The sequence below is a fragment of the Corallococcus exiguus genome, assembly GCF_009909105.1.
Lineage (GTDB): Bacteria > Myxococcota > Myxococcia > Myxococcales > Myxococcaceae > Corallococcus > Corallococcus exiguus.
Genome location: NZ_JAAAPK010000010.1, coordinates 340,986 through 395,880 on the forward strand (window position 1 = coordinate 340,986; position 54,895 = coordinate 395,880).

A 54,895-nucleotide genomic window follows, 5' to 3' on the forward strand; every position below is an offset into this window, starting at 1 on the left:
AAGGCCTTCTGCGACATGCTGCCCCTGCGCACGGTGGAGATGCCCTTTCCCTCCCCGCGCATGACCAAGTCCCTCATCTGGCACACCCGGACGGATGCGGACCCGGGGGCACGCTACTTCCGCTCGCTCGTGGTCGAAGCGCTCAGGGAATGACTTTGCGGTGGCGGTAGTCCTCGAAGACCTCGCGGAACATCGTCTCTGTTTCGATGTGCCCCGGGAACCCGTGGCGGCGCGCCTTGGACGGGTCCGCGAGGAAGTCGAAGTTCAAGGAGAACACCCCTTGGGCATGCCGCCAGGGGTTGATGTCCGTGTAGGGAGTGGGAGCGAGCCCGTGCTTCGCCACCATCCTGTCCCAGAGCGGGGCCTTGTCCGCCATCACGTCGACCAGGGACATGGGCAGGGGAGGGGCCACCTCCAGGTCGAACATGCGGGCGATCTTCGGCCAAAGCTCACTCCAGCGGAACTGATCGCCGTTGTTGATGTTGAAGGCTTGGTTGGCGGCCTTCGGGCTTGTCGCCGCCCACAGCATGGCGTGCGCCAGCAGCCTCGCGTCCGTGACGTCCATGAGGATGTCATACGCGGCCGGCGGCCCGGGGAAGCGCAGCGGAAGGCCCAGTTCCTTCGACATGGACGCGTATACCGAGATGGCCAGCCCCGCGTTCATCGGCGTGCCCATCGCGTAGCCCACCACGACGGATGGGCGGAGCGCGGACCACGTCCACGCCTTGCCCTGCTGCCGTTGCTCCAGGAAGTCCTGCTGCTCCACGTTGAACTCGGGAGGCATGTGGTGCGCGTCCGTCTCCCGGGCAGGCGTCTTGAACGGTCCCAGGTGCGCGCCGTAGACCTTGTAGCCCTGCATCAGGTTGATGTGCTGGAGGTTCCTGGCGACAGGCTCCACCGCGTTCACCACGTTGACGAGCATGGCGACGTTCGGCGCCACCAGCTCCGCGGGCGTGGGCCGGTCCTGGTAGGCGGCGTAGAAGATGTGCGTCACCTGCGTCAGTCCGCTCAGCTTCTCGCGGCTGTCGGCCGCGTCGAGCAGGTCCACGGGGATGAAGCGCACACCCGCACGTCCTTCGCCTCCGCGCCGCGACAGGCCGATGACCTCCCATCCGCCGAGCGCTTCCAGGTGTTCGATGAGGTTGAGTCCCGCGATTCCATGGGCACCAACGACCAAGGCCACATTCTTGGGGGAAGACATGGGGTTCTCCATGCGGCCCCACGTGGATCCGTTTCCGGGCCGCACGGGTCTAGTATTCGCGTGCCCTGTCCCGAGGTAGAGCCGTCCCAGGCACAAGGCTTGTGAGTTCAATTCAATGGCGCGTCTGGAAATAAATCGCTCTGGGGAGATGGAGGTCTTCGTCCGGGTCGTGGAGCAGGAGGGGTTCTCCGCGGCGGCGCGGACGCTGAGGATGACGCCGTCGGCGGTCAGCAAGCTCGTCGCGCGGCTGGAAGCCCGCCTGGGTGCGCGGCTCATCCACCGCAACACCCGGGGCTTCCAGCTGACCTCCGAGGGCTGCGTTTTCTACGAGCGAAGCGTGCAGGTGCTCGCGGAACTGGACGAGGCCGAGCGCGGCGTCACGTCGCATGACGCGCCCTCGGGCCGGGTGCGCGTGAACACCAACGTGCCCTACGGCACGCACGTCCTCCTACCGCAGGTGTCCGAGTTCCAAGCCCGCTACCCGGGCATCCGCCTGGACATCGGGCTCACGGACCACGTGGTGGACCTGCTCGAGGATCGCGCGGACGTGGCCATTCGCGCGGGCCCGCTCAAGTCGTCCAATCTCATCGCGCGAAGGCTGGGCGAGACGCGCAAGGTCATCGTCGGCGCGCCGGCCTATTTGAAGCGCATGGGCACGCCGAAGTCGGCCTCGGACCTGGAGCGGCATACGCGCATGGGCGCCAGTCACACGCCCGCGCTGGAGCAGTGGCCCGTCATGGAGCGTGGCTCCGTGGTGAACGTCCCCGTCTCCGGAACCCTGTTCGCGAGCGACGGCGAAGCGCTGCGGCACCTGGCGCTCGCGGGGGCGGGGCTCGCGCGGATCGCCGCCTTCCAGGTGCGTGAGGACATCAAGGCCGGGCGGTTGGTTGCGGTGCTTGAGGAGCGCAACCCCGGAGACACCGTGGTCTTCCACGCGGTGTTCCTCGATCCCGCGAAACAGCTTCCTGCGCGCATTCGCGCGTTCCTCGACTACTTCGCCGAAGTGGGCATGGGCTGACTGCTCACTCCTATCCTTCCAGAGGCTCAGTGCTCAGCCAGAACGAGCGGTTGCCGCTGCGAAGCGCCTTCTCCAGGAACTCCGCGAAGGACGACGCGATGCGTTCGACCTCTGGGTACGTTTCATGGAAAGCATCGAGCAGCGGATAGCTTCCGTCTGCCTGCTGCGCGACATCCACGAGGACGTAGTCGCCGTCCTGCATGTCCACCACACAGTAGTGCGTGGCCGGACCAGCGCTGTCCTCGTCTCGTCCAAAAATGGCAGCGCGCGCTCGTTCAATGCGCTCTAGCGGCAGCAGGTGGTAGTTCACATCTGGGAGCGGGGCGAAGAGCGTCGCTCCATTGCAGTGCAGATAGAAGGCTCGCAGGTCCTCGTCCAGCTTCCACCCCATGCGCGCTTCAAAGGCAGCAACCTGCGCGGGCGTGGCGGGCGGACGGGGGTAATGGAGGCGCGAGACTTCGTCGAGCAGGCGCTTCATCGACATGTTTGCTCCTCAGTCCGTGTAAGGCCGTTCGGGGCCCGGCGTGAGCCACTTGCCTCCAGGCGCGTAGCAGGCGGGATACTCGTTGGTGAACACCTTGTGGACGTCCCCAGGGACAGGGATGACGTTGTCAGCGGCTGTTGGGGCGCCACCGTGCGCGAGATCGAAGATGTGGTGACCCGCCCAGTTCTCACCTCCGCTCGTCTTCGGCCAGTCTCCGAACTCCGAGCTCCACTTGCGGCGGAAGGACTCTCTCGCGGACTGCCAGGTGTCCCGCCGCCACTTCCCGTCCGATACCGCCGGGTAGTCGCAGCAGCAGTGGGTGATGGCCAGACGACCGCCTGCCTCCGCGGGCATGAACAGGTAACGTCCCTTCCAGTCGCCCTTGATATCGGCCAACCACATGCAGCCCTTGAGCGCATGGCCCTGCGCCGCGCACTTTGACTCACAGCGGGATAGGAACGCTGCGCTGCACTGCCAGGGTCCATAATAGATAGTCGTCTGGAGTTGTCCGCCGTCAGGCGTGCTGACGGACCCCACCCACTTCGCCATGGCGGGCTTGCCCGTGGTTCCGATGGTGGCCGAACCGCAAGCAAGAAGGGCAAGGGCAGACGCTGCGCTCGCGGCACGTTGGATGGCTGGAAGGACTGTCACGGCAAGCCGTGATAGCCCGGCCTGCGCGTGTCCGCAAAACAGGCCTAAAGCTGAACAGCTGCCACCTGTCCCGGAGGCCCCTCCACTCCATGAATGAACGTGTGCACCTCCACATGCACCGCCTCATGGAAATCCGGCTCACCGCGCCCACCATTCCAGTCCACGCGGTCCATGCGGATGACGCGTGACGAATAGGGCAACAGCGTCGCCGGATCCGTCACCAGCTCCAGTTCCACGTGCGCGTACCTTCCCTTTGTCTCGTCCGTCTGTCCGGCAGGTTCCCGCACGAGCTTCAGCTTCACGCACCTGGGCTCCGGCACTGACTCAGAGCAGGGCACTCCCACGTCCAGACGGACGCGCTCCTCCGCGGGGACCTCTTCAGTCTTCTTGCGGCCGGTGCCCACGGACATCGTCGTCGCCACGACCTCCGTCCTCCCTGGCTTGAGTCTCGACCCGTGCCAGATTCCGACCCACTCGTTCCACCGGTTGCGGGCCTCGCGCTCCAGCCCGTTGCTGAGGGCCTTCGCCATCTGGGCCTTCTTCATGGGGCTGACCGGCAGCGCGTCCAGCAGGTCCTGACCGGGGCCGTCCTCCAGCGGATCAATCCCCTGGAAGTCTCCCTTCGCATCGATGATGGACGCGGCCAGCGGCTCCACGAAGGCAGGGAAGGGGGCTTCGATGATCTCCACGTCCTGGAACACCAACCGCCGGCGGCCCTCCCCATCCACGGGCCCCATCCGCATCGCGTACCGGCGCTGCGCCGTCTGCCGGCCGCTCCAGTCCGTTCGTACGTCCACCGTGTGCATCACCCGGATGGTCGACTGCTCCGGCCAGGCGTAGCGCAGCGTCACCAGGTCCTTCCCCTGCGCACCGCCGAGCGTGGCGCAGCCGAAGACCCCGGAGGACAGCGCTGCGATGAAGAGCCACGGGCGCGCGAAGGAAGCCATGTCCCGCCACGATAACAACGCCAGTCTGTCCGCGCGGCACGGCGTGACGCCCGGGCCGCGCGGACCGGACACTCAGGCCGTAGCCACCGTTGTGCCTCGTCGCAGGCCCGCGTACTCCAGCGCCGCGAACACCGCGACCGCCAGTGCTTGCGCCATGACGAACGCCACCCCCAGGCCCGTGGGCGTCGTCGGCCCGTGCGTCAGCAGCAGCACGCTGTCCACCACCCACGTCACGTTCATCGCGACCACGCACCACACCGGCCAGGCGGGCAGGGTGGCCCGCGACGCCAGGTACACCAGCAGCAGCGCGAAGGGGACCAGCCCCAGCCCCGCCACACGCAGGATGCCCGGGTCCAGGCCCAGCAGCGCTCCGAGCGGGTCCGCCGCCAGCGCCCCCAACAGGCCCGTTGCCCCGCTGGCGACTCCGTCCAGCAGCAGCACGCGGCGCAACAGGCTTCCCGACACGTTCGTCTTGCTCATGGCACACGTTCCCTTCAGTGGAATGGATGAAACGGTGCACAAGATGCGAGGCCGGGCGCGCGGCGTCGATTACCTCCGAGGGAATGGAAGCGATGACGTGCGCCCCCTATCTTCCCCTCCATGACGAGCCTTCAGCAGAGCCGCCCCGTGGGAGAACTGCTGCGCGGCTGGCGTCAGCGGCGCGGGCTGAGCCAGATGGACCTCGCGTTGCGCGCGGAGGTCTCCACCCGTCACGTGAGCTTCCTGGAGACCGGCCGCTCCCAGCCCAGCCGCGACATGCTGCTGCACCTGGCGGAGGAACTGGACGTGCCCCTTCGAGACCGCAACAGCCTGCTCGTCGCCGCGGGCTTCGCGCCCGTCTTCGCCGAACGCCCCCTGAACGACCCCGCCCTCAACGCTACGCGCGAGGCCGTGGAGCTGGTGCTCGCGGGCCATGAGCCGTACCCCGCGCTGGCGGTGGACCGGCACTGGACGCTCGTCACCGCGAACCGCGCCGTGGGCATCCTGATGGAGGGCCTGGCCCCGGAGGTCCTGGAGCCCCCCATCAACGTCCTGCGCCTGAGCCTGCACCCCCAGGGGCTGGCCTCCCGCATCGACAACCTGCGCCAGTGGCGCGACCACGTCCTCCACCGCCTCGCCCGGCAGGTGGACGTCTCCGGGGACGCCACGCTCGCGGCGCTGCTGGAGGAGTTGCGCGGCTACCCGGTGCCGGAGCCCGCACCGGACGCGAAGGCGCGCGACTTCGCGGGCGTGGTGGTGCCGCTGCGCATCCGCACGTCACTGGGGACGCTGTCGTTCTTCGGCACCATCACCGTGTTCGGGACGCCCGTGGACATCACGCTCGCGGAGCTGGCCATCGAGTCGTTCTTCCCCGCGGACCCGGAGACGGCCGAGGCGCTGCGGCGGGCCGCCACGGAGCGGGCCCGCCAGGACACCTGAGCAGCCGCTACGGCTTCACGCGCACCGTGCGCAGCGCCGTGCCCCAGGACACGACCTGATCCAACAGCGTGTTCACCTGCTTCTCCTTGGCCGGGTCCGGCTTGAAGACGGTGTAGTGCTCGAAGTCGGTGGAGAGGAACAGCTGCACCTGCGCGCGCACCGTGGCCATCTGCAGCTCCGCGGCGACCAGGCGCAGTTGCTCCACCGCGCGCACGCCGCCCGCGCTTCCGTAGCCCACGAAGCCGGCGGCCTTGTTGTTCCACTCCTTGTAGACGTAATCGAGCGCGTTCTTCAGCGCGCCGGACGTGCCGTGGTTGTACTCGGGTGTGACGAAGACGTACGCGTCGTAGCCCTCCACCGCCGCGCTCCACTTCTGCGTGTGGGCTTGCGTGTACTTGCCCATGGACGGCGGCGTGGGCTCGTCCAGCAGGGGCAGGTTGAAGTCCTGGATGTCGACGATCTCGTACGTGGCGTCGCTGCGCTTCTTCGCGATGTCGTGGACCCAGGCCGCGACCTTGTCCGCCTTGCGTCCGGGCCGCGTGCTTCCGACGACGATGGCCACCTTGATCATGTGCGAGGAACTCCTGGGAAAAGGGCGTGGAACCAGCGACCGCCATCTTCCCCAGGTCCGCCCGGTGGCCAAGGGCGTTACGCCGGGGGTGTGTCCTGATTCGACCAGAGCCCGGGGTCTCCGCCCGGAAGGTGGCGCAAGCCCCGACCCTGGGCTAAGCGTACAGGCAACTTCCCCGGCTGCTTCCTTGCACCGGGACGGTCCCTCCGATACCGATCCACCACCGTGAACGACGACACGCCTGATTCCATGCAGGAGCTGGCCGACGTGCTCCAGGACGTGCGCCGCCACCTGCTCTGGCAGGAGGAGACCGCTGGCCGCTCGATCCTCGTCGACGCGAAGGTCGCCGCCGAGCTCCAGCAGCAGCGCGCCGCCGCCTCGTCCGTGCGCACGATGATCGCCCGGACCAAGGCCCCCGAGCCGGCCGCCGCACCCACGCCTCCCCGGCCCCCGGCGGAGTCCCCGTCGCGCGACACGCTGCACGCCGCGATGAAGCAGCCCCTGGGCGCTCCCCGTCCGCTGGCCGCCGCCACGCCGCCTCCCGCCGCACCCCGCGCCGCACCGGCTCCGGCCCCCGCGATGCTCCTGGACGTGCCCAAGTCCGCGCCCCGCTACAACGGCGCGCTGCCCGGCGTCGTGGAGGGCGAACGTCCCACGCTGGATCAGGTCCGCCGCGAGCTGGGCGACTGCCGCCGCTGCAAGCTGTGCTCGGGCCGCAAGAACATCGTGTTCGGCTCCGGCAACCCTCGCGCGGACCTGGTGTTCGTGGGCGAGGGCCCCGGTGAGAACGAGGACCTCCAGGGCGTGCCCTTCGTGGGCGCCGCCGGGGACCTGCTCACCAAGATGATTGGCGCCATGGGCTTCACCCGCAACGACGTCTACATCGCCAACGTCGTGAAGTGCCGCCCGCCCGGCAACCGCAACCCGGAGCCGGATGAGATCGCCGCGTGCGAGCCCTTCCTGCGCTCGCAGTTGCTCGCCATCCAGCCCAAGGTCATCGTCGCGCTGGGCAAGTTCGCGGCGCAGACGCTGCTCAGGGACACCACCCCCATCACCCGCATGCGGGGGCAGTGGCGCGAATATGAGGGCATCCAGCTCATGCCCACCTTCCACCCCGCGTACCTCCTGCGCAACAGCGCGGAGAAGCGCAATGCGTGGGCGGACCTGCAACAGGTGATGAAGCTGTTCGGCAAGCACCCGGGCTCCAGCGCGTAGAACGCGCGGCGCACCGCGATTAGGAGAGGCACCGATGAAGGGCGTGCTCGAGACGCGTGAAGTGCATTCCCCCGCGCTGGAGAACAACCCGCTGGGAGATCCGGCCCGCCGCCGGCTCACCGTGTACCTGCCGCCGGGCTACGCGGAGGGCACGCAGCGCTACGCGGTCGTCTACTTCCTGCACGCCTTCGGCAACGGCGGCGGCTCGTGGACCAACGTGTCCGGGTTCTCGCCCACCGTTCCGGACCGCCTGGACGCGCTCATCGAACAGGGCGCCATCCCGCCCGTCATCGGCGTCTTCCCGGACGCGTGGACGAAGCTGGGCGGCAGCCAGTGGGTGAACAGCGACGCCATCGGCCGCTACCGCGACTACCTGGTCAAGGACATCGTCGGCTTCGTGGACAAGACCTTCCGCACGCTGCCCAAGGCCGCGTCCCGCGCGGTGGTGGGCCACAGCTCCGGCGGCTACGGCGCGCTGGTGATGGGCCGCTACCACCCGGAGATCTTCTCCCTGGTGGGCGCGCACGCGCCGGACTCCTATTTCGAGTACTCGTACATGCCGGACCTGCCCAAGGCCGCCACGTCCCTGATGAAGGCGGGCGGCGTGGAGGCGTGGGTGACGGAGCTGCGCCAGCGCGCCGTGGCCACCAAGGTGCGCGGCGACGACTTCCCGGTCATCAACATCCTGGCCATGGCGGCGGCGTACTCGCCGAAGAAGGGCGAGCCGCTCAACCTGGAGCTGCCCTTCGAGCAGCACAACGCGAAGCTGCGCCTGGACGTGTGGAACCGGTGGCTCGTGCACGACCCCGTGCGCTTCGTGCCCAAGTTCATGGACTCCTTCCGCAAGCTGAAGACGGTCTACCTGGACGCCGGCACGCGCGACGAGTTCAACCTGCGCTGGGGCACGCGCATGGTGGCGGACGACCTGAAGGCCGGCGGCGTGGACGTGGCGCACGAGGAGTTCGAGGACGGACACTCGGGCGTTTCGTACCGCTTCGAGCGGTCGCTGTCCGTGCTGGTGCCGCTCCTGGCGCGGGACTGATAAGGGGGACGCCATGGATACCTACGGACTGTCGCGCGTCGTGGCGGAGAAGGGCGTGCTGCCGCAGCGCGCTCGCAAGCTGGACCCCTCGCTGCCGTGCCGCGAGGCGGAGCTGCTCATCGACGTGGAGAGCCTCAACATCGACGCCGCGTCCTTCAAGCAGATCAAGGACGACGTGGGCGGCGACCCCGCGCGCATCGCCTCCCGCATCCAGGACATCGTCCTCGAGCGCGGCAAGATGCAGAACCCCGTCACCGGCTCGGGCGGCATGCTCATTGGCCGCGTGAAGGAGCTGGGCGCGAAGCACCCCGCCAACGGCGTGCTCAAGCCCGGGGACCGCATCGCCACGCTGGTGAGCCTGACGCTCACGCCGCTCGTCATCGAAGAGGTGAAGGCGGTGCACGCGGACATCGACCGCGTGGACATCCGCGGCCATGCGCTGCTCTTCGCGAGCGGCATCTACGCGAAGCTCCCCACGGACATGCCGGACACGCTGTCCCTGGCGGCGCTGGATGTCTGCGGCGCGCCCGCGCTGGTGGCTCGCCACGTGCGCCCGGGCATGACGGTGGCGGTGCTGGGAGCGGGCAAGAGCGGCGCGCTGTGCCTGGCGCAGGCCCGCCGCAGCCTGGAGAGCCGCGGCAAGCTGCTGGCGCTGGACATCTCCCAGAAGGCGCTGGACGCGCTGTCCGCCATTGGCCTGTGCGACGAGGCCATGAAGGTGGACGCCACCCAGGGCGTGGACGTGATGGAGGCCGTGTCGAAGGCGACCAACGGTCAGCTCTGCGACCTGGTCGTCAACTGCGCCAGTGTGGGCAACACGGAGATGGCGTCACTGCTGTCCGTGAAGGACGGCGGCACGGTCATCTTCTTCTCCATGGCCACCAGCTTCACCACGGCGGCCCTGGGTGCGGAGGGCGTGGGCAAGGACGTCACCATGCTCGTGGGCAATGGCTACGTGCCCGGCCACGCCACCCTCACGCTGGACCTGCTGCGCACCGAACCGTCGCTGCGCCAGCTCTTCGAGTCCCGCTACGTCTAGGGCTTGAGGAAGGCCGTGTGCACGGCCTGCATCAGCGGATCCTTGGAGCCACCCACCAGGGTCTTGGGCATGTGACCCTGGTTGATGGTCCAGATGATGCTGCCGCCCAGGCCCTTCTCCCGCGCCCAGCGGCCCTTCTCCGACACGGACGCGACGTCTTCGTAGGAGATGTAGTTGCAGGACTGCGGGCCGTACGCGGTGGGGAAGGAGAGGTAGGGCGCCTTGGCGGCGTCGTCCCAGCGGTACGCCTCCGGCTGGTAGTAGTGCGCCTGGATGTTGGCGTAGCTCATCGCGTTGTCGCTCTGCTCCTCCGCGATGTCGTCGCGCCCGTCCAGCGGGGTGCCCGGCTCCGTGATGCCCTTCCAGCAGGTGCCGAAGAAGCCCACGCCCACGCCCATGCGCTGAGGAGGCACGCCCGCGTTCAGGAACGCCTGCACGGAGCTGGCGACGGAGCTGGGGTGGCCGGGGTTCTCACCGAAGAGCGCGCTGGAGTGCCAGCTCGCCCACTGTCCCCAGTGGCCGCTCATCTTGTAGGCCATGATGTTCATCTGATCCACGCGGGCGGCCAGCTGCCGGTGGAACTCCGCGTCCACCTTGCCCAGCGGGAAGTTGGAGTTCACCCAGCCCACCGGCACCGTGATGATGATGTTCTCGTCCGCGGCGCGCAGGTCGTCCAGCAGCGCCAGCAGCGGCGCGCTGTCCTGCGGCAGGAGGATGGGCTCCCAGTCCACGTCCACGCCGTCGAACTGCAGCTCGTGCATAGTGTTGATGATGTTGCGCACGAAGTTGCGGCGCTTCTCCAGCGTCTCCGTCGCGGCCCGGAAGCCGTCGTACTCGCCCATGCCGCCCAGCATCAGCAGCGCCTTCTTGCCCGCCTCGTGCGCCCGCACCGCCAGCGCTCGGGCCATCGCCGGGCCCTGCACGGGGTCCACGTCGAAGTCGGTATAGAGCGTGCCGTCGATGCGCGGACGGATGCGGCCCACCACGATGTGCGTGAGCAGTGACATGTCCACGGCCTCCACCGGGTACAGGTCGCGCTGGTAGCCCACCCAGTAGCCCATCACCCAGTTGGTGGGCGCGCCACCCGGACGCGGCGTCACCTGGGCCGTCTGGCGCGTGCAGGGGCCTTCCCCCATCTCGTTGGCGGCGCAGACGGTGAAGGTGTACGCCGTTCCGTTGTCGAGGTTCTCGATGAGCGTGCCGGACGACGGCGCGTCCACTCGCTGCACCCGGCCGCCCGGCTCCACCATGACCTTGAAGTACGACAGCGGCCGGCCGCCGTAGCTCGCGGGCGCGAGCCAGCTCACGTACGCCTGGCCGTTGCCCGCGGTGGGCACCACCGAGCGCGGCTGTCCCGGCACCGTGGGGTTCGGGATACTCATGCCCGCCTTGGGCGTCACCAGGTCCGTCTCCACGGAGGCCTGGCCCTCGCCCATCGCGTTCACCGCGGCGACCTTGAAGACGTAGGTGAAGCCGTTGTTCAGCCCCAGCACCGTGGCCTGCGTGTCCGGCACCTTCACCAGTGCGCCGCCGCACTCGGGGACGCAGCGCACCACGTAGTAGAGCAGCGGGCTGCCGCCATCACCGGGCGGCACCGTCCACGTCACCAGCGCGGACGCGTCGCCAGCCTGCGCGACCACCTGCTTCGGTGCTTCGGGGGCTGTGAGCGGAGGTGGGGGGGTGTCCGGACCTCCGCCAAAATCGCAACCGCTCAACATCACCGCGAGGGCCAGCCCCACCCACCCACGCACTGGTATTGCCCGATGGCTTTTCATCCCTGCACTCCTGGAAGGACGCAGGATGTTATGCGGCCAACCCCCCAGTCGGAGTCAAGCCTAACTGGAAAAGTGTGGCAATTTTGTACGAATTGGAATTCGTGCATTAAGCCGACTAATCCCATCCCTCCAGAGAATCACGGAACCTCAGCGGATGGGAAATCGGTCTCCGAAGGACGGCTGGTGTGGGGGCTGCCGGTGGGTGTCTTGCTTCACCTCGCCCGGGCGGTGGAGTCGGTGGGTGCGGCGGGCGCCACGGGGGCGGCAGGGACCTGGGTTTGGGCCCAGTCATTGGCGGAGCGGCCGCTGGCGTCGCGCACCGCGGGGGAGGCGCCCTGGTGGCGCAGCTGGTCGGCCACCTCCGTGCGGCCGAAGAGGACGGCGAACATCAGGGCCGTCTGGCCCAGCCGGTTGGTCTGGTCCACCGCGCAGGGCTGGGCGGAGAGCAGCTTCACCACGTCCGCGTAGCCCTTGAAGGCGGCGCCCATGAGGGCCGTGTTGCCCCGGCTGTCACCCGCGCATGCGTCCGCCCCGGCGTCGAGCAGCGCCTGCACCGTCCGGGTGTGGCCGTGGTAGGCGGCGAGGATGAGGGGGGAGAAGCCTCGCGTGTCGCGGGCCTCCACGGGCGTGCCGGCCTTGACGAGCCCCTGGACGATGTCCGTCTCGCCTTCGCGCGCGGCGGCGAGCAGGTAGCGCTCCGCGTCGCTGGTGGCGAGCAGCCGTCCGGCGGTCGTCGCCGGAGCGCGCAGGGACATCCACGCGGCGGTCAGCACCGTGCACACCAGCATCACCAGACCCAGCGAACCGAGCAGCAGCTTGCGAACCATGAGGGCGTCTCCGGCGAAGGAAGCGTGAAGGGGAGAGGGGGCCGCCGTGGCGTCACCGGCGGCCCCGGTGCGTCAGGTCACGGCTGGCCGGTGGTGGCGAGCGGGGCGATGGTGGCCTTCGCGTCGTCCAGCTTCACGTTCACGGCCTTGGCCAGGCGCGTGCCGTAGTCCGCGTTGGCCGCGTAGAAGTGGCCCACCATGCGCGCCTTGACCTTCGCGTCGCGCACCTGGCCCAGGTCGCCGGCCAGGTTCTGGATGAGCCGATCCTTGCCGACCGCGTCGAGCGCCGTCCAGAAGGCGCCCGCCTGCGCGAAGTTGTCTGTCTTCGCGATGGGGCGCTGCTGCGTGGTGCCGGTGAGCGGCGCGTTGGAGAAGAGGGCGGAGGGCGTGTCCTGCGTCTCACGCGTGATGCTGGGCTCGTAGTTCACGTCCGACTTCGTGTTGCCGCTGTTCATCGCGCCGGCCTGGCTGTTGTTCTCCACCGCGGCGCGCGCGCGGTTCACCGGCAGCGACAGGTAGTTGGCGCCCAGGCGGTAGCGCTGCGTGTCCGCGTAGGAGAAGAGGCGGCCCTGCAGCAGCCGGTCCTCGGACGGCTCGATGCCCGGCGGCATCACGCCTGGGGAGAAGGCGGACTGCTCCGTCTCCTCGAAGAAGTTGTCCGGCATCTTGTTGAGGGTGAACCTGCCCAGCTTCACCGGAGGCAGCTTGTCCTTGGGCCACTCCTTGGTGGCGTCCAGCGGATCGAACGTGAAGCCGTCCAGGTCCTTGGGATCCAGCACCTGCACGCTCAGCTCCCACGAGGGGAACTTGCCGGCCTGGATGTTCGTGTAGAGGTCGTGCGTGGCGTGCTGGAAGTCCTCGCCGCCCAGCTTCGTGGCCTCCTCCACGGTGAGGCCCTTCACGCCCTGCTGCGACTTCCAGTTGAACTTGACGTACTTCACCTGGCCCTTGGCGTTGACGAACTTGAACGCGTGCACGCCGTTGCCGTCCATCTGCCGGTAGCTCGCCGGGATGCCCAGCTCCGTATAGAGCTGGGTGAGCATGTGCGTGGATTCCGGCTGGTGACTGAAGAAGTCGAAGAAGCGGTTCGGGTCCTGCCGGTTGGTGATTGGGGACGGCTTCAGCGAGTGCACCATGTCCGGGAACTTGATGGCGTCGCGGATGAAGAAGATGGGCAGGTTGTTGCCGACCAGGTCCCAGTTGCCCTCGTCCGTGAAGAACTTCAGCGCGAAGCCGCGCGGGTCGCGCAGCGTCTCCGGTGAGCCGCTGGGGTGGATGACCGTGGAGAAGCGCACGAACATCGGCGTCTTCTTGCCCTTCTGGGAGAAGACGGACGCGCGCGTGAGGTTGGAGAAGTCGCCGTAGCTCTCGAAGGAGCCGTACGCGCCCACGCCGCGCGCGTGCACCACGCGCTCCGGGATGCGCTCACGGTCGAAGCGCGCGAGCTTCTCGATGAGGGCGAAGTCCTCCAGGAGGATGCCGCCCCGCGGGCCGGCCGTCTTGGAGCTCTGGTTCGTGCCCAGCGGCGCGCCCGAGTCGGTGGTGATGGGCGGGGGATTGCCGGCGGCGAGGACGGGGGCGCCAGACAGCAGGACGGCGAGCATCAACGAGCGTCGGTTCAAGGGGAACTCCTTGGGTTACGGGGGAACCGGGCCACCCCTAGAGCACGCCTCGTGCCGAACGTTCACCTCCTGTAGTTTCAATGGTTTGAGTGCGGAGGTCTCAGCCGGATCACCGGCATTTCGGTGTTTGAACCGAAATGGCGGTGGCATTGATCACCGCTTTATCGGTGTTCAAGCGTGCAGTGACATTTCGGTGAGAAGGCTTTTGTGTGATGCGTCTCGCCATTCAAGAGGCGCGGTGCGGCATCGTTTGCTGGCGGTGCGGGTGCCGCGTTCTTGAGCCGAAGGACGCGGGGCTCGGGTAGGGTGCGCGCATGTCAGGCCCGTTCATCGACGACGCGCGGATTGCCGAGGCGCGCAAGCTGGCGGACGAGATCGTCAATCCGATCTTCGACCTCATCCAACGCAACACCACTGTTTCCAATGAGCGCACCGTCTTGCGCTTCTTTGGCATTTCCGGCGCGGGTACGCGTGGCGTACCCCTGGCCAACCTCATGGTGGACAAGCTGCAGTCCGCCGGAGTGCTCAACCGGGGCGCCGCGTATTGGTACGGCCGCGCGCTTCAGCTGGGCGCCAGCAGTCCACTGGACGCCGTGGAGCGCATCACCGCGCTGCCCACGGACAAGCTGGGCGCGCTGTCTCCAGAGATGGAATCCAACCTGCGGGACGCCGTGCGCGAGGAGGCCCGCGCGGCGATGGCGGAGCTGAAGTCCCGCATCGCCCAGCGCAACGCCCTGCGCGAGCAGTTCCCCATGTCGCCCGCGCCGCACAAGTACGTCATCGTCGCCACCGGCAACATCTACGACGACGTGGACCAGGCGCGCGCGGCGGCGCAGGCGGGCGCGGACGTCATCGCGGTCATCCGCTCCACGGCGCAGTCGCTGCTGGACTACGTGCCGCACGGCGCGACGACGGAGGGCTACGGCGGCACCTACGCCACCCAGGAGAACTTCCGCGTGATGCGCGAGGCCCTGGATGACGAGAGCCGCAAGCTCAAGCGCTACATCCAGCTGACCAACTACTCATCCGGCCTGTGCATGTCGGAGATCGCCTTCTGCGCGGCGTACGAGCGGCTGGACATGCTCCTCAACGACGCGATGTACGGCATCCTCTTCCGCGACATCAACATGCGGCGGACGTTCATCGACCAGTACTTCAGCCGCCGCATCTGCGCCCTGGCCGGCATCATCATCAACACCGGCGAGGACAACTACATCACCACCGCGGACGCCTACGACGCGGCCCACACCGTCATCGCCAGCCAGTTCATCAACGAGTGCTTCGCCAAGCGCGCGGGCCTCAAGGACTGGCAGCTGGGCATCGGGCACTCGTACGAAATCGACCCGTACCGGGACGACACGCTGCTGCTGGAGCTGTCGCAGGCGATGCTGGTGCGCCGCTGCTTCCCGGACGCGCCGCTCAAGTACATGCCGCCCACGAAGCACAAGGAGACGGACATCTTCTTCAGCCACGCGTACGACGTGATGGCGGACCTGGTGGCCATCTGGACGCGGCAGGGCATCCAACTCTTGGGCATGATGACGGAGGCCATGCACACGCCGCTGCTCGCGGACCGGTACGTGGCGCTCAAGTCCGCGTCGTACATCCACCGCGCGGCGCGGGGCATCGACGAGGAGTTCACCGTTCGCGAGGACGGGAAGATCGCCAACCGCGCGCGGGAGGTCTTCGCCAAGGCGGAGGAGCTGCTGCGCGAGTGCCACACCGAGGGCATGGTGGCGGCCATCGGCAAGGGGCGCTTCGGCGACGTGAAGCGCGAGGAGACCGGTGGCAAGGGCCTGGACGGCGTGCTGGAGAAGGCGCCGGATTACTTCAATCCGTTCCTGGAAATGCTGGAGGCGTCATGATCCTGAGTACCTTTGTTGCCGTGATGGTGGCCGCGGGCGGCAGCGCGGATGCGTTGAGCAGCGTCACGGTGAAGAACATCGCGCTGAAGGCCCCGGCGGCGTGGACGCGCTCCAGCGTGGACGGCTCGGAGAAGTTCCTGGCGCCCTCTGGCGACGCGTACTTCATGGTGGACGTGGGCACGGTGCAGACCGCGGGCATGAAGGCGGAGCTGTGCCGCACGAAGATCCTCGCGAACATGGGCGGCGACAGCTGGACGATGCTGAAGGTCGGCGGCCAGCCGGCGGCCACGAAGATGGACACGGACGCGGCGCCGGACGGCAGCGGCAACGTGGACACCGTGACGTACGTGGGCTGCAACGGGAAGACGACCTGGTCGGTGGTCTTCTACATGGAGCAGGGCAAGAAGGACCGTTTCGCCGCGGTGGCCGAGAAGGTGGGCACCAGCGTGTCGTTCACGCCGCCCAAGGGCAAGAAGGGCTAGTTCGATGGTGAAGCCGAGCAAGCAGATCATCCGCCCCTACGGCGACCGTCGCGACGACGGCATGGTGCAACTGTCGTTCACGCTGCCGGTGCCGCTGTCGGAGAAGGCCAAGGAGGCCGCCGCCCAGTTCACGAAGAAGATGGGCTTCACGGACGTGAAGGTGGCCGCCGCCGAGCGCGCGGCGGACCAGTACACGTTCTTCGTCGTCTACGCCCGCTCCAACGTGACGCTGGACTACGCGGAGATCGACGTGCCGGAGGTGGTGGTGCGCAAGATGGGGTTCAACGACCTCAACGCGCTCATCAAGGAGAAGGTGCGCCGGCGCATCGTCGTCTTCGGTGCGTGCACGGGCACGGACACGCACACGGTGGGTATCGACGCCATCCTGAACATGAAGGGCTACGCGGGCGACTACGGCCTGGAGCGCTACCCCGGCTTCGAGGCGTTCAACCTGGGCAGCCAGGTGCCCAACGAGGACCTGATCAAGAAGGCCACCGCGAAGCACGCGGACGCCATCCTGGTGTCCCAGGTCGTCACGCAGCGCGACGTGCACAAGGACAACTCGCGCCAGTTCATCGACGCGGCGAAGGCGGCGGGCATCCACGGCAAGACGCTGCTGCTGCTGGGCGGGCCGCGCGTGGACCACAAGCTGGCGCTGGAGCTGGGCTTCGACGCGGGCTTCGGGGCGGGCACCAAGCCGTCCGACGTGGCGAACTACATCGTGCACGCGGTGATGAAGAAAGAGGGCACGGAGTCCGCGGACTCCCACTACCAGGGGGAACCCACGTGAGCACTGGCACCAAGGCGGTACTGCGGCTGCGCATGGGCAGCCACGACGCGCACTACGGCGGCAACCTGGTGGACGGGGCGCGGATGCTCGGTCTGTTCGGGGACGTGGCCACGGAGCTGTGCATCCGCTCGGACGGGGACGAGGGCCTGTTCCGCGCCTACGACTCCGTGGAGTTCCTGGCCCCGGTGTACGCGGGCGACTTCATCGAGGCGGAGGGCGAGATCATCAGCGAGGGCAACACGTCGCGGAAGATGCGCTTCGAGGCTCGCAAGGTCATCAAGCCCCGGACGGACGTGAATGACTCGGCGGCGGACGTACTGCCAGAGGCGGTGGTGGTGTGCCGCGCTTCGGGCACCTGCGTCGTTCCGAAGGACAAGCAGCGGGTGAAGCGATGAGCAGGCCCATGGTCCTCACCGCCGCCCTGGTGGGTGCGGAGACGACGCGCGAGCAGACGCCGTACCTGCCCATCACCGCGGAGGAGATCGCGGAGGATGCGGCGAAGTGCCGCGAGGCCGGCGCGGCGATGGTGCACATCCACGTGCGCACGGCGGAGGGCAAGCCGTCGCAGGACGCGGAGCTGTTCCGCGCGGCCATCCGAGCCATCCGCAAGCGCACGGACGTGCTCGTCCAGGTGTCCACGGGCGGCGCGGTGGGCATGGGCGTGGACGAGCGGTGCGGCGGGCTCACGCTCACGGGAGCGGACAAGCCGGACATGGCCACGCTCACCACGGGCACGGTGAACTTCGGGGAAGAGGTGTTCTGGAATCCCCGGCCGCTGGTGCGCGACATCGCGAAGCGCATCAAGGGCATTGGCCTCAAGCCGGAGCTGGAGTGCTTCGACGTCGGGATGATCGACGAGGCGCGCTACCTGGCGAAGGAGGGGCTGGTGGAGTTGCCGGCGCACTTCGACTTCGTGCTGGGCGTGCCGGGCACGCTGCAGGCGCGGCCAGAGGTGCTGGACTTCATGATCGCCTCGCTGCCGGAGGGGAGCTCCTGGACGGTGGCGGGCGTGGGGCGCCAGCAGCTCCCGTTCGTGGAAGAGGCCGCGAAGCGCGGCGGCAACGCGCGCGTGGGCCTGGAGGACAACATCTACCTGTCCAAGGGCGTGCTCGCGAAGGGCAACTTCGAACTGGTGGCGGAGGCCGCGAAGCGGGCCCGTGCCGCCGGCCGTGAGATTGCCTCCCCCGAGCAGGCCCGGCAGCTGCTGCGCCTGGGCTGAGGTTTCACGCGCGGAGCCATCACGTGAGGCCCGGGAGCGGAACCGCCCCGGGCCTTCTTGTTTCGTCTCAGTGATGCTCGAACGCGGTGCGGCCTCCCGGCTGCTTACGCGGCCCAGGCCCAGCCGACATGGCCGTCCGGGCGCACCAGCAGGCCGCCCACACCTTCGAAGTCCGCGCGTCCCAGGCGACCGCGCAGCGTCGTCACCTGGGAGGGCCAGCCGGGTTCCCAGCGGGGCAGGGGGCGTGCGTCGTCCTCGCCCAGACCCAGCAGCAGCCACCGGCCCGGATGCAGTGCCGCGTAGAGCCGCGCGTCCGTGCCGAGCTCCACGTCGCTCAGGCGTCGGCCGCACCACTCGGACAGCAGCGGTGAGGGTGTCTGGGGCGCGGGCACGTCCAGCGGCGCGTAGCCCACGTCGAGCGCCCCGATGTTGTCCGCGAGCTGGCGGTTCAGCCGCGGCTCACGGAGCAATCCGCTCAGCAACTCGCGCAGCGCCAGTGTCTCCCGTGTGGCGCCCATGAGGGCGGTCTGCGCCAGCGTGTTGTGGATCAGCGCTTCACCCACGGGACGGCGCTCGCGCGAGTAGCTGTCGAGCAGTGCCTCCGGCGCACCGTCCTTCACCACCGCCGCGAGCTTCCATCCCAGGTTCATCGCGTCTTGAAGGCCGACGTTGAGCCCCTGGCCCCCCGCCGGAAAGTGGATGTGCGCGGCGTCGCCCGCGAGCAGCACGCGTCCCTCGCGGTAACGCTCCGCGAGCCGCGTCTCGTTGCCGAAGCGGGACAGCCACCGGGGCTCACGCATGCCGAAGTCAGAGCCCGCGATGCGCAGCGTGCTCTCCCGCAGTTCCTCCAGCGTGACGGGTTCGCGCACCGGCGCCTTCTCGCGGAGCGGATCATTCACGACGATGCGGTGGACGCCCGGCGACATGGGCACCACCATCACGCCGCCCCGCTCGTTCGAGATGCCGAGGGCGGGCTGGGCCGGCGGTGCGCCCAACGTCACGTCGCCCAACACCGACGTGCGCGTCACGTCCGTCCCCGGGAACGGGATGCCCGAAAGCCTCCGCACCGCGCTCCGGGCTCCGTCCGCGCCCACCATGAAGCGCGCCCGGATGCGGAACGTGCCCGCGTCCGTGGAGCCCTCCAGGTCCACGCCCTCGTCGTCCTGTCGCAGGGCCTCCACCGTGTGGCCGCGCCGCACGGCCACGCCCAGCTCGCGCGCCCGTTCCTCCAGCAGGGCCTCCGTCACAGCCTGCGGAAGGAACAGCGTGTAGGGGAAGCGCGTGTCCAGGACGCTGAAGTCCAGGCGCGTGTCGAGCATCGCGAAGTGGCCGGTGGGCAGCGGCCGTCCCCGCTCCAGGAACCGGCCCTCCAGCCCTCGCAGCGCCAGCACCTCCAGCGAACGCGGATGCAGCGTCAGCGCCCGGGACTCGCGCACGGCCTCCACGCGCCGCTCGAACAGCTCCACCCGAACGCCCGCCAGCGCCAGCTCGCACGCGAGCCACAGCCCGGTGGGACCTCCTCCCACCACCGCCACATCAAGGACCTCCGCCATGACCGACCTCCCGCCCGAAGGCGTTAAACTAACGTTGTTAGGGATCGACTAACGGCGTTAGATTGTCAAGCCAGCGAGGGGCAGCGCGGGTATGCGAATCCAGCGGGAGCAGGTGGTGGCGGCGGCGTGGACGCTGCTGGACGAGCACGGCCTGGAGGGCCTCACGATGCGCGTCCTGGCGAAGGCGCTCTCCATCCAGGCCCCGTCGCTGTACTGGCACTTCCCGGGCAAGCAGGCCCTGCTGGACGCGATGGCGGACACGCTGGTGCGCGACGTGGCGCGGACGCTGACGCCGGAGTCACCGTGGGAGCCGGTGGTGCGCACCGTGGCGGAGGAGCTGCGGCGCGCGTTCCTGGCCCACCGGGACGGCGCCCGCGTCTACGCAGGCACCATCGTGGTGTCCGAGCACACGCTGCGCGTCTCCGACACGGTCATCGGCGCGCTGACACGGGCGGGGTTCGACTCGCGAGCGGCGGGCTGGGCGGCCTTCACCGTGCTCGACTACGTGCTCGGCTTCACCATCGAGGAGCAGGGCTTCACCGCGCAGGACGCCGAAGCGAAGGAGCGGGAAGGGGCGCTGCGTCAGCTCGCCTCCGCGCGCTATCCGCACGCGGCCGGCGCGGTGGACGCCATCCTGGACCGCGACTTCGAGCGCCGGTTCGCCTTCGGGCTGGACCTGCTCGTCGCGGGCATCCGCTCGCGGCTGTCCACGCCGTAGCGCGTCGCTGTCAGGTTCCCGCCGCGCATTTCGTCCCGCTGCCCGGCACGCAGCGCACCCGCCGACACCGCCCCTACGTCCCGGCTGTCCGCGCCGGATGGCTCGGGCATCATGCCGCGCATTCCTCCCGCTCTGACGGGAGCCCACGAGGAGTCGCGCAGCGATGGACACGGGACTGCAGGGCAAGGGCGTGCTGGTGACGGGCGGCGCGGGCGGCATCGGCTCCGCGCTGGTGCGGGCGTTCGCGGGCGAGGGCTCGAAGGTCGCGGTGCACTACCATCGCAGCCAGGAGAAGGCGGCGGCGCTCGCGCGCGAGGTGGGCGGCGCGGCCGTGCGCGCGGACCTCACGGTGGAGGCGGACGTGGACGCGCTGGTGCCCCAGGCGGTGAAGGACCTGGGCCGGCTGGACGTGCTGGTGTGCAACACCGGTGTGTATCCCGCGCCCGATGAGCCGCTGTGGCGGATGTCGCTGGAGCGCTGGCGGCGCACGCTGGCGCAGAACCTGGACAGCGTGTTCTTGAGCTGCCGCGCGTTCCTGCGCCACGTGGAGACCACGGGCACGGGCACCATCGTCATCATCAGCTCCACGGCGGGCCTCTTCGGTGAGGCGGGCCACACGGACTACGCGGCGGCGAAGGGCGCGCTGGCGGCGGGCTTCGTGAAGAGCCTGAAGAACGAACTGCACCGCATCGCGCCCATGGGCCGCGTCAACGTGGTGTGCCCGGGCTGGACGGAAGTGGATCGCAACCGCGACAAGCTGGGTGACCCGAAGTTCGTCGGCCGCGTCACGCGGACGATGCCGTTGCGCAAGGTGGGGCAGCCGGAGGACGTGGCGCGCGTCGTGGTGACGCTTGCGTCGGATCGCATCTCCGGACACGTGACGGGCGAGGTCGTCACCGTGGCCGGGGGCATGGAAGGACGGGTGCTGCATGAAGACTGACCTGGACGTGCGGACGTACAACCGCGAGGCGTGGAACGGCGAGGTGGGACGCGGCAACCGATGGACGCTGCCGGTGGCTCCGGAGGTCATCGCCGCCGCGCGACGGGGCGACTGGAGCGTGGTGCTCACCCCGACGAAGCCCGTGCCTCGCGCGTGGTTCGGGGACCTGAAGGGCAAGGACGTGCTGGGCCTGGCGAGCGCGGGCGGCCAGCAGTGTCCGGTGCTCGCGGCGGCGGGCGCGAACGTCACCGTGTTCGACAACTCGCCCGCGCAGCTGGCGCAGGACCGCAACGTGGCCGAGCGCGAGGGACTCACCCTCCAGTACGTGGAGGGCGACATGCGCGACCTGTCCGCGTTCGCCGACGGGAGCTTCGACCTCATCTTCCACCCGTGCTCCAACTGCTTCGCGGAGGAGATTCTCCCGGTGTGGCGCGAGGCCTTCCGCGTGCTGCGTCCTGGGGGCGTGCTCCTGTCGGGCATCTGCAACCCGGTGCGCTACCTCTTCGACCCGGTGGACGAGGAGAAGGGCGTGATGCGGCTCAAGTACACGATGCCGTACTCGGACTTCACCAGCCTCACCGTCGAGGAGCGCCGCCGCTACACCGACAAGGATGAGCCCATGGTCGTGGGCCATTCGCTGGAGGAGCAGCTGGGCGGACAGATGGAGGCGGGCTTCGTGCTCACGAACCTGTTCGAGGACAAGTACGAAGGGGGAAAGGACCTGCTCTCCACGTTCCTGCCCACCTTCATGGCCACGCGTGCCCTGAAGCCTGAATCGCGTTCGTGACACAGAAGGGCGTTGCACCTGGCCGCCGCGAAAGCCTACAGGTGAGATGTCCGGGTCCTCCCGGGCATCCCCCCATTCGTAGGAGTCGTCCATGAAGGTGTCGCTGCGTCTTTCCGCGGTCGTGATGCTGGGTGTTTCGCTGCTGGGCCTGGGCTGTGAGGGTGCGGACGCGAGGGACCCGCTGCAGGCCATCGAGGCGGGCGCGCAGGTGAAGGTGGATCCCGCGCTGGCGGAGGTGAAGCAGGGCGCCGTGGGTGACACGCTGATGCGCTGCACGCAGCCGCAGGATGGCAGCTACCTGGAGGTGGTCCAGACCGCCACGGGCTACGAGGCGGCCACGGTGGTGGAGGCCTATGACCCCTGGGACTGCCGTTGCACGTATGAGCAGCGCACGGTGCTGGGTCAGTACACGCAGTGCCGCCGCTCCACGGTGGATCCGCGCATCATGAACTGCTACCGCGTCGAGCCCGGTGGCTCGATTGGCAAGGTGGTGCTGTCCACCACGCGCGTGCAGCGCACGCAGATGGTCATCGGCAGCACGCAGACGGTGTCGTACACGGACCTGAGCATCGCGGCCATCAACCAGGACCCGGGCCACACGCCTCGCCAGGACTTCACCTACGGCCTGGCGGACTGCCAGTAGCCGGCGGTTTTCCGGAGGTGATTTAACCTTCGGCGGGCTCCGGGGTTTTGAGTGTCAGAGCGCGACGGGAAGCAGGCTGCACGGCTGCTCCCGGAGCGTTTTGACCTGAACCCGGAGTCCACACACCATGTCGCTCAAGTCCATGCTTCGCGGTACCGCCGTCGCCACGTTGCTCCTCGCCGTGCCCGTGCTCGCCCAGACGGCCGCGCCGTCCGACTCCAACGCCAAGGCCGGGCAGTGCGAGGGCCGCCGGAGCAAGCACGGCGGCGGGGGCCACAAGTTCGGCCGCATGGATCACCGGCTGGACAAGCAGGTCGCCGAAGGGCGCCTGACGCAGGCCCAGGCGGACGGCTTCAAGGCGGAGGCCAAGCAGCTCCACGAGGAGATGAAGGCCGCCCGCGCCTCCAACAACGGCCAGGTGGACGAGTCCACGCGCGCGCAGTTCAAGGAGCGCCGCAAGGCGCTGAAGGAGAAGATCAAGGCGGCGCTGGCGCCCACGCAGCAGGGCGCCTGAGGTCCCACCGTGATTGGGGAACGTGACGCGAGGGCCCCGGCCGGCACAGACTGACCGGGCCCTTACGTCCGCGGGAGTCCCCATGCTTCGCAGTCTCCTCGTTGCCCTCGTCGCACTGACCGCCGGCTGCCGCGCGCACTCCAGCGCGACCCAGGCGGAAGCGGCGCAGGCCCCGGTGGGCACGCCGGACGCGGCGGAGTCTCCGGTGGAGCTGGTGGCGGACAAGGAGCTCCAGCGCGTGCAGAAGCGCGCGCAGTACATCGTCGAATCGGAGAAGGGCACCACCAGCGCCACGGACCTGCTGCAGGCGCGTCCGGACGTGGACCGCTCGCGGGTGAACGGGGTCTTCACCGTGCCGCGCGGCAACGCCTGGTACTCCGTCTTCGGCCGCTTCAATCCGCAGGACGTGTTCGTTCCCGCGTACGCGTACCGCGCGCCCATCGAGTTCTCCGGCGAGATGGAGGACTTCCCCGTCGAGTCCCTGCCCGAAGGCATGGACGCCCTGGCCCGCGCAGCGAGCGCCGCCTGCGAGCGCGTCTACCAGGTGCACGGCCGCAAGCAGCTCAAGCCCGTCGTGCTGGAGGAGGACGACGGCATCACCGTCTACGTGCTCCAGGGCTTCGACGACTCGAACCTGTACCTGCTGGGCGGCGACTTCCGCTTCCGCTTCAGCAAGGACGGCCGCCAGAAGCTCCAGGAGCTGCCCCTGCACCAGGGGCTCATCCCCGTGTCGGTCGCGCCGGACGCGGACGGCGAGCGGCCCCAGTTCTCCGCGCACGCGCACGTGCTTTTCCCGGGGCCGCTGGAGACGGAACTCGCGCTGGTGATGCTCCATCCCGCGCTGGGCGGCCTCTTCGTGGGCGTGGAAGACCAGGACCGCGTCTACGCGCTGTCGCCGGATGGCACCATCCGCGAGGTGCGCCTGAGCCGCGAGGAGGTCCTGCGTGAGCTGCGGCCGGACGGCACCTTCGCACCGCCCGAGGAGCTGAACGTCGCACCGGAGCCCGGCGCGGACGTGGTGCTCTGAACAGCTCCTGGCTCCGCAGTGTTGAGCTTCGTTCACGTCCTTCCCGGCGGTCCGTCATTGCCAGGGGGCGGAGTGCTTGAGTTCGCGCCCTCACGACAGGAGGACACGGATGGCCTTGCAGAACGACTACCAGGACGTGCTGGACGTGGCGAAGAACGTGGGCGCGAAGGTCGAAGCGCGCGAGGAGAACGGCAAGCTCGTCATCAAGGGCACCGTCGACCACGCCTTCGACCGCGATCGCATGTGGGATCAGATCAAGGCGAAGCACCCGAAGTGGAACGATGAAATCATGGTCATGCTCACCGTGACCCACGAGGAGCCCTACGGCGTGCACACCGTGAAGTCCGGCGACACGCTCAGCAAGCTGGCCAAGGACATCTACGGGGACATGAAGCTGTACACGAAGATCTTCGAGGCCAACAAGGATCAGCTCAAGGACCCGGACCACATCAAGGTGGGCCAGGTGCTCAAGCTGCCGCCGAAGACCATCGCCAACCGCGCCTGAGCTTCAGCGCTCCCGCTTGCCGGTGGACCGCTGCTTCGCGGCCCACCGGCCCGGTGGCTCAAGGGCAGTACGGGCACTCCACCGTCGCTTCGAGCGAGTCGTAGACGAGGCAGTTCTGGTCCGCGGCGCTGTCGTTCTTCTGCTGGCAGCGGTAGTTCCACACGGAAGCGCACTGCGTGTAGACCTGCGCGTCGCCGGTGGGCCCCTGGTAGGTGGACGTGCAGGTGCCGCCCGAGCTTCCACCCGACACGGTGCAGCTGTTGGGGTCGGTGTTGCTCGTGCACTTGAGGCTGGAGCAGTTGGTGCCGTTGCCCATCCACTTGCCCGAACAGCTGGAGGCCGAGGTGCGCTGATCACAGAGCACGCGGTTCAGGTTCGAATCGTAGTAGGCGCACGCGCCGTTGCCGCTGCCGCCACCGCCACCGCCGCCACCACCGCCGGAAGGCGTTCCCCAGCTCCAGTCGGGCGTCCTCGGCTCGGAGAAGCTGTTCAGCAACACCTCTCCGTCAGAGAAGCCCACGTCCTCGCACGAGTCGCCGTCGAAGTAGCCGCAGTAGTCCCAGCCGTCGCACCAGAAGTCGCGGCACTCGTCTTCGGTGTCCTCATTGCAGAAATAGATGGACGAGCCATGGACGCAGGCGCCCTGAGTGGGGAAGCACCCGGGCATCACGAGGCCCACGGCGAGGGACAGGAGGACAGCGGACACAACGCCCGTGAGCGGACGAGGAGATGGGGTCATGCCGCCGGAATGTAGCGTCAATCGGATGCGGGATTCAGCAGCCGCGATGCACCGGAGGACTAGATGCCCCGCAGGCGCGCGGCCCATGCCAGGTACGCGCCGCGCGGATCCACGAGCGGATCCCGGAAGAGGGCGCGGATGTCGGCGATGTCCACCTGACCGGCGTCGAAGGCCCGGTAGAGGCTGTCCCCCAGGAGGTAGCCGAGCGCGTGGCTGACGCCGTGGAACAGGCGGTCGCGGCGCAGGGGGAGGAGCTTCACGGCCTCGTCGGGGGCCTCGGACTCCGTGGCCTTGTGGGCGAGGACGAAGGCGGCGATCTGCCGCTCCAGGCCCCGGGCCTCGCCGAAGCGCTTCGCCCACTCCGTGACGTTGGGGCAGGTGCGGCGCGGGTTGATCAGCTTGGAGCCGAAGAAGCCCAGGGCCTCTTCCAGACAGCGTGCGTAGAAGGCCTCGGACGCGCCGCGCGGGGCGTCCATGGCGTCGCCCACGGCGCAGTGGCGCACGAAGTGGGCGGCCTCCTCCGCGGCGTGGTTCAGGGACAGTGACGCGAGGTAGGCCGTGCGCGCGCGCGGGATGTAGCCGCTCTCACGCGACAGGATGTGCTTGCGCAGCTGGGACAGCTCCGCCTGCGTGAAGCGGCCGCGTCGGCGGATGCGGGCGAGCACGTCGCCATCCGCCGCCGTCGTCACCTCCACCGAGTCCAGTTCGCGGCCCACGGACACGCCCGCGAGCCCCCCGATGAGCTCCGCCATGTCCCGGAAGCGCTCCGCGGCGCTGCGGTCCAACAGGGGCGCGTCGTCGCCTTCGGCCTCCAGGTAGTCCAGGAAGCTCTGCTGGCAGAGGACGGGCGAGGCGTTCATCAGACACAGCGCGCCGTCCGCCAGCTCCACGGCCTCCGCGCTTCCCAGCCGGCCCTCGCGCGCGAGGCGCCACCAGAGGCCTTCGGCGTTCTGGTACACGACAAGGCCGCGGCGCGGATGGGTGTCTCCCAACGCGCGCTCCACCTGCGCGGGCAGGTGGCAGGGCGCTGCGTGGAACTGGCCCACCAGCACCATCACCAGCGGGACATCCTCCGCGCGGGCCACGCGGGCGATGCGCTCCGCGGCGAAGGCGTCGCGCAGCGCGAGCGAACGCTCTCCCTGGGCCCGCCGGTCGATGGCGACCACCTGGAGCTTGAGGCGCTTCGCGAAGGCCAGCACGGCGCGGATGCCGGCGCCGGGACCGAAGCCCGGAGTAGGGCCATGGCCCAGCCGGGACATCAGGGTGCGCTCTGGCAGGCGTCCCGCGAGGTACGCGTCGAGGGCGGCCTGATGACGGCCCTCCACGCACTCGAGCGCCAGCACGACGCGGCGGCCGGAGGCGAGGGCGCGTTCGGCGAGGTCCAGGTAGGTCTGCTGGGCGAGCGGCAGCGTGTGGTAGTCGCCGACGTAGACGAGGTCCGACGCCGCGATGCGCTGGTGCACGTGGGTCAGGGAGACCACGCTCTGGTAGGTGCTCGTGCGCCGGCGGTACCGGGCCTCGTAGGCGCGGAAGGCTTCGGTGCGGCCTTCGACCACCCGGGCGATCTGGGCGCGTTGGCGGCGGAAGAGGGCGAGGTGAAGGGCAAGCGACGCGCGCATGGAGCGACAGGCACCGTCGCATGCGCTCGCGGGGGCGGCAAAAAATCGGCGGGACGCGGGCAGGTGGCTTGCTTGACTCGCATGGCCCTGCAACGGACCATCGCCGTCAATCTTGCAGACCGTTCTTCCTCGCACGCTCATCCTCTGTGCCGTGGTGTTCGCCGCGGCCCCCGTCCACGCGCAAGAGGCCGCGCTGCTGCACGCATCGCCGCCGCGCTCCGAGGCCCGACAGCCCCTCCAACTGGATGCGACGCTGGTGGATGGCGCCAAGGTGCTGGAGCTCTTCGTCCGCTATCGCGGCCCGGGCGAGCCGTACGTCCAGGTCTCCATGGAGCGGCAATACGGAGACCTGTACCGCGCGGTGATTCCCGCCGAGCACATGGTGCCACCCGGAGTGGAGTACTTCGTCGAAGCGGCGATGGTGAATGGGGAGCGCGCGCCGCTCTTCATGTCCGCGCTCCGGCCCGCGAGGGTGATGGTGGGGACGCAGACCGCTGAGCCCCCGCCGGTCCGCGCGCCGCCGGCCCGCAAGGGGACCCGTGACGCCCCGAGGTCCACGCCCGACATCGATGCCTTCGCTCCGCCGTCGGGGGCAGGGGAGGACGATGACTCGGGGAGCGCTCCGACTCCGCCTCCTCCCGCGGGTCGTCCGGATGGAACGGGCGCACGCGCGGGGACCCCCGATTCGCGGACTTCGAATCGAACGGACAGCGTGGACTCCCGTTCGGGAGCTTCCGACCCACGCGCATCGAGCACGCCCAGCGGTACGGATCCACGTGCTTCGAGCCGCACGGCCGGTACGGACTCGCGTGCTTCGTCCCGGACGGACGCGCCCGATGTACGCGCTTCAAACCGCGCGGACGGCACGGATTCGCGAGCCCCCATCCGCACGGATGCACCGGATTCGCCCACGGCCCGAACGGATGGTTCGCGCGCTTCGACCCGAACGGACGCAGCCGCCCCGCGCGCACCGGCTCGCGCGAGCGGTACGGACTCGCGGGCTCCCGGCCGTCCTGACGGAAGCAACACGCGCGCTTCCAGCTCCGACGACGCGATGGCCGCGCTCAACGCGGACCTTCCTCCGGAGCCGCGCGCCGACTCCCGCGCATCCTCCTCATCCCCCAGCGCCATGGACGACGACCTGGCGCTCTACAGCGCGGAGGACGTGCTCGCGGTGACGACCCTCCAGGAGGCGTCCGTTCGCACCGTGCCGGCCATCGGCGCCTCCTTCAACCGCGCGCAGATGATCGCGCTGGGCGCCCGCACGGTGGCGGACGTGCTGGACGTGGTGCCCGGCGTGTCCGTCAGCCGTGACGTGCAGGGCTTCCACCGCACCGCCATCCGGGGCCTGCGCAACGACGCGGAGGTGCTCTTCCTCCTCGACGGACACCGCCTCAACAACTTCTTCGACGGCAAGGCGCTCATGAACCTGCCGGTGGAGAACCTGGAGCGCATCGAAGTCATCCGCGGCCCCGGCTCCGCCGTCTACGGCGCGGGCGCGTTCCAGGGCGTCGTCAACCTCGTCACCAACCACGCCGACGGCGTCCGCGGCGCCATCACCACCGGCGGTGTTCCTCGCGACGACGGCCGCCTGGCGCTCGCCACCGACGGCCACCTGTCCGCCGCGCACACCACTGGTGACTTGCGCCTGTTCGCGGACCTGGACCTCTGGACGCAGGAAGGCGACTCGCTGGTCATCAACCACGACGCGCTCGATGACGAGTCCGTGGCCCAGGGTCTTCGCGACGTGGACCAGCCCGCGGGCCGCACCCGTGACGGCCGCTTCCTCCTCAACGCGGGCGGAGGCGTGTCCTACGGTCTGGACAGCGCCGGCCGCGTGGGCATCACCGCGCGCTACCTCTCCGAGAAGCGCGATGCGCTCGTCGGCCTGTTCGACACCGTGGGCAACGACTCACAGCTGTCCTGGGACGTGCTCCTCGCGGACCTCACCTGGGAGCGGCCCCTCTCCGACGGCGGCCAGGTGCGTGCCCGGCTGGGCTTCGATCAGCAGTCCACCGACCGCATGTTCCAGCTCACGCCCTTGGAGTTCCGCACCGGTGACGGCGCGGACCGCCTCTTCCCCGAGGGGCTCCAGGAGCAGACGCAGGTCACCGTGCGCACCGTGACGGCCTCCGTGGACGCGGACCTCGCGCTGACGAAGGAGAACCACCTCACCCTGGGCTTCGTCGCCGAACAGCAGTCGCTGTCCCAGTACGACTACACCACGAACTACACGCTCGACGGCCGCCTGCGCCCCAGCCCCGCCGCCCCTGAAGGGCTGGTGGACCTCACGAAGGGCGCGGCCTCCCGCCGCCTCAACCTGGGCCTCTCCGCGCAGGACCAGTGGACCGTGCTCTCCGCGCTCACGCTCACCTTCGGCCTGCGCCTGGACGCCATCCAGCTTCCCGACGCGGAGGCGTCAGGAACCCTCGACGCCAGCAAGATGGTGGTGCGGGTCAACCCGCGCGTGGGCCTGGTCATCGCCGCGTCGGACGCGCTGGTGCTCAAGGCGCTGTACGGCCGCGCCTTCCGCGCCCCCACGCCCCAGGAGCTGGTCGAGCGCATCCCCGACACCGACTACAACCAGGGCCGCTTCGAGGGAAACCCGCTCCTGAAGCCCACCACCGTGGACACCTTCGAGCTGGGCATGGACCTGGTCCAGGCCGCGGGCGACACCCGCGTGCGCGTGCGCGCCAACGCCTTCCTGCAGAACTTCGCCTCGCCCATCACCCCGGTGGACACCAGCGGCAACATCGTCCCCCTGCGCAACCGCGAGCTGGGCGTGCGCGTGTACGGCGTGGAGGCGGAGGCCCGCCTGGAGGCGTCCAAGCGCGCCGCCGCGTGGGTCAACGCCAGCCTGTCCCGCGCGCAGGACCTGGAGGTGCCGGAGCAGGCCCGGCTGCTCACGGACGTGCCCCAGGCGCGCTTCAACGCCGGCGTGTCCATGCCCCTGGGGGACTGGGTGAACCTGGACGTGGTGGTGCGCTCCGGCGCCGAGCGCCGCAACAACAACCGCTCCACGCTGGAGCTCATCCGCCGCTATGAGATTCCCGCGTACAGCCTCATCACCGCGCAGCTGCGCACCGAGCCCATCTGGGAGCACTTCGAGGTGACGCTCTACGCGCAGAACCTCTTCGACCACGACCTGCGCGACGACGTGCCCCGGCCGGACCGCGTCACCGGCCTGCTGCCGCGCGAGGGCGTGTCCGGCTACCTCACCCTGAGGGCCTTCTACTGATGGACCGCCGCCACCTCACCGCCGCGCTCGCGGCACTCACGCTCTTGCCCGGGTGCCTCGCGTACAACGACTCCTGCACCCCGCTGGTGGACGACCCCGACGCCGTCGTGGGCTACCTGGGCGAGGAGATCCAGCTGGGCTCCGCCTTCACCCGCCACGACAACAACGCGCTGGGGCAGCTGGCCGCGGACGCGTTCCTCCACGCGGAGGATGGCGCCTCGAAGGCCACGGAGCTGGGCATCATCAACGGCGGCTCGCTGCGCGACGAGGGCCTGTGCGTCACCCGCACGTCCCTGCGCACGGGGCCGCTCACCGACGGCGTCCTGCATGAGGTCATCCTCTTCGAAAACCTCGTCGTGACGGTGGACCTCACGGAGAAGCAGCTCGTGGACCTGTTCGAGCACTCCGTGGAGACGCTGGCCGTGGAGGGGCAGGCCATCGTGTCTCCGTCCGGCGCGTTCCTCCACGTGTCCGACGGCACCAGCCTGCGCGTGGACTGCGCGCGTCCTGCGGGGCAGCGCGTGACGGAGCTGCGCGTGCGCGGCCGCGCCGTGTCCATCCCCGCGCGCGACGACGCGTCCATCCGCTACCGGGTGGCGATGTCCACGTTCCTGCTGTCGGGAGGGGACGGCTACGGCGGCATCCTGGGCAACGCGGGTCAGGACCCGGACCGCAACCCGGTGACCGCGCGCAAGCTGGGCGGCACGGACGCCAACATCGCGGCGGCGTACATGAAGAGCACGTACCCCAGCCCGGTCCAGGCGCTGAAGGAAGCCCCGCGCATCGTCTTCGCTAACTGTGCCCGGCCCTCCCGGCCCGCCCCGCGCTGACGTCTCGCGCGGTGTCGGACTTACGGGGGCCGGGGTGGATGGAGCCCTACGGCTTCGAGGGCTCGTCCGAGGATGCCGGGGCGCTGGACGTCACCACCGCGGGAGCGGAGGTGGCTGTCTGCGCCGCGGCGGCCACCGGCCGTGGAGGCAGGGGGCCCAACACGTCATTGACCGAGGGCATGCGGCGGATGTCAGCGCGGGCGACCTTCCATGCCTGCTGGACGATCCACGACAGGGAACGATCCTGCCGCGTTGCCTCACGCTGGATCTCTTCCAGCATGTCCTCGGGGAAGTAGAGGGATTGCTTGCGGTGATCCGTGGTGGCCATTGCCCTGCCTTACGGCCTTTCTTCGCGCGGGTCCGTGCGCTCGTCGCCCGTGACGTCATTCACGGCAGGGAACGACTTGATGCGGTCGCGGGCGATCTTCCAGGCCTGCTGCACCACCCAAGAGAGAGAACGGTCCTGCCGGTTCGCTTCCTCCTGGATCTCCTTCAGCATCTCCTCGGGGAAGTACAGCGACTGCTTGCGCTTGTCGGTGCCTGCCATGCCTGGGTCTCCGGGGCGGATTCGAGGTGACGACCTGAACACACCGGAGCGGTTATCCGACAGACGCCCTGAAGGGTCAACGGTTTCGGAGCACTCAAGCGTGCGCCCGAGGGCTGAACGCTCCACTTCCGACAAAGAGTGCCCCGGTCAAAAAAGTGAAACGCCCCGGCCTCCACAGGGGAGACCGGGGCGCTTCGGAAAGAGGGACCGCAGGGAGCGAATCTCCGAGCGGCCCCGTGGACCCAGAGGGGGAGGGGGGGGACCCCTAGGTCCAACGTCATGAAGTCCAGAACGTCCGACCAACAACCGCGAAGCGCCGTTCTATTTCCGCCCCGCGTCCTTCCGTTGTGGGAATCATGGAATGCATCCCCACGCTTCCGTCACCGCGAATCTGTAACCCGGTCATCTGACACTCCATTCCGAACGCTGGCGCCATGCCTCGCGCGTCTCCTGAAAGCTCCTCGCTGCCCGGCAGGCTCGCCCGCTCGTATGCCGAGCACGGCGCCCGTTCGCGCTCGGTGCTGCTGGCCGTCTCCGGAGGCGCGGACTCCACCGCGCTCCTCGTCGGAACGGCGCGCGTGCGCGAGGCGCTGGCGCTGCATGTGGAGGTGGCGACGGTGGACCACGGTCTCCGGGCGGAGGCCGCTCGTGAGGTGACCTCCGTCGTAGGCCTTTCGGAACGCCTGGGGCTGACCTGTCACGTCCGGCGGCTCGCGCTGTCGCCGGGGGCGGGGCTGGAGGCGCGCGCGCGCGCGGCGAGGTACGCGACCCTGGAGGTCCTGCGACAGGAGCGCGGCCTGGACTTCGTGGCCACCGGCCACACGCTCAATGACCAGGCGGAGACGCTGCTGATGCGCCTGTCCCGGGGAACGGCGCTCCGGGGCGCACGCTCCATCCACGCCCGTGCTGCCACGCTCCTCCGCCCGTTGCTCGCGTGCTCGCGCGAGGACGTGCTCGCCTTCCTGACCACCGAGGAGGTGGGGTTCGTGGTGGATCCGATGAACGCGGACCCGTCCTTCTTCCGCACGCGTGTGCGCCAGGACGTGCTGCCCGCGCTGAACCGCGCGGCGGGTTTCAGCACCGTGGAGCACCTGGCCACCTTCGCGCGGCTCGCCTCCGAGGACGAAGCCCTGCTCGACGGGCTGGCGGACGCGGCGTGGGAGCGGCTGGCGCTGTCCGGGGGCGGGCTGGACGCCGTGGGGCTTCGCGCGCTGGAGCCTCCGCTGTGGCGCCGCGTGCTCGCACGGCTGCTGAGCACGGCGGGCGCCCGGGTGGACCACGCCACGCTGGAGCGCGCGCGGGAGGTGGTGGCGCGCGGGGGCGTCATTCCTCTGAGCGATGGCTTCCTCCTGAAGGCCACCGGCGGGCGGGTGCGGTGTGTGGGACCTGGAGGGGAATCACCGCCCGCGCCGTTGGTGCTCGCGGGGCCGGGGGCCCAGGGGGACTTCGGCGCGTGGCGCTTCCAGGTGGCCGCGGAAGGATTTCCGCCCCCAGGCGTGTTGGCCCTGATGTTGGAGGAGGGGACGGCGTGGCCACTCACGGTGCGTTCGAGAAAGCAGGGCGACCGCGTCCGGACGCGCGCGGGCCACCGCAAGGTGCAGGACGTGATGGTGGATGCCCGCGTTCCTTCGGAGGCGCGCGACGCGCAGCCGGTGGTGGTGGACGCGCGCGGGGAACCGCTGTGGCTTCCCGGCGTCCTGCCGCGCTTCGTCGAACCGGGTGCGGCTTCGCGCGAGGTGGCTTCCCGACACTCGCTGTGGGCCTTTCCTCCGCTCACGAGCGAACGGAAGACCCCTCCGTTATAGAGTCGAAGCTTCGAAACGGGGGGATGGTCGCGGTCCCCTAAATAGTTGAGGGCTTTTTGCTGTTGCTGATACGGTCCGTCGCTGGCCTGCACACGGGCGGGCGCCGGGCACATGACGAACTTCGCCAGGGTTCCTCCTGGCACGGCCCTCATCCCGCCGAGTACCGAAAGGGCAGCTGAAACGTGCGTTCGACCTACAAGACCATCGGGCTCTGGGTCATCCTGATCGTCCTCTTCGTCGCCTTCTACAATTTCTTCTCGCAAGGCAACGAGCAGGTGCAGGAACCGACCTTCACCCAGCTTCTGACCAAGGTGGAGGAGAAGAAGGTCCGTGCCGTCTCCGTCAAGGGCAATACCTACTCCGGTACGTTCAGCGACTCGAACGACAAGTTCCGGACGACGGGGCCCCCGCCGGACGTGGCCGTGCTCAACCAGCTCCGCGCCTCCGGCGTGGACGTGAAGTACGAGCGCGAGGAGCAGAACAGCCTCTGGCTGACCATCCTCGGGCAGTGGATGCCCGTCGTCTTCCTGTTCCTGTTCTTCATCTTCTTCATGCGCCAGCTCCAGGGCGGCAGCGGCAAGGCGATGACGTTCGGGAAGTCGAAGGCGAAGCTCCTCAGCGAAAGCCACAACAAGGTCACGTTCGCGGACGTGGCCGGCGTGGACGAGTGCAAGGAGGAGCTGGAGGAGATCGTCGCCTTCCTCAAGGACCCCAAGAAGTTCACCAAGCTGGGCGGCCGCATCCCCAAGGGCGTCCTGATGATGGGCCCTCCGGGTACGGGCAAGACGCTGCTCGCCCGCGCGGTGGCCGGTGAAGCGGGCGTCCCATTCTTCTCCATCTCCGGCTCGGACTTCGTGGAGATGTTCGTGGGCGTCGGCGCCAGCCGCGTGCGCGACCTGTTCGAGCAGGGCAAGAAGAACGCCCCCTGCATCATCTTCATCGACGAAATCGACGCCGTGGGCCGCCACCGTGGCGCGGGCCTGGGCGGCGGTCACGACGAGCGTGAGCAGACGCTCAACCAGCTGCTGGTGGAGATGGACGGCTTCGAGTCCAACGACGGCGTCATCCTCATCGCCGCCACCAACCGTCCGGACGTGTTGGACCCGGCGCTCCAGCGCCCGGGCCGCTTCGACCGCCGCATCATCGTTCCCCGTCCGGACCTCAAGGGCCGCCTGGGCGTGCTGAAGGTGCACACCCGCCGCGTGCCGCTGGCCCCGGAGGTGGAGCTGGAGGTCATCGCCCGCGGAACGCCCGGCATGACGGGCGCGGACCTGGAGAACCTGGTCAACGAGTCGGCCCTGATGGCCGCGCGCCAGAACAAGGAGCGCGTGGACCTGGCGGACTTCGAGCAGGCGAAGGACAAGGTCTTCATGGGCCCGGAGCGCCGGTCCATGATCATGACCGACAAGGAGAAGCGGAACACGGCCGTCCACGAGGCCGGTCACGCGCTCCTCGCCAAGCTGCTGCCCGGCTGCGACCCGCTGCACAAGGTCACCATCATCCCGCGCGGTCAGGCCCTGGGCGTCACCTGGAGCCTGCCCACCGAGGACAAGGTGAACGGCTACCGCAAGCAGATCCTCGACCAGATCACCATGGCCATGGGTGGCCGCATCGCCGAAGAGCTCATGTTCAACGAGATGAGCAGCGGCGCGGCGAACGACATCGAGCGTGCGACGGAGACGGCGCGCGCCATGGTGTGCCGCTGGGGCATGAGCGAGAAGATGGGCCCGCTGGCGTTCGGCAAGAGCGACGGTGAGGTCTTCCTGGGCCGCGACTTCAACTCGTCCAAGGACTACTCCGAGGACACCGCCCGGCAGATCGACATGGAGGTCCGCAGCATCGTCGTGGGCTGCTACACCACCGGCAAGCAGCTGCTCACGGACAAGCTGGACGTGCTCCAGCGCGTGTCCGACGCCCTGGTGGAGTACGAGACGCTCGACGCCGAGGACGTGAACATCATCCTCCAGGGTGGCCAGCTCACCCGTGAGCGCCCGGCGCCGCGCGTGAGCTCCTCGCCGAAGCCGACGGAGAAGAAGGACAAGCGGAAGATCCTCGACGCGCTCGAGGGCCTGCCCAACATGGAGCCGAAGAAGGCGTAACGCCTCTCAAGGTTCCGTCCTGAAGTGACGAAGGCCCTTCCCGCGTATCGGGGAGGGCCTTCTGCTTTTCGCCGTGACGCCCTGCGCGTTCCAGTCGTCCTCCCTTCCCTGGACCCGGCGAAGCGGCGACACTGATTCACCGCCGTCCTCACGCTTTGAAGGGGTCCTGACCGTGCTGCGCGCACGCCTCATCTCCCGCGACCGCCCCGACGACCTGTCGCTGGTCCTCCGCCGCCTGAACCTGTCTCCTCGCAACCGCGAGCGCCTGGCGCGCGAGCTGGGCTACGCGCACGTGCTCGTCACCGGGGGCCGTCCCTCCTACGAGGAGGAGCTGGTGCCGCCGTACGGCTCCAAGGAGCGGGAGAAGCTGCCCACCTGGACGCCGGGCGGACACGTGGACCACCCCGGCGAGGTGCTCCTGTCCGGCAGCCGCCAGCAGTTCGACCGGCTGATTTCGCTCGCCCGCAAGTCGCCTCGCACGGACGGCCTGGCGCGGGCCTTGGAAGAGGCGCTGTCCCCCGCGCCCATGCCGGCGCTGACCCTGAGCGGGCGCCGGTTCGAGTGGGGCACGCGCACGTACCTCATGGGCGTGGTGAACGTGACGCCGGACAGCTTCTCCGACGGCGGCAGCTTCCCGGATGCGGCCAGCGCCGTGGAGCACGCGATGAAGCTGGTGGACGCGGGCGCGGACATCCTGGACGTGGGCGGCGAGTCCACCCGGCCGGGCTCGCTCCCGGTGTCAGCGGACGAGGAACTCTCGCGCATCCTCCAGGTGGTGGAGGGCATCAAGCGCCGCTCCACGGTGCCCATCTCCGTGGACACCACCAAGGCGGCGGTGGCGAAGGAGGCGCTCAAGGCCGGCGCCCACCTCATCAACGACGTCACCGGCTTCCACTCGGAGCCGGCGTTGGCCGGCGTGGTGGCCGCCGCGGGCGCGGCGTGTTGCCTCATGCACACCCAGGGCATGCCGAAGACGATGCAGCAGGACCCTCGCTACCAGGACGTCGTGGGCGAGGTGATGGACTACCTGGAGGAGGGGATGTTCCAGGCCACCGAGGCCGGCATCCCGCGCGAGCGCATCCTCCTGGACCCGGGCATCGGGTTCGGCAAGACGCTGGAGCACAACCTCTTCCTCCTGCGCCGTCTGGAGGAGCTGCGGGGGCTGGGGCAGCCCCTGCTGGTGGGCACCAGCCGCAAGTCCTTCCTTGGGAAGCTGACGGGCGGCAAGGGCCCCCAGGAGCGCCTGGCGGCCACCCTGGGCTCCGTGGCGGCCATGGCCATCCTGGGGGGCGCGGACGTGGTGCGGGTGCACGACGTGGGCGAGGCGCGGGACGCGCTGGCGGTGGCGGACGCCATCCGGCGGGCTCGGGGCGGCGGCGACCTGTACGGCGGCTGACGGGGGCAAGCCCCAACGTCGTAAACAGGCCAGGTCCGCACGCCTGGGCGCTTGCCTGGGTGACACCGCATCCCTAGCTTCGGGCCCACGTGCCGGACGGGGTATAAGCCCCGGACGCGAGTGGCCGGAGCCCTTCCGGCAATGGGAAAGGTGGAGCGGCACACATGGCGTACAGGATGGACATGCCCCCCAAGGAAGCTCAGAAGACGGAGCGGCTGTTCGGCACGGACGGCGTTCGTGGCGTGGCCAACGTCTATCCAATGACGGCCGAGGTCGCGATGAAGCTCGGCCGCGCCCTGGCGTACCTCATCCGCAGCGGTCCGCACCGCCACCGGGTCATCGTGGGCAAGGACACGCGCCTCTCCGGCTACATGCTGGAGCAGGCCCTGTCCGCCGGCCTCATCTCCATGGGCGTCGACGTGGAGCAGGTGGGCCCGCTGCCCACGCCCGGCATCTCCAACCTCACCACGTCCATGCGCGCGGACGCGGGCGCCGTCATCTCGGCGTCCCACAACCCGTACCAGGACAACGGCATCAAGTTCTTCTGGCGCGACGGCTTCAAGCTGCCGGACGAGACGGAAGCCAAGATTGAAGAGCTGGTCTCCAGCGGCGAAATCGACAACATCCGCCCCACGGCGACCAAGATTGGCCGGGCCATCCGCCTGGACGACGCGCGCGGCCGCTACATCGTCTACCTGAAGGCCACGTTCCCCCGCGAGCTGACGCTGGAGGGGATGACCATCGTGGTGGACTGCGCCAACGGCGCGGCGTACCGCACGGCGCCCGCGGTGCTGGAGGAGCTGGGCGCGAAGGTCATCGCGCTGGGCGTGTCCCCGGATGGCAAGAACATCAACCACAAGTGCGGCGCGCTCCACCCGGAGGGCCTGGCCAAGGCGGTGGTGAAGCACGGCGCCCACCTGGGCGTCGCGCTGGACGGCGACGCGGACCGCCTCATCGTCGTGGACGAGAAGGGCAACGTCGTGGACGGCGATGCCATCATGGCCATCTGCACGGGTGAGCTCGTCGCGCGCAAGGAGCTGAAGAAGAAGACGCTCGTCTCCACGGTGATGAGCAACATCGGCCTGGAGCGCGCGGTGTCCCAGTGGGGCGTGAAGGTGGTCCGCACGCGCGTGGGCGACCGGCACGTCGTGGACGAGATGCGCCGCAATGGCTACAGCCTGGGCGGCGAGCAGAGCGGCCACCTCATCTTCCTGAACCACACCACCACGGGCGACGGCACGCTCGCGGCGCTGCAACTGCTGGCCGTGATGTGCCGCCAGCAGAAGCCGCTGTCGGAGCTGGCCTCCATCTTCCAGCCGGTGCCGCAGACGCTGCTCAACGTCGTGGTGAAGCAGAAGCGCGAGCTGGGTGAGCTGCCCACGGTGATGAAGGCCATCAAGAACGTGGAGCAGAAGCTGGGCAACAACGGCCGCGTGCTGGTGCGCTTCTCCGGCACGGAGCCCAAGGCCCGCGTGCTGATTGAAGGCGAGGACGCGGCGCGCAACGAGGCGTACGCCCGCGAAATCGTCGAGGCGCTCTCCAAGGCGCTCAACGGCTAGCGACAGCGGTTGACTTCCGGACGCCGGCCACGAATAGAGGGGCCGGCGCGGGCCCGGGTCCCTGGACAATCCCGCACCGCGCCAGCGCAAGGAGCGGGACGATGGGACAGCGACTGGGTGTCAACGTGGATCACGTGGCGACGCTGCGGCAGGCGCGGCGCACCGTGTATCCGGATCCGGTGACGGCCGCGGCGATGGCGGAGCTGGCCGGCGCCCGGCAGATCACCATCCACCTGCGCGAGGACCGGCGCCACATCCAGGACAGGGATCTGCGCATCCTCCGTGAGACGGTGCAGACGCTCCTGAACCTGGAGATGGCCGCCACCGCGGAGATGGTGAAGATCGCCTACGAGTACAAGCCGGACGTGGTGACGCTCGTCCCCGAGCGGCGCGAGGAGCTCACCACCGAGGGCGGCCTGGAAGTGGCCGGCCAGCGCGAGTCCATCGCGAAGATCATCAAGAACCTCAAGGACGGGGAGATCGCCGTCTCGCTGTTCATCGACCCGGACCTGGACCAGGTGCGCGCGTCGCACAAGGTGAACGCGGACCGGATCGAGCTGCACACGGGCCGCTACTGCGAGGCGCGCAACGAGAAGGAGCGCGCGCGGGAGCTGGCGCGCATCGTGGACGCGGCCAAGGCGAGCGCCAAGCTGGGCATGGGCGTGGCCGCCGGGCACGGGCTCAACTACGACAACGTGCAGGCCATCGCTCGCATCCAGGAGATCGACGAGCTGAACATCGGGCACGCCATCGTGGCGCGCGCGGTGCTGGTGGGCTTCGAGCGCGCGGTGCGTGAGATGCTCGAACTGATGCGCGACCCGGGGTAGGCCCGCATGCCCATCGTCGGACTGGGGTTGGACCTCTGCTCCATCGAGCGCATCCAGCGCATCCTCGAAGGTCCGCGCGCGGAGGCGTTCCTGAAGCGCGTGTACACCGACGGTGAGCGCGCGTACTGCGCGCCCCGGCACGACGCGGCCAGCGCGTACGCGGCGAGGTTCGCGGCGAAGGAGGCGCTGGTGAAGGCGATGGGCGTGCCTCCGGGCGTGAAGTGGCGGGACATGGAGGTGGTGCGCGAGGGCGGTCCGCCGCGCTTCGTGCTCTCCGGCGTGGCCCGTGAAGTGATGGAAGCGCGGGGGTGGGACGCGATGCTCGCGCTCACCCATGATGCCGGCGTGGCCGCGGCCACGGTGGTGCTCCAGACGAAGTAGGGAGGTTGGAAGCCATGCAGCGCGTGCTCACCGCGAACCAGATGCGAGAGGCCGAGAAGGCCGCCCAGGATCAGCACGGGATGCCGTCCGGGCTGTTGATGGAGAACGCGGGCCGTGCGCTCGCGGAGGCTGCCCGGAGCATCGCGGGCGCGGGCGGGCGCTTCACGGTGCTCTGCGGCCCCGGCAACAACGGCGGGGACGGCTTGGTCGCCGCGCGCTTCCTGCTGGAGGGCGGCGCCCGGGTGGTGGTGTCGCTGGTGGGGGACACCGGCAAGCTCACGTCGGAGGCGAAGCGCAACCTCCAGGCGCTGGAGGGCTTCGGTGAGTCGCCGCGCGCCTTCGAGGCGCTGCCGGAGGCGGGCCCGGGCGACGTGGTGGTGGACGCCCTCTTCGGCACCGGCCTGAAGCGCGCGCCGGAGGGCGTCTTCGCGGACGCCATCGGCACGGTCGCTCGGTGGCGGCGCGCGGGGGCGAAGGTGGTGGCCGCGGACGTGCCCTCTGGCCTCCAGAGCGACACGGCGGAGCCCTTCTCTCCGTGCGTGGAGGCGGATGTCACGGTGGCCTTCGGCTTCGTGAAGCCCGCGCATGAGCTGGAGCCCGGCGCGTCGCTGTGCGGCGACGTGCGGCGCGTGGACATCGGCCTGGGCGGTGAGTCCACTCGCGCGGTGTCCGGCGCGGAGTTGTTCCGCGTGGAGGAGAAGGACGCGCGTGAGGCGCTGCCCAAGCGCCGCGCGGATTCGCACAAGGGCACCTACGGCCACGTGCTGGTGGTGGCGGGCAGCCCGGGCAAGACGGGCGCCGCGGCGATGGTGGCCCTGTCCGCGCTGCGCAGCGGGGCGGGGCTCGTCACCGTGGCCACGCGCCCGGAGGCGCTGCCGTGGGTGATGGCGCACTCGCCGGAGATCATGGGCATTCCGCTGCCGGGTGACGGCCCGCTGGGGAAGGGCGACCTGGAGGCCCTCAAGGCCGCGCTGGAGGGCAAGGACGCGCTGGTGATGGGGCCGGGCATCCCTCGGGGGCCGGAGACGGGCGCGCTGATTGGCGACCTGCTGGCGTCCGTGGAGGTGCCCGCGGTGCTGGACGCGGACGCGCTCAACGCCGTCGCGGAGGACCTCAAGGTGCTGCGGGAGGCGAAGGGGCCCGTGGTGCTCACGCCGCATCCCGGGGAGATGGCTCGGCTGTGGGGCCGGACGACGAAGGACGTGCAGGCGCACCGCGTGGGCGTGGCGCTCAACCTGGCCACGTCGCTCAACTGCACGGTGGTGCTCAAGGGCTCGCGCACGCTCATCGCGGAGGCGGGTGGGCGCGTGTTCATCAACCCCACGGGCAATGCGGGCATGGCCACTGGCGGCACGGGCGACGTGCTGTCGGGCGTGTGCGGCGCGTTGCTCGCGCAGGGAATTCCGCTGCCCAAGGCCGCGTGGACGGCGGTGTACGCGCACGGGCTCGCGGGCGACCTGATGGCCCAGCAGCGCGGGTTGCTGGGCCTCATCGCCACGGACCTGCTGGTGGGCCTGGGCCACGTCTGGACGCGGTGGGAGCGATGAGCGGAGATGGGCAGCCCACGCGCTCGCGGCGGCTGGTGTCTCCGTCACCGGAGGAGACGCACCGGCTGGGCGTGAAGCTGGGACTGCTGCTCCAGCCCGGGGACTTCGTGGGGCTGATTGGCGACCTGGGCGCGGGCAAGACGCACCTGGTGCGCGGCGTGGCGGAAGGGGCAGGTGTGGCGCAGTCGGAGGTGGCCAGCCCTACCTTCGCCATCGTGTATCCGTATGCCGGCCGCATCCCGCTGTACCACGCGGACCTGTACCGCCTGACGGACTACGACGAGCTGTACGCCACCGGGTTCCTGGACCTGGTGGGCGGTGACCACGCGATGCTGGTGGAGTGGTTGGACCGCATCCCCCAGGCCGCGCCGCGCGACTTCCTGCGCGTCACGCTCCGCCATGAGGGAGAGGACGCGCGGAGCCTCGACGTGGAGGCCTTCGGCGCGCGTCCTGCCGCGTTGCTCGAGGCGTGGCTGGGCTGAATCAGACCAGGGCGGGCTGCTCTGGCGGCCGCGGGTTCAGCACCCCGTCCGCCAGCGTCTGCACCTTCCAGCGGTGGAACGTGAGCCGCGAATCCACGCCCACCACGTCCTCTTCATCCACCGGCACCCAGTGCGGCCCGCCGCACAGCGACTCGCTGGAGACGAGGAACTGCTGGAGCGGCACTCCCGTGTTCGGCGTGCGCAGCGCTTCCGGGCAGCCGCTGATACCGGAGGAGATGAAGAGGGTGCGGTTGCGGCGCGTGGCCACCATCGCCTCGCCGTCCGTGACGAGGAAGTTCATCGCGGAGCGTTCCTTCGGCTCGCGGCTTCCCGGCACGTCCGTCAGCGTGGACACCAGCGTCATCGTCTCCGCGAGCGCCTGCGCCATCGCCTCCACGCTCACCGTGCCGTCGAGCGGCCCGCGCGCCGACAGCCGCGACAGGAACAGATAGAAGCAGCGCTCGCTGTCCGTGGTGCCCTTGATGTTGACGCGCAGCTCCGGGTGGATGAGCCCTTCCACGGTGGCCTTGTGCTTCGCGAACTCGCGCAGCGTGCCGTTGTGCACGAAGGACCAGCGGCCGAAGTGGAACGGGTGCGAGTTGCGCAGCTCCACCGCCCCCACACTCGCCAGGCGGATGTGCGCCACCACGGTGCGCGCCGAGACCTGGCTCGACACGCGCTCGAAGTCGGGGTCGCAGTGCGCGGGGCCCACGCCATGCGCGACGAGCGGCGAGGACTCCTGCCCGTACGTGGCGATACCCCAACCGTCCTTGTGCTCACGCGACTGGATGAGGAGGGAATTCCTCTCCGTCACCAGGGCGGTATGGACAGCGGCGGGAACAGCACTCCTGAATCCAAATAATCGGCACATGGTGGCAGCTGATCTCTACAACGGCCGGCCCACGAGGGAAGTTCCACCTGCCCCCTCGGCCGATGCCAGTTGTTCAGCGGCATCCACTCAGGGACAGTGATTCATACGCGCGCGAAACACCACACGTCCGCCCTTCACCACCACGCGCGCGTGACTGATACCCAGATGATAAGGCAGATGCCGGTAACTGCGACAGGCGAACAACACCAGGTCGCCCGCATCACCCACGGCCAGCCGCCCCTGCCGTTGCAACCCCAAGCATTGCGCGGCCCCTCGGGTGGCGGCCCAGTAGGCCTCCGCGGCTGACAGGCCGTTCTCCAGGCAGGCGAGCCCCAGCACCAAGGCCAGGTTCTCCGTCATGGACGAGCCGGGATTCACGTTGGAACCCAAAGCAATGTTGACGCCCGCGTCGCGCAGCTTCCGGCCGGGCGCGTAGGGGCGCATGCGCAGGAAGAGGGTGGAGGTAGGCACGAGTACGGCGGTGACGTTCGCGGCGGCGAGCGCGCGGATGCCCTCGTCCGTCACCTGCTCCAGGTGGTCCGCGCTGGCGGCGCCCACCTCCGCGGCGAGCGCTGACGCGCCACACGCGGTGAGCTGATCCGCGTGCAGGCGCGGCGTGAGGCCCAGCGCCTTGCCCGCGTTGAGCAGCCGGCGGGACTCCTCCACGGTGAAGGCGCTGTCCTCGGTGAAGACGTCGCAGAAGCGCGCCAGGCCCTCGCGCGCCACGGCGGGCAATATCTCGTTGATGCAGAGGTCCAGGTACTCGGCGCGGCGGTCCTTGTACTCAGGCGGCACCGAGTGCGCGCACAGCAGCGTGGGCACCAGCTCCAGCGGTGACAGCGCGCCCAGGCGGCGCACCGCGCGCAGCATCTTGAGCTCGTCCGCCAGGCTCAGTCCGTAGCCGCTCTTCACCTCGGCGGTCGTCACGCCTTGCGAGAGCAGCCGCTCCAGGCGGGGCAGGGCGAGCGTGGCCAGCTCCTCCTCGCTCGCGGCGCGCGTGGCGCTCACCGTGTTGGCGATGCCGCCGCCGGCCTTGGCGATTTCCAGGTACGTGGCGCCCTGGTTGCGCAGGTCGAACTCGGCGGAGCGCTCGCCCGCGAACACCAGGTGCGTGTGCGGATCCACGAAGCCCGGACCCACGAAGCCGCCCTCGGCGTCGATGATCTCCGTCGCGTCCGTGAGCGCGCCCCTGGGCAGGCCGGACTCCGGGCCCACGTAGGCCACGCGTCCGTCCTTCACGCCAATGCCCGCTCCCGGGCGCGGGGTGAGGGCTGCTTCCGCGGGCTCGCGGTGGGTGCCCTCCACGGTGAGCACCTCGGAGGTGTTGCGCACCCACAGGTCCAGGGCTTCCATGCTCAGCGTCCTCCGCGTACGCCCGCCACGGGCGCGTTCCAACTGGTGTCACCCGAGTGCGCCCGGCCGAAGCCGCCGGACAGCTCCAGCTTCGTGCGCGACTCGCCGAACTTGAGCTGCGCCGCCACCACCGCGCCGTAGAAGTGCGTCGTCACCTGCGAGCCGGGGTTCACCAGCGACTGCTGCACGCTGAAGAACGGCACCAGTCCCAGGGACATGCCGGGCTCCGGCTGCACGGTGAACGCACAGGTGGCCTCCACGCCGAACAGGCTGCTGGTGCTGTCCGTGTCACCCAGCCCGAAGTCGGACGCGCCTCGCAGGGAGAGGGCCGGGGCCATGCCCACCTTCTCCGAGCCGATGTAATACGACACGCCGGAGTACACGCCGTAGCCGGGCGCCGGCAGGCCGACGAACTCACCTTGCAGGCCCACGTGCCACGACAGCCGGTCGCTCACGGGCACCGTCACCGAGCCGTCGATGTCGATGCCCCACTGATCATTGTGGAAGGGCTTCGCGTCACCCTGGAAGGTGCCGTTCTCCCCGCGCTCCGACAGCTGCGGAGCGTTGAGGCGGGGGCCGGCGCGCAGGCCCAGCTGGAAGAAGTTCTGCTGGGGGACGCCCGGGCCCAGGCGCATCACCATGGGCCCGGCGGTGGTGGGCGTGCATCCCGCGAGCACACCCATCACCGCGGTCATCACGAAGGGTCGGACGCGTCGTGGCATCCGAAGCACTCTAGGCGGTGAGGCCGGGGATGCGCACGCCCCGCTCCTTCGCCACGTCGATGGCCTCCGTGTAGCCCGCGTCCGCGTGGCGCAGCACGCCCATGCCGGGGTCGGACGTGAGGACGCGCTCGATGCGGCGCGCGGCCTCCGGCGTGCCGTCCGCGACGATGACCTGGCCCGCGTGCAGCGAGTAGCCCATGCCCACGCCGCCGCCGTGGTGGAACGACACCCACGAGGCGCCGTTCACCGCGTTCACCAGCGCGTTGAGGATGGGCCAGTCCGCCACCGCGTCCGAGCCGTCCTTCATGGCCTCCGTCTCGCGGTTGGGGGACGCCACGCTGCCGCAGTCCAGGTGATCACGCCCAATCACGATGGGGGCCTTCACCTCGCCCTTGCGGACCAGTTCGTTGAACGCGAGGCCCGCCTTGGCGCGCTCGCCGTAGCCCAGCCAGCAGATGCGCGCGGGCAGGCCCTGGAACGCCACGCGCTCCTGGGCCATGTCCAGCCAGCGGTTGAGCGACGCCTTCTGGGGGAACAGCTCGCGCACCGCGCGGTCCGTGCGGCGGATGTCCTCCGGGTCTCCGGACAGCGCCACCCAGCGGAAGGGCCCCAGGCCCTCGCAGAACAGCGGGCGGATGTACGCGGGGACGAAGCCGGGGAACTCGAAGGCGTTCTGCATGCCGCCCACCTTCGCCTGGCCTCGCAGGTTGTTGCCGTAGTCGAAGACGTGGCTGCCGGCGGCCTGGAAGTCGTTCATGGCCTGCACGTGCATGATCATCGACTCGCGGGCGCGCTTCACGTAGCCCTCCGGGTCGCGCTTGCGCAGCTCCGCGGCGGCCTCCAGCGACAGGTCCGTGGGGATGTAGCCGTTGAGCGGATCATGCGCGCTCGTCTGATCCGTGACGAGGTCCGGCTTGATGCCGCGCTTGTACAGCTCCCGGAACACCGACGCCGCGTTGCCGATGATGCCGATGGAGCGGCCCACGCGCTTCGCTTGCGCGTCCTTCGCCAGGGCCAGCGCCTCATCCAGGTCCTTGGCCACGACGTCCAGGTAGCGCGTCTCCACGCGGCGCTGGGCGCGGTGCGGATCGATTTCCACGCCCAGGAACACGGCGTTGTTCATGGTCGCGGCCAGGGGCTGCGCGCCGCCCATGCCGCCCAGGCCACCGGAGAGGATGAGGCGGCCGGCCAGGTCCTCGCTGCCGAAGTGGAAGCGGCCCGCGGCGGCGAAGGTCTCGTAGGTGCCCTGCAGGATGCCCTGCGTGCCGATGTAGATCCACGAGCCGGCCGTCATCTGGCCGTACATCATCAGGCCCTTCTTCTCCAGCTCGTGGAAGTGCTCCCAGTTGGCCCAGTGGCCCACGAGGTTGGAGTTGGCGATGAGCACGCGCGGCGCGTCCGGGTGCGTGCGCAGGATGCCCACGGGCTTGCCGGACTGCACGAGCAGCGTCTCGTCGTCGGTGAGGCTCTGGAGGCTCGCGACGATGCGGTCGAAGGAGGGCCAGTCCCGCGCGGCCTTGCCGGTGCCGCCGTAGACGACCAGGTCTCCGGGCTGCTCGGCCACGTCCGGGTCGAGGTTGTTCATCAGCATCCGGAGCGCGGCCTCCTGCACCCAGCCCTTGCAGGAGAGGGTGGTGCCGCGAGAGGCGCGGATGATGCGGGACATGCGGAAGACTCCTGGAAAGGGGGCGCCGCACCCTAACCGAACCCCCGGGGCCGCGGGGGGCTTGCGTGCAGGGCCAGCGTTGCTCCAGGACACGCTGGACGCCGTGCGTCAGTAGTCCTTGCGCGCGTCGATGTAGGCGCTGAAGTGGAACACGTTGGTGGAGTCCCAGAACTTGAAGTAGGCGCCGAGGGGCAGGCTCAGGCTGTACGCGGTGCCCGAGCAGCCGGTGCAGATGAACGAGCCGTTGCGGCGGATGTTCCAGAGGCCGCTGATGTCGTCCGCGCTGGTGGAGATGGCCGGCGAGCCCACCAGCTCGAAGTCGTACGTGAAGCCGCCCGCGATGCCGTGGAAGTTGACGAACGCGGTGTTGGTGGACTGGTCTCACGCGACGACGGCGTTGCCGCTCGTCACCGGGTAGTTGCCAGTGTTGTCGACGACGTAGAAGCCGCGGTTGGACCAGATGCTGTGGACTGTCGGCGCGGCCAGGGCGGGGAGGGACAGGAACAGCGCGGCGACGACGGCGGAACGGAAGGCCTTCATGGGGGATGCCTCCTGCAGCGGGGGTTGACGCGGAGCGCCGGGGAGCACTCCGCGTGAAACCCAGTCTGCAAGAGCCCTGTCAGGCTTGAAATCGTGTTTTTCCGTGTAATCGCGGGGACTCAGGAGTCCTGACGCGTCCGCTTCAGAGATGCCGGGCCGGCCGGCCCAGAACCCCCGCCTGCCGGGAGGACGCGGGCGCGGTAGAGTCGCGCCGCGCAGAGGTGGGACATGGATCAGGGACAGGACGGGAAGGGGAACGCGTTGGCGGTGCCGGCGGCCCAGCCTCCATTGGAGAACCGGGCTCCGGACGTGGGGCCGGTGAAGACGGTGGCGGGCGGCGTGCCGGCGGTGCTGAGCGCGTTGAAGCACGTGCTGGGCGAGGCGGGCCCGTGGCGCGGCGGCAAGCTCATCTGGAAGGTGAACCAGAAGGACGGCTTCGACTGTCCCGGGTGCGCGTGGCCGGATCCCTCCCATCGATCCGTGCAGGAGTACTGCGAGAACGGCGCGAAGGCGCTGGCGGAGGAGGGCACGCAGGAGCGCGTGACGCCGGAGTTCTTCCGCGAGTGGAGCGTGGCGCGGCTCGCGGAGCAGTCCGACCTGTGGCTGGGCAAGGCGGGCCGGCTCACGCACCCCATGGTGTTGCGCGAGGGCGCGGCGCACTACGAGCCCCTCTCCTGGAATGAGGCCTTCGCGCTGGTGGCGGAGGAGCTGAACGCGCTGGGCTCGCCGGACGAGGCGGCCTTCTACACGTCCGGTCGCACGAGCAACGAGGCCGCGTTCCTCTACCAACTGTTCGTGCGGCAGTTCGGCACCAACAACCTGCCGGACTGCTCGAACATGTGCCACGAGTCCAGTGGCACGGGGCTGTCGGAGACGATTGGCATTGGCAAGGGGTCGGTGACGCTGGAGGACTTCGACCACGCGCAGGCCATCTTCGTCATCGGGCAGAACCCGGGCACCAACCACCCACGCATGCTGACGGCGCTGCAGGCCGCCGCGCGCCGGGGCTGTGAAATCGTCAGCGTCAACCCGCTGCCGGAGACGGGGCTCAACCGCTTCAAGCACCCGCAGGAGGTGCTGCACCTGTTCGGCCCGGGCACGGCGCTGAACAAGCTGTTCCTCCAGGTGCGCATCAACGGCGACGTGGCGCTCTTGCAGGGGCTGGGCAAGGCGCTGCTGGACCGGGAGGCGAAGGCGCCGGGCACGGTGGTGGACCGGGCCTTCGTCGAGGGCAAGACGACGGGCTTCGACGCGTACGTGGCCCACCTGGCCACGGTGTCCTGGGACGACGTGGTGGAGCAGAGCGGGGTGCCGCGCGAGCAGATTGAAGAGGCGGCGGACATCCTGGCGCGCTCGGAGCGCACCATCTTCTGCTGGGCCATGGGGCTCACTCAGCACAAGAACGCGGTGGGCAACGTGCAGGAGATCGTGAACCTCACGCTCCTGCGCGGCAGCATCGGCAAGCAGGGCGCGGGCGTGTGCCCGGTGCGCGGTCACAGCAACGTGCAGGGCGACCGCACCATGGGCATCTGGGAGCACGCGAAGCCGGAGTTCATGGACGCGCTGTCGAAGGAGTTCGGCTTCGCGCCGCCGCGCCACACCGGCCTGGACACGGTGGGGACGATCCAGGCGCTGCACGACGGGCGCGTGAAGGTGTTCTTCGCCATGGGCGGCAACTTCCTGTCCGCGACTCCGGACACGGAGTTCACCGCGCGGGCGCTCCGTCGTGCGCGGCTCACGGTGCACGTGTCCACGAAGCTCAACCGCGCGCACCTGGTGCATGGGCAGCGTGCGCTCATCCTCCCGTGCCTGGGGCGGACCGAGCACGACGTGCAGGCCTCGGGGCGGCAGTTCGTGACGGTGGAGGACTCGATGGGGATGGTGCACGCGTCGCGCGGCGCCGTGGCCCCCGCGTCCGAGCACCTGCTCAGCGAGCCCGTCATCGTGGCCCGGCTGGCTCAAGCGGTGCTGGGGACGCGCTCGAAGGTGTCGTGGACGTCCCTGGTGGAGGACTACGACCGGGTGCGCGAGCTGATCCAACGGTGCATCCCGGGGTTCGACGACTTCAACCGCCGCGTGCACCAGCCCGGTGGGTTCGCGCTGCCCAACGGGCCTCGCGAGGGACGCTTCACGACGAAGGACGGCAAGGCGCACTTCACGGTGCACCCGATGCCGCGTCACCGGCTGGAGCCCGGGCAGCTCATGATGATGACGCTGCGCTCGCATGATCAGTACAACACCACCGTGTACGGATTGGATGACCGCTACCGGGGCATCCACCAGGGGCGGCGCGTGGTGTTCCTGCACCCGGAGGACGTGAAGGCGCGCGGGCTGACGGCGGGGCAGAAGGTGGACCTCACCAGCCACTTCCAGGGAGAGACGCGGGTGGCGCGCGAGTTCCTGGTGGTGCCGTACAACATCCCGCGCCAGTGCGCGGCCACCTACTTCCCGGAAGCGAACGTGCTGGTGCCGGTGGCCAGCTTCGCGGACAAGAGCCGCACGCCCACGTCGAAGTCCGTGATCATCACCGTGGCCCCCAGTCTTGAGCCCTCGGCCCTGGTCCCCGCCAGCACCCAGAGGTCCGGGTGAGCCTCATGCCGTTGGTGGAAGCCTCCCTCTGGCCGGAGCCGCTCCAGGCCCTCCATGCGCGAGTCGCCGCGACGGCGCCGCAAGAGGCCGTGGCGTCGAGCGCGGAGTGGCGCGAGGACTTCGCCCGCTGGGTGCGTGGTGCTTCGCTGGAGGAGCGCACGCGCGCCCAGGCCGCCGCTTGGGAGCGGCTGTCCCCGGGCGAGCGCACCCCGGCCGAGCTCCTCTTCCTCCTGTCCACCCTCAGTGAGCTGCTCTGGCCCTACGAAGAGCCGCGCCTGGGACTGTTGAAGCAGCTGCTCGCGAGGCGGGACGCCGCGGTGACGGCGCTTCGCGAGGCGGGCGACACGGAGAGCGCCGAGCGCGTCCAGAAGGAGAGCGCCGTCACGGTCTCCACGGTGCTCACGCGCTACCTCAAGCGCCACCCGGAAGCGCTGTCGAAGCTGGTGCGCGACGTGCCCTGCACCTACGACGGCCGCGCGCTGCGCTTCCAGGACGCGGTGGAGGTGGACCTCAAGTACGTCATGGGCACGGGCGCGAAGTCCGTGGACCTGCTGGAGCAGCTGCGTTCGCTTCTCCCCGACACCCGCGACGGTGGCCGCGACAAGCTCACCGACTTCATCCGCACGCGCGCCGCGCGCATTCCGTGGCGCGAAGCGAGTGAGGTGCTGGGCGAGCGCCTCTTCGCGCTGGCCACGTCCCCGGACGGCCGCAGCGGCATGCGCGGCTTCCTCGCGTGCTACCCCAACGGGCGCAAGGAGCCGGACTGGTGTTCGCGCGCGGGGCTTCTGCTGGCGCGCACCGTGGAGGTGGGCGGACCACCCGCGGTGGTGGAGAACCTCTGCGACCTGCTCACCCTCTTCGACGCGCCTCCGGTGGACGGGCTGCGCGGCGCATTGGGCGCGCTCGTGCAGAGCGACTTCGAGACCGCCGCGGACCTGGGCCACGCGCGCTTCGTGCTCGACCACTGTCAGGGCACGATGCGCAAGGCCGAGTCCGCGCTGGCGCTCACGCTCCTGTGGCTGGAGGAGCGCCTGTTCCGCGCCTCCGTGCGGCGCGGCGTGCCGGAGGCGTTCGAGCGGCGCACCCGCGCTCGCGCCAAGCTGGAGTCGCTGCCTGGCTTCACGCACCTGGTGTGGTTGGCGGAGGAGTGCGCGGAGATGTGGCCGCGCTTCCGCACGCCCGCGCGGCCCGGTCTGGATGGGTTGGTCGCCTGGCGCAAGGAGGTGACCTGGCGCATGGGCAGGAAGCCCGTGCTGCGCAAGGCGGCCATTGAGTTCCTCCTGTGGTGCGCACCCGATGAGGCCTCGTCGGAGGCGGAGCTGGCCACGCTGTCGCTCGTCCGCAACGCCACGGATCGGCGGCTGGTGCGCAAGATGTTGGAGCATCCGTCTCCCCGGGCCCGCTTCCGCGCCCGCTCGCTCCAGTCCTACCTCCAGGCCGGAGCAGGGCAGGACAAGCACGCACCTCCCTCCGAGCCCTCCGAGCCCTCGACGCTGACGGCCTCCCTGCGCCACCTGCACGTGACGCGCGCGGTGCCCGTGGGCGGACGCACGTGGTTGCGCGACCGCGACCTGGAGGACCTGCTCGTGGGCGCGGTGGGACGCGTGGAGGCCGAAGCCGCCCAGCGCCATCTCCAGCGCTTCCGTGAGGAGACGCCGGAGTTGATCGCGGGCCTGCTCGAAGGGCTGCGCTCGGAGCTGGCGCATGTGCAAGCCGCGCTGGGTTCGCTGGTGGCGTCGCCGCTGTCGCTGTCCATGACGGTGCACCGCCACCCGGAGCCTCCACCGGAGGCCGCGTCCGAGATCGCCTTCATCGTGTCCGTGGAGCGCGAGGGCTTCGTGCGCACGCGCCGGGTCGTCCGCGTGCCGGTGGCGAAGCTGGAGCAGCGTGGAGAGGGGCAGTGGCTGCCCACGTTCCGCCTGGGCCGTGAGCGTCTGGATGCGCTGCTCGCGCGCACGGAGGCCGCGTTCTGCCTCTTCCTGGTGCCCGCCTTCGTGCGCCCGGAGCTGTGGGTGATGCCGGCCCGGCTGGCCCGGGCCTCGATGGAGGCGCAGGGCGCCTTGTCCGGCGTGCCGCGCGAGGCCGCGCAGGGGGCCTCGCGGTCCCTGGCGCAGTGGCTGGTGTACGACGTGCTGGGCCTGTGGGTGGGCGACGAGCGCCCCGACGTCATCGACGCCTCCCGCGAGGGAGATGCCGCCGCTGGCTTCGTGGTGGACGTCACGGTCCGCTGAATCCACGGAAAAGCCCCCGGGAATTGTCCGGGAATATCCAGAGCCCCCGGCGTAAAGGCCACTGAGGGGTGTTGGAACGTGCCTGGGAGGGGTCCCGGGCCAACAGGTCCATCCGTCGGCCGACGGGAAGGCATGCCTCCACGCGCGCGTCGTCGCCGTGTCCTTGAGCGCCGTTCACCGTCCGTCGCCGGTCCCGAGGGGGAACCGTTTCCTCCATGCACCTGTCGAGCGAGGAGTCCGCCGTGCCGCGTTTCCACTGCGAGATGAAGTCGGAGCTGAAGGGGGCACGCGCGCGGGCCCAGGATGAACGTCCAGGGACCTATGTTGACGGGGTCCGGTGGCGCCAGTCGCGAGCCCGGGTGCGGAGCGGATCCACGGGGGGCCATCCGGCCGCGCGACACGAAGCGATGGACGAGACGGTGGCGCCCGAGCCGTTGAACCGAGATGAGGCGCAGCGTGCGCTCCGGATGCAGGTGGCTCTGGAGCCCGTGGCGGCGCAGGCACCCGCTCCAGAACAGGCGACTTTCGGAGAGCTGGTCGCCACCTCCGCCGCGGCGAGGGCCAGCTTCGAGCGCATGGCGTGCGCGGCGGCGTGCAACGCCACGGTGCTGCTGGAAGGGGAGACGGGCACGGGCAAGAGCCGCGCGGCGCTCGCCATCCACCGCGCCGGGGCTCGAGCGAACGCGCCGTTCCTCGTCGTGGACTGCGGCGCGCTCCCGGCCAACCTCCTGGAGAGCGAGCTGTTCGGCCACGAGAAGGGGGCCTTCACCGGCGCCATCCAGCGCCGCGTGGGCGCCTTCGAGGAGGCCGACGGAGGCACCATCTTCCTGGACGAGATTGGCGAGCTGCCCGCCGAGCTCCAGCCCAAGCTGCTGCGCGTGCTGGAGAACCGGGAGATCCGCCGCCTGGGCTCCAACACGTACCAGTCGGTCAACGTGCGGGTCATCGCGGCCACGCACCGCGACCTGCGCGCGGAGGTCCAGGCGGGCCGCTTCCGCGCGGACCTGTTCTTCCGCCTCGCGGTGGTGGGCATCCCGCTCCCGTCGCTGCGCGAGCGCACGGAGGACATCCCGCTCATCGTCGAGCGCATCCTCGCGGGGCTGGGCGCCACGTCCGAGCAGCTCACGCAGCTCACCACTCCGGACTTCCTCACGCGGCTCCAGCGCGCCGCCTGGCCGGGCAACGTGCGCGAGCTGCGCAACCACCTGGAGCGCTGCCTCGTCTTCCAGAGCGCGCTGTCGCCCTCCGCGCCGGATGCCGCGAATCCCATGGCCCCCGCAGTGCCTCGCGCGGTGGATGCCTCGGTGACGTACGCGGAGTCCCGGCGCCGGGCGCTGGAGACCTTCGAGCACGACTACGTCGAAGCGCTCCTCAAGCTGCACGGAGGCAAGGTGTCCCAGGCCGCCGCCGCCGCGGACATGGACCGCGTCTACCTGTACCGGCTCCTGCGCCGGCACGGGCTCAAGAGCTGACGCGAGCCGGGCTCACAAATCCCGCGCGCGGCGGGGGCGGGTGTCGGAGAATCCTCCGCATGTCCGCTCCCATCCTCGACCTGCACTCGCTCCCGGCGATGCCCGCCACGCTCCTGCGCGCGGCCAATCCCTTCGGGAAGTCCCGGGGCAGCACCACGCTGCCAGCCCTGACGCTGCGGGCGCATGGCTGCCGCGCGTCGCCCGTGCTGCTGGATCGCTACCGGACCGCGTGTGGCTTCGACGCCGATGGCTTCCTGCCGCTCACGTATCCGCAGGTCATGGCCACGCCGCTGCACCTCCAACTGCTGAGCCTGCCCAACTTCCCGTACTCCGCGATGGGCATCGTGCACGTGCGCAACCGCATCCAGCAGCACCGCCGCCTGCCGGACACCGCCGCGCTCACCGTGGCCTGCCGCTTCGACGGTCAGCGCGAGGTGCCCGCGGGCCAGGAGTTCGACATCGAGACGCGCGTCGAAGCCCAGGAGAGCGGCGAGCTGCTCTGGCAGGCCGTCAGCACCATGCTGCGCCGCCACGCCGAGCGGAAGGACAAGGACAGCGCGCGCAAGGCCCCGCCGCCGGAAGACACGCGCTTCGCGTCCAGCCGCCCCGCGTCCTGGAGCATCCCCGCGGACACCGGACGCCGCTACGCGCGGGCCTCCGGCGACTTCAATCCCATCCACCTCACCGCCGTCACCGCGAAGCCCTTCGGCTTCTCTCGCGCCATCGCGCACGGCATGTGGACGCTCGCGCGCTGCGTGGCGGAGTCGGGCGAGGCGGCCCACGCGGACTCGCTCCAGTTGGATTGCGACTTCAAGAAGCCCCTCTTCCTTCCGTCCCGGGTGACGTTCCAGACGGCTCGCGAGTCCGCGGGCGTGGCGTTCCGGGTGCTGTCGGAGGAGGGGAAGCCGCACCTCGTGGGGCGGCTGGGCTGACGAGACGGGCGACGCGCCGGCGGGCCGGAGAGGGGCCCGCCAGACGCGTCAATCACTCAGCTCCGGGAGGTCCGGCAGACTGTCCGGGTCCAGCTTCATCAGGGCGCACAGCCGGCTCAGCGTGGGGATGGTGGGGACCATCACCCCTCGCTCGACGCGGGCCAGGACTTCCACGCCCAGTTCCAGATGCTCCGCGACTTCCTCCATGGAGAGCCCCGCCTGCTGCCGCGCTGCCTTCAGCGCGGCGCCAAGCGCTTCGGCCCGCTCTCTCCGACTCTGTGTCATCCCCCGAGCATGGCGCCATCTGGCCCGCACGTCACTTGAATCCCACACGCCCCCCTCGTGGACGGTGGCCCGGCCGGGGGGCGCCTCCCCGGGACGTGAAGTCCCCAACAGCCCGTTTCCCCCAGGCTCCAGGCGGCGCCATGCCCCCCGCCAGGCCTTCCGGAGCGCTGTCTCCGCGACCCTCGCCCGCCCCGGAGGACGGGGCCGGGTGGGGTGGCCGCGCGTCCCGGCCGTGCGCACGCTGCTGCCCAGGAGGGGCCTTGCGCATTGGCGCCGGACAGGGGCTGTGTTACGCCGCCGCACCCTGTCTT

General features: G+C 69.7%; 53 protein-coding genes (1 of these 53 running past the window's edge). 32 read left to right on the plus strand and 21 right to left on the minus strand.

Annotated features, from left to right (window positions below):
- A protein-coding gene (locus GTZ93_RS32320; RefSeq protein ID WP_139920814.1) for a LysR family transcriptional regulator crosses the window boundary here: on the plus strand, positions 1–153 show its 3' end. 786 nt of this gene lie to the left of the window's left edge; 153 of the gene's 939 nt are visible here — the last part of the coding sequence; the start codon falls outside the window, past its left edge; it ends in the stop codon at positions 151–153.
- Here GTZ93_RS32320 and GTZ93_RS32325 read toward each other — a convergent pair.
- Positions 143–1,201, minus strand: a complete 1,059-nt coding sequence (locus GTZ93_RS32325) for an SDR family oxidoreductase (RefSeq protein WP_139920816.1) — start codon at positions 1,199–1,201, stop codon at positions 143–145. The genes GTZ93_RS32320 and GTZ93_RS32325 overlap by 11 nt on opposite strands.
- A gap of 148 nt (positions 1,202–1,349) precedes the next feature.
- On the opposite strand from GTZ93_RS32325, the gene GTZ93_RS32330 reads away from it, so the two are divergent.
- On the plus strand, positions 1,350–2,219 hold the full coding sequence (locus tag GTZ93_RS32330; RefSeq protein ID WP_257979375.1) for a LysR family transcriptional regulator: 870 nt from the start codon (positions 1,350–1,352) through the stop codon (positions 2,217–2,219).
- A gap of 10 nt (positions 2,220–2,229) precedes the next feature.
- Here GTZ93_RS32330 and GTZ93_RS32335 read toward each other — a convergent pair whose 3' ends face one another.
- From GTZ93_RS32335 to GTZ93_RS32350, 4 genes are all read right to left on the minus strand, one after another.
- Positions 2,230–2,703: an SMI1/KNR4 family protein gene (locus tag GTZ93_RS32335; RefSeq protein ID WP_121776772.1), complete on the minus strand. Its 474-nt coding sequence runs from the start codon at positions 2,701–2,703 to the stop codon at positions 2,230–2,232.
- 9 nt (positions 2,704–2,712) lie between these two features.
- Positions 2,713–3,105 (minus strand): hypothetical protein, encoded by a 393-nt coding sequence (locus GTZ93_RS43030; RefSeq protein WP_257979376.1) that lies wholly within the window; start codon positions 3,103–3,105, stop codon positions 2,713–2,715.
- 293 nt (positions 3,106–3,398) lie between these two features.
- Positions 3,399–4,301, minus strand: coding sequence for a hypothetical protein (locus tag GTZ93_RS32345; RefSeq protein WP_139920821.1), 903 nt, complete (start codon positions 4,299–4,301; stop codon positions 3,399–3,401).
- Positions 4,302–4,373: 72 nt separating this feature from the next.
- Complete coding sequence (locus GTZ93_RS32350) at positions 4,374–4,781, minus strand: hypothetical protein (protein ID WP_139920823.1); 408 nt, start codon at positions 4,779–4,781, stop codon at positions 4,374–4,376.
- Between the two features lie 147 nt (positions 4,782–4,928).
- Here GTZ93_RS32350 and GTZ93_RS32355 point away from each other — a divergent pair, with 147 nt between their 5' ends.
- The gene (locus GTZ93_RS32355; RefSeq protein ID WP_276528805.1) at positions 4,929–5,720 is read left to right on the plus strand and encodes a helix-turn-helix domain-containing protein; all 792 of its coding nucleotides are present in this window, start codon (positions 4,929–4,931) and stop codon (positions 5,718–5,720) included.
- Positions 5,721–5,727: 7 nt separating this feature from the next.
- Here the strand turns inward: GTZ93_RS32355 and GTZ93_RS32360 are convergent, their stop codons facing one another.
- Positions 5,728–6,291 carry an NADPH-dependent FMN reductase gene (locus GTZ93_RS32360; RefSeq protein WP_120578903.1) on the minus strand — a complete coding sequence of 188 codons (564 nt, stop codon included), beginning with the start codon at positions 6,289–6,291 and terminating at the stop codon, positions 5,728–5,730.
- Positions 6,292–6,516: 225 nt separating this feature from the next.
- Here GTZ93_RS32360 and GTZ93_RS43035 point away from each other — a divergent pair, with 225 nt between their 5' ends.
- Genes GTZ93_RS43035 through kdd form a run of 3 tightly spaced genes read left to right on the plus strand, consistent with a single transcriptional unit; the run spans position 6,517 to position 9,587 of the window.
- Positions 6,517–7,506 (plus strand): uracil-DNA glycosylase, encoded by a 990-nt coding sequence (locus GTZ93_RS43035; RefSeq protein ID WP_186820066.1) that lies wholly within the window; start codon positions 6,517–6,519, stop codon positions 7,504–7,506.
- Between the two features lie 34 nt (positions 7,507–7,540).
- The gene (locus GTZ93_RS32370) at positions 7,541–8,548 is read left to right on the plus strand and encodes an alpha/beta hydrolase (protein ID WP_121755216.1); all 1,008 of its coding nucleotides are present in this window, start codon (positions 7,541–7,543) and stop codon (positions 8,546–8,548) included.
- A 13-nt stretch (positions 8,549–8,561) separates the two neighbouring features.
- The gene (kdd, locus tag GTZ93_RS32375) at positions 8,562–9,587 is read left to right on the plus strand and encodes an L-erythro-3,5-diaminohexanoate dehydrogenase (RefSeq protein ID WP_120581498.1); all 1,026 of its coding nucleotides are present in this window, start codon (positions 8,562–8,564) and stop codon (positions 9,585–9,587) included.
- On the opposite strand, the gene GTZ93_RS32380 is transcribed toward kdd, so the two are convergent.
- The 3 genes from GTZ93_RS32380 to GTZ93_RS32390 all read right to left on the minus strand — a co-directional run bounded on the left by GTZ93_RS32380 (position 9,584) and on the right by GTZ93_RS32390 (position 13,811).
- Positions 9,584–11,362 carry a glycosyl hydrolase family 18 protein gene (locus GTZ93_RS32380; RefSeq protein WP_139919116.1) on the minus strand — a complete coding sequence of 593 codons (1,779 nt, stop codon included), beginning with the start codon at positions 11,360–11,362 and terminating at the stop codon, positions 9,584–9,586. The two genes, kdd and GTZ93_RS32380, sit on opposite strands and share 4 nt — an antisense overlap.
- 212 nt (positions 11,363–11,574) lie before the next feature.
- Complete coding sequence (locus GTZ93_RS32385; protein ID WP_139919117.1) at positions 11,575–12,189, minus strand: ankyrin repeat domain-containing protein; 615 nt, start codon at positions 12,187–12,189, stop codon at positions 11,575–11,577.
- 77 nt (positions 12,190–12,266) lie between these two features.
- Positions 12,267–13,811, minus strand: coding sequence for a catalase (locus GTZ93_RS32390; protein ID WP_139919118.1), 1,545 nt, complete (start codon positions 13,809–13,811; stop codon positions 12,267–12,269).
- A 314-nt stretch (positions 13,812–14,125) separates the two neighbouring features.
- On the opposite strand from GTZ93_RS32390, the gene kamD reads away from it, so the two are divergent.
- From kamD to kce, 5 genes are read left to right on the plus strand one after another with little or no spacing between them, the layout of a single operon-like run.
- Positions 14,126–15,676, plus strand: coding sequence for a lysine 5,6-aminomutase subunit alpha (kamD, locus tag GTZ93_RS32395; RefSeq protein ID WP_120562677.1), 1,551 nt, complete (start codon positions 14,126–14,128; stop codon positions 15,674–15,676).
- On the plus strand, positions 15,673–16,158 hold the full coding sequence (locus GTZ93_RS32400) for a hypothetical protein (protein ID WP_120574363.1): 486 nt from the start codon (positions 15,673–15,675) through the stop codon (positions 16,156–16,158). Before kamD ends, GTZ93_RS32400 begins: the two co-directional genes overlap by 4 nt.
- A 4-nt stretch (positions 16,159–16,162) precedes the next feature.
- Positions 16,163–16,948 carry a lysine 5,6-aminomutase subunit beta gene (kamE, locus tag GTZ93_RS32405; protein ID WP_120574362.1) on the plus strand — a complete coding sequence of 262 codons (786 nt, stop codon included), beginning with the start codon at positions 16,163–16,165 and terminating at the stop codon, positions 16,946–16,948.
- The gene (kal, locus tag GTZ93_RS32410) at positions 16,945–17,343 is read left to right on the plus strand and encodes a 3-aminobutyryl-CoA ammonia lyase (RefSeq protein WP_199733715.1); all 399 of its coding nucleotides are present in this window, start codon (positions 16,945–16,947) and stop codon (positions 17,341–17,343) included. The genes kamE and kal overlap by 4 nt, the downstream gene beginning before the upstream one ends.
- Positions 17,340–18,167, plus strand: a complete 828-nt coding sequence (gene kce / locus GTZ93_RS32415) for a 3-keto-5-aminohexanoate cleavage enzyme (RefSeq protein ID WP_139919119.1) — start codon at positions 17,340–17,342, stop codon at positions 18,165–18,167. The genes kal and kce overlap by 4 nt, the downstream gene beginning before the upstream one ends.
- 104 nt (positions 18,168–18,271) lie before the next feature.
- Here the strand turns inward: kce and GTZ93_RS32420 are convergent, their stop codons facing one another.
- A complete protein-coding gene (locus tag GTZ93_RS32420; RefSeq protein WP_139919120.1) occupies positions 18,272–19,720 on the minus strand; it encodes an FAD-dependent monooxygenase in 1,449 nt (482 codons plus the stop codon).
- A gap of 91 nt (positions 19,721–19,811) precedes the next feature.
- On the opposite strand from GTZ93_RS32420, the gene GTZ93_RS32425 reads away from it, so the two are divergent.
- The 7 genes from GTZ93_RS32425 (at position 19,812) to GTZ93_RS32455 (ending at position 24,854) form a co-directional block, all read left to right on the plus strand.
- Positions 19,812–20,438, plus strand: a complete 627-nt coding sequence (locus GTZ93_RS32425) for a TetR/AcrR family transcriptional regulator C-terminal domain-containing protein (RefSeq protein ID WP_139919121.1) — start codon at positions 19,812–19,814, stop codon at positions 20,436–20,438.
- Between the two features lie 163 nt (positions 20,439–20,601).
- Positions 20,602–21,378 carry an SDR family NAD(P)-dependent oxidoreductase gene (locus tag GTZ93_RS32430; protein WP_121776759.1) on the plus strand — a complete coding sequence of 259 codons (777 nt, stop codon included), beginning with the start codon at positions 20,602–20,604 and terminating at the stop codon, positions 21,376–21,378.
- A complete protein-coding gene (locus tag GTZ93_RS32435) occupies positions 21,368–22,165 on the plus strand; it encodes a class I SAM-dependent methyltransferase (protein WP_139919122.1) in 798 nt (265 codons plus the stop codon). The genes GTZ93_RS32430 and GTZ93_RS32435 overlap by 11 nt, the downstream gene beginning before the upstream one ends.
- A 91-nt stretch (positions 22,166–22,256) precedes the next feature.
- Entirely contained in the window at positions 22,257–22,808 is a 552-nt protein-coding gene (locus GTZ93_RS32440; protein WP_139919123.1) for a hypothetical protein, read from the plus strand.
- A 127-nt stretch (positions 22,809–22,935) separates the two neighbouring features.
- Positions 22,936–23,322: a hypothetical protein gene (locus GTZ93_RS32445; RefSeq protein WP_139919124.1), complete on the plus strand. Its 387-nt coding sequence runs from the start codon at positions 22,936–22,938 to the stop codon at positions 23,320–23,322.
- 82 nt (positions 23,323–23,404) lie between these two features.
- Positions 23,405–24,349: a hypothetical protein gene (locus GTZ93_RS32450; protein ID WP_139919125.1), complete on the plus strand. Its 945-nt coding sequence runs from the start codon at positions 23,405–23,407 to the stop codon at positions 24,347–24,349.
- Positions 24,350–24,458: 109 nt separating this feature from the next.
- Positions 24,459–24,854 carry a LysM peptidoglycan-binding domain-containing protein gene (locus GTZ93_RS32455; RefSeq protein ID WP_139919126.1) on the plus strand — a complete coding sequence of 132 codons (396 nt, stop codon included), beginning with the start codon at positions 24,459–24,461 and terminating at the stop codon, positions 24,852–24,854.
- Positions 24,855–24,912: 58 nt separating this feature from the next.
- On the opposite strand, the gene GTZ93_RS32460 is transcribed toward GTZ93_RS32455, so the two are convergent.
- Positions 24,913–25,593, minus strand: a complete 681-nt coding sequence (locus GTZ93_RS32460; protein WP_139919127.1) for a hypothetical protein — start codon at positions 25,591–25,593, stop codon at positions 24,913–24,915.
- Between the two features lie 59 nt (positions 25,594–25,652).
- Positions 25,653–27,212, minus strand: a complete 1,560-nt coding sequence (locus tag GTZ93_RS32465) for a ChaN family lipoprotein (protein WP_139919128.1) — start codon at positions 27,210–27,212, stop codon at positions 25,653–25,655.
- 112 nt (positions 27,213–27,324) lie between these two features.
- Here GTZ93_RS32465 and GTZ93_RS32470 point away from each other — a divergent pair, with 112 nt between their 5' ends.
- The gene (locus tag GTZ93_RS32470) at positions 27,325–30,450 is read left to right on the plus strand and encodes a TonB-dependent receptor domain-containing protein (protein WP_257979227.1); all 3,126 of its coding nucleotides are present in this window, start codon (positions 27,325–27,327) and stop codon (positions 30,448–30,450) included.
- The gene (locus GTZ93_RS32475; protein ID WP_161663187.1) at positions 30,450–31,280 is read left to right on the plus strand and encodes a 5'-nucleotidase C-terminal domain-containing protein; all 831 of its coding nucleotides are present in this window, start codon (positions 30,450–30,452) and stop codon (positions 31,278–31,280) included. Before GTZ93_RS32470 ends, GTZ93_RS32475 begins: the two co-directional genes overlap by 1 nt.
- Positions 31,281–31,326: 46 nt before the next feature.
- On the opposite strand, the gene GTZ93_RS32480 is transcribed toward GTZ93_RS32475, so the two are convergent.
- Together GTZ93_RS32480 and GTZ93_RS32485 are read right to left on the minus strand one after the other, a co-directional pair.
- Positions 31,327–31,608 (minus strand): TIGR04563 family protein, encoded by a 282-nt coding sequence (locus tag GTZ93_RS32480; protein WP_014396355.1) that lies wholly within the window; start codon positions 31,606–31,608, stop codon positions 31,327–31,329.
- 9 nt (positions 31,609–31,617) lie between these two features.
- The gene (locus GTZ93_RS32485; RefSeq protein WP_014396356.1) at positions 31,618–31,827 is read right to left on the minus strand and encodes a TIGR04563 family protein; all 210 of its coding nucleotides are present in this window, start codon (positions 31,825–31,827) and stop codon (positions 31,618–31,620) included.
- 434 nt (positions 31,828–32,261) lie between these two features.
- Here GTZ93_RS32485 and tilS point away from each other — a divergent pair, with 434 nt between their 5' ends.
- The 8 genes from tilS to tsaE all read left to right on the plus strand — a co-directional run bounded on the left by tilS (position 32,262) and on the right by tsaE (position 41,923).
- Positions 32,262–33,632, plus strand: coding sequence for a tRNA lysidine(34) synthetase TilS (tilS, locus tag GTZ93_RS32490; protein ID WP_139915150.1), 1,371 nt, complete (start codon positions 32,262–32,264; stop codon positions 33,630–33,632).
- Between the two features lie 182 nt (positions 33,633–33,814).
- Complete coding sequence (ftsH, locus tag GTZ93_RS32495; RefSeq protein ID WP_120574347.1) at positions 33,815–35,731, plus strand: ATP-dependent zinc metalloprotease FtsH; 1,917 nt, start codon at positions 33,815–33,817, stop codon at positions 35,729–35,731.
- A gap of 172 nt (positions 35,732–35,903) precedes the next feature.
- A complete protein-coding gene (gene folP / locus GTZ93_RS32500) occupies positions 35,904–37,127 on the plus strand; it encodes a dihydropteroate synthase (RefSeq protein WP_139915149.1) in 1,224 nt (407 codons plus the stop codon).
- Between the two features lie 164 nt (positions 37,128–37,291).
- Positions 37,292–38,686 (plus strand): phosphoglucosamine mutase, encoded by a 1,395-nt coding sequence (gene glmM / locus GTZ93_RS32505; RefSeq protein WP_120574345.1) that lies wholly within the window; start codon positions 37,292–37,294, stop codon positions 38,684–38,686.
- A 101-nt stretch (positions 38,687–38,787) separates the two neighbouring features.
- Positions 38,788–39,513 (plus strand): pyridoxine 5'-phosphate synthase, encoded by a 726-nt coding sequence (locus GTZ93_RS32510; protein ID WP_120550607.1) that lies wholly within the window; start codon positions 38,788–38,790, stop codon positions 39,511–39,513.
- Positions 39,514–39,519: 6 nt separating this feature from the next.
- Positions 39,520–39,894 carry a holo-ACP synthase gene (locus tag GTZ93_RS32515; protein ID WP_139915148.1) on the plus strand — a complete coding sequence of 125 codons (375 nt, stop codon included), beginning with the start codon at positions 39,520–39,522 and terminating at the stop codon, positions 39,892–39,894.
- 14 nt (positions 39,895–39,908) lie between these two features.
- Positions 39,909–41,441: an NAD(P)H-hydrate dehydratase gene (locus GTZ93_RS32520; protein ID WP_139915147.1), complete on the plus strand. Its 1,533-nt coding sequence runs from the start codon at positions 39,909–39,911 to the stop codon at positions 41,439–41,441.
- Positions 41,438–41,923 carry a tRNA (adenosine(37)-N6)-threonylcarbamoyltransferase complex ATPase subunit type 1 TsaE gene (gene tsaE, locus GTZ93_RS32525; RefSeq protein ID WP_139915146.1) on the plus strand — a complete coding sequence of 162 codons (486 nt, stop codon included), beginning with the start codon at positions 41,438–41,440 and terminating at the stop codon, positions 41,921–41,923. Before GTZ93_RS32520 ends, tsaE begins: the two co-directional genes overlap by 4 nt.
- Position 41,924: 1 nt before the next feature.
- Here the strand turns inward: tsaE and GTZ93_RS32530 are convergent, their stop codons facing one another.
- The 6 genes from GTZ93_RS32530 to GTZ93_RS43045 all read right to left on the minus strand — a co-directional run bounded on the left by GTZ93_RS32530 (position 41,925) and on the right by GTZ93_RS43045 (position 47,075).
- Positions 41,925–42,794: a class II glutamine amidotransferase gene (locus GTZ93_RS32530; RefSeq protein ID WP_120574341.1), complete on the minus strand. Its 870-nt coding sequence runs from the start codon at positions 42,792–42,794 to the stop codon at positions 41,925–41,927.
- An 87-nt stretch (positions 42,795–42,881) separates the two neighbouring features.
- Positions 42,882–44,147 carry an imidazolonepropionase gene (gene hutI / locus GTZ93_RS32535; RefSeq protein WP_139915145.1) on the minus strand — a complete coding sequence of 422 codons (1,266 nt, stop codon included), beginning with the start codon at positions 44,145–44,147 and terminating at the stop codon, positions 42,882–42,884.
- Positions 44,148–44,149: 2 nt separating this feature from the next.
- Positions 44,150–44,869 carry a hypothetical protein gene (locus GTZ93_RS32540; protein WP_120574339.1) on the minus strand — a complete coding sequence of 240 codons (720 nt, stop codon included), beginning with the start codon at positions 44,867–44,869 and terminating at the stop codon, positions 44,150–44,152.
- A 10-nt stretch (positions 44,870–44,879) separates the two neighbouring features.
- Positions 44,880–46,535 (minus strand): urocanate hydratase, encoded by a 1,656-nt coding sequence (gene hutU / locus GTZ93_RS32545; protein WP_139915144.1) that lies wholly within the window; start codon positions 46,533–46,535, stop codon positions 44,880–44,882.
- A gap of 108 nt (positions 46,536–46,643) precedes the next feature.
- The gene (locus tag GTZ93_RS43040) at positions 46,644–46,844 is read right to left on the minus strand and encodes a hypothetical protein (RefSeq protein WP_257978919.1); all 201 of its coding nucleotides are present in this window, start codon (positions 46,842–46,844) and stop codon (positions 46,644–46,646) included.
- A 72-nt stretch (positions 46,845–46,916) separates the two neighbouring features.
- Positions 46,917–47,075: a hypothetical protein gene (locus GTZ93_RS43045; protein ID WP_257978918.1), complete on the minus strand. Its 159-nt coding sequence runs from the start codon at positions 47,073–47,075 to the stop codon at positions 46,917–46,919.
- Positions 47,076–47,303: 228 nt separating this feature from the next.
- Here GTZ93_RS43045 and GTZ93_RS32555 point away from each other — a divergent pair, with 228 nt between their 5' ends.
- The 4 genes from GTZ93_RS32555 to GTZ93_RS32570 all read left to right on the plus strand — a co-directional run bounded on the left by GTZ93_RS32555 (position 47,304) and on the right by GTZ93_RS32570 (position 54,299).
- Positions 47,304–49,664, plus strand: a complete 2,361-nt coding sequence (locus tag GTZ93_RS32555) for an FdhF/YdeP family oxidoreductase (RefSeq protein ID WP_139915143.1) — start codon at positions 47,304–47,306, stop codon at positions 49,662–49,664.
- A gap of 5 nt (positions 49,665–49,669) precedes the next feature.
- On the plus strand, positions 49,670–51,895 hold the full coding sequence (locus tag GTZ93_RS32560) for a hypothetical protein (RefSeq protein WP_139915142.1): 2,226 nt from the start codon (positions 49,670–49,672) through the stop codon (positions 51,893–51,895).
- 215 nt (positions 51,896–52,110) lie between these two features.
- Positions 52,111–53,367: a sigma-54 interaction domain-containing protein gene (locus GTZ93_RS32565; RefSeq protein ID WP_139915141.1), complete on the plus strand. Its 1,257-nt coding sequence runs from the start codon at positions 52,111–52,113 to the stop codon at positions 53,365–53,367.
- Positions 53,368–53,426: 59 nt separating this feature from the next.
- Positions 53,427–54,299: a MaoC family dehydratase gene (locus tag GTZ93_RS32570; RefSeq protein WP_139915140.1), complete on the plus strand. Its 873-nt coding sequence runs from the start codon at positions 53,427–53,429 to the stop codon at positions 54,297–54,299.
- 48 nt (positions 54,300–54,347) lie between these two features.
- On the opposite strand, the gene GTZ93_RS32575 is transcribed toward GTZ93_RS32570, so the two are convergent.
- Complete coding sequence (locus GTZ93_RS32575; protein ID WP_043321491.1) at positions 54,348–54,584, minus strand: helix-turn-helix domain-containing protein; 237 nt, start codon at positions 54,582–54,584, stop codon at positions 54,348–54,350.
- Positions 54,585–54,895: the final 311 nt, after the last annotated feature.

Bases quoted from the DNA above. Each gene is read 5' to 3' on its own strand.
- GTZ93_RS32325 (WP_139920816.1), bottom strand. From the start codon at position 1,201: ATGTCTTCCCCCAAGAATGTGGCCTTGGTCGTTGGTGCCCATGGAATC.
- GTZ93_RS32330 (WP_257979375.1), top strand. From the start codon at position 1,350: ATGGAGGTCTTCGTCCGGGTCGTGGAGCAGGAGGGGTTCTCCGCGGCG.
- GTZ93_RS32335 (WP_121776772.1), bottom strand. From the start codon at position 2,703: ATGTCGATGAAGCGCCTGCTCGACGAAGTCTCGCGCCTCCATTACCCC.
- GTZ93_RS43030 (WP_257979376.1), bottom strand. From the start codon at position 3,105: ATGTGGTTGGCCGATATCAAGGGCGACTGGAAGGGACGTTACCTGTTC.
- GTZ93_RS32345 (WP_139920821.1), bottom strand. From the start codon at position 4,301: ATGGCTTCCTTCGCGCGCCCGTGGCTCTTCATCGCAGCGCTGTCCTCC.
- GTZ93_RS32350 (WP_139920823.1), bottom strand. From the start codon at position 4,781: ATGAGCAAGACGAACGTGTCGGGAAGCCTGTTGCGCCGCGTGCTGCTG.
- GTZ93_RS32360 (WP_120578903.1), bottom strand. From the start codon at position 6,291: ATGATCAAGGTGGCCATCGTCGTCGGAAGCACGCGGCCCGGACGCAAG.
- GTZ93_RS32370 (WP_121755216.1), top strand. From the start codon at position 7,541: ATGAAGGGCGTGCTCGAGACGCGTGAAGTGCATTCCCCCGCGCTGGAG.
- kdd (WP_120581498.1), top strand. From the start codon at position 8,562: ATGGATACCTACGGACTGTCGCGCGTCGTGGCGGAGAAGGGCGTGCTG.
- GTZ93_RS32380 (WP_139919116.1), bottom strand. From the start codon at position 11,362: ATGAAAAGCCATCGGGCAATACCAGTGCGTGGGTGGGTGGGGCTGGCC.
- GTZ93_RS32385 (WP_139919117.1), bottom strand. From the start codon at position 12,189: ATGGTTCGCAAGCTGCTGCTCGGTTCGCTGGGTCTGGTGATGCTGGTG.
- kamD (WP_120562677.1), top strand. From the start codon at position 14,126: ATGTCAGGCCCGTTCATCGACGACGCGCGGATTGCCGAGGCGCGCAAG.
- GTZ93_RS32400 (WP_120574363.1), top strand. From the start codon at position 15,673: ATGATCCTGAGTACCTTTGTTGCCGTGATGGTGGCCGCGGGCGGCAGC.
- kamE (WP_120574362.1), top strand. From the start codon at position 16,163: ATGGTGAAGCCGAGCAAGCAGATCATCCGCCCCTACGGCGACCGTCGC.
- kce (WP_139919119.1), top strand. From the start codon at position 17,340: ATGAGCAGGCCCATGGTCCTCACCGCCGCCCTGGTGGGTGCGGAGACG.
- GTZ93_RS32420 (WP_139919120.1), bottom strand. From the start codon at position 19,720: ATGGCGGAGGTCCTTGATGTGGCGGTGGTGGGAGGAGGTCCCACCGGG.
- GTZ93_RS32425 (WP_139919121.1), top strand. From the start codon at position 19,812: ATGCGAATCCAGCGGGAGCAGGTGGTGGCGGCGGCGTGGACGCTGCTG.
- GTZ93_RS32430 (WP_121776759.1), top strand. From the start codon at position 20,602: ATGGACACGGGACTGCAGGGCAAGGGCGTGCTGGTGACGGGCGGCGCG.
- GTZ93_RS32435 (WP_139919122.1), top strand. From the start codon at position 21,368: ATGAAGACTGACCTGGACGTGCGGACGTACAACCGCGAGGCGTGGAAC.
- GTZ93_RS32440 (WP_139919123.1), top strand. From the start codon at position 22,257: ATGAAGGTGTCGCTGCGTCTTTCCGCGGTCGTGATGCTGGGTGTTTCG.
- GTZ93_RS32445 (WP_139919124.1), top strand. From the start codon at position 22,936: ATGTCGCTCAAGTCCATGCTTCGCGGTACCGCCGTCGCCACGTTGCTC.
- GTZ93_RS32450 (WP_139919125.1), top strand. From the start codon at position 23,405: ATGCTTCGCAGTCTCCTCGTTGCCCTCGTCGCACTGACCGCCGGCTGC.
- GTZ93_RS32455 (WP_139919126.1), top strand. From the start codon at position 24,459: ATGGCCTTGCAGAACGACTACCAGGACGTGCTGGACGTGGCGAAGAAC.
- GTZ93_RS32460 (WP_139919127.1), bottom strand. From the start codon at position 25,593: ATGACCCCATCTCCTCGTCCGCTCACGGGCGTTGTGTCCGCTGTCCTC.
- GTZ93_RS32465 (WP_139919128.1), bottom strand. From the start codon at position 27,212: ATGCGCGCGTCGCTTGCCCTTCACCTCGCCCTCTTCCGCCGCCAACGC.
- GTZ93_RS32475 (WP_161663187.1), top strand. From the start codon at position 30,450: ATGGACCGCCGCCACCTCACCGCCGCGCTCGCGGCACTCACGCTCTTG.
- GTZ93_RS32480 (WP_014396355.1), bottom strand. From the start codon at position 31,608: ATGGCCACCACGGATCACCGCAAGCAATCCCTCTACTTCCCCGAGGAC.
- GTZ93_RS32485 (WP_014396356.1), bottom strand. From the start codon at position 31,827: ATGGCAGGCACCGACAAGCGCAAGCAGTCGCTGTACTTCCCCGAGGAG.
- tilS (WP_139915150.1), top strand. From the start codon at position 32,262: ATGCCTCGCGCGTCTCCTGAAAGCTCCTCGCTGCCCGGCAGGCTCGCC.
- glmM (WP_120574345.1), top strand. From the start codon at position 37,292: ATGGCGTACAGGATGGACATGCCCCCCAAGGAAGCTCAGAAGACGGAG.
- GTZ93_RS32510 (WP_120550607.1), top strand. From the start codon at position 38,788: ATGGGACAGCGACTGGGTGTCAACGTGGATCACGTGGCGACGCTGCGG.
- GTZ93_RS32515 (WP_139915148.1), top strand. From the start codon at position 39,520: ATGCCCATCGTCGGACTGGGGTTGGACCTCTGCTCCATCGAGCGCATC.
- GTZ93_RS32520 (WP_139915147.1), top strand. From the start codon at position 39,909: ATGCAGCGCGTGCTCACCGCGAACCAGATGCGAGAGGCCGAGAAGGCC.
- tsaE (WP_139915146.1), top strand. From the start codon at position 41,438: ATGAGCGGAGATGGGCAGCCCACGCGCTCGCGGCGGCTGGTGTCTCCG.
- GTZ93_RS32530 (WP_120574341.1), bottom strand. From the start codon at position 42,794: ATGTGCCGATTATTTGGATTCAGGAGTGCTGTTCCCGCCGCTGTCCAT.
- hutI (WP_139915145.1), bottom strand. From the start codon at position 44,147: ATGGAAGCCCTGGACCTGTGGGTGCGCAACACCTCCGAGGTGCTCACC.
- GTZ93_RS32540 (WP_120574339.1), bottom strand. From the start codon at position 44,869: ATGCCACGACGCGTCCGACCCTTCGTGATGACCGCGGTGATGGGTGTG.
- hutU (WP_139915144.1), bottom strand. From the start codon at position 46,535: ATGTCCCGCATCATCCGCGCCTCTCGCGGCACCACCCTCTCCTGCAAG.
- GTZ93_RS43045 (WP_257978918.1), bottom strand. From the start codon at position 47,075: ATGAAGGCCTTCCGTTCCGCCGTCGTCGCCGCGCTGTTCCTGTCCCTC.
- GTZ93_RS32555 (WP_139915143.1), top strand. From the start codon at position 47,304: ATGGATCAGGGACAGGACGGGAAGGGGAACGCGTTGGCGGTGCCGGCG.
- GTZ93_RS32560 (WP_139915142.1), top strand. From the start codon at position 49,670: ATGCCGTTGGTGGAAGCCTCCCTCTGGCCGGAGCCGCTCCAGGCCCTC.
- GTZ93_RS32565 (WP_139915141.1), top strand. From the start codon at position 52,111: ATGCACCTGTCGAGCGAGGAGTCCGCCGTGCCGCGTTTCCACTGCGAG.
- GTZ93_RS32570 (WP_139915140.1), top strand. From the start codon at position 53,427: ATGTCCGCTCCCATCCTCGACCTGCACTCGCTCCCGGCGATGCCCGCC.
- GTZ93_RS32575 (WP_043321491.1), bottom strand. From the start codon at position 54,584: ATGACACAGAGTCGGAGAGAGCGGGCCGAAGCGCTTGGCGCCGCGCTG.